The organism is Haloarcula salina, from assembly GCF_010119195.1.
GTDB classification, from domain to species: Archaea; Halobacteriota; Halobacteria; order Halobacteriales; family Haloarculaceae; genus Haloarcula; species Haloarcula salina.
Genome location: NZ_WRXL01000003.1, coordinates 235,639 through 290,169, shown reverse-complemented (window position 1 = coordinate 290,169; position 54,531 = coordinate 235,639). Strand labels below are relative to the sequence as shown.

Below are 54,531 nucleotides of genomic sequence, written 5' to 3'. Positions count from 1 at the left end.
CTCGACCTCGACGAGGTCCCGCGTCGTGTCACGCAGGGCCTGGCACTCCTCGTAGTCCACGTCGATGTGACACATCGAGCCCTTGCCGCGGAAGACCACGGCCCTGAGGCGCTCCTGGTCCGTGATCGCTCTGGCGTCCTCGACGAACTGACGCATCTGCTGGTGGACGTTCGTCGTGATGACGACGGTCTTGCCCGTCTCGCGGGCGTGTTCGAGCGCCGGGACGAGCGACGCGAGCGTCTTGCCGGTCCCGCAGGCCCCCTCGAACAGCACGTCTCGACCATCCTCGAGCGCGTCGTAGATTGTCCCCATCGCCTCGCGCTGGTGGTCGTACGGCTCTTCGAAGGGGAAAAAGCGCAGGTAGCCGTCGTCGGTCGTCGCCACGGGCCACGATTGGCCGTTCACCGGCAAAAGGGTTCGCCCCCACAGGTACTTGCCGTCAGCGGCCGTCGGTCAGGGCATGTGGCGGGCCACGCTCGTCGTCGCCGTCGCGGTCCTCGCGGGCTGTGCCGGACTCGTCCCGAGCGGTGCGACGGCGAGCGACCGCGCGACGGTCACGCCGGCCCCGGTCCCGACCGACTCGGACGACGTATCGGTCTCCGTCCCCGCCACCAACGGCACGGTCGACGCGGCGCGACTGCTGGAACGCCACCACCTGACGCTCGAATCACGGAGCTACCACCGCCACGTCGAGCGCGCCGGCCCGCAGAACACGCTCGACGTGTGGGTCGACCGCGACGCCGGCGTCCAGCGCGTCCGCCAGCGATTCGGCCCGCTGACCGACGACGGCGTCATCGCCGACGGGACGCTGTACGTCAACGTCCGCGACGACCCCGACACGCCGTTCGTCGCGCGATCCGTCCCCGCGAACGCGTCGCTCGTCGACTCGCCCACGGGCGTCGCCCTCTATCGGCACCTCTTCGCCGGCGGGACGTACCGGCAGGTCGACACGGTCTCCCGGAACGGCAGCCCGGTCGCCGTCCTCGTGGCGACAGAGACCACCCGAACGCGGCCCGGCGAGAACGCGTCCCGCGTCGTCGAGTCGCGCGTGTACGTCGACGAACGGGGGGTCATCAGACACGTCACCCACGACGAGCGCCGGCCGGCGAACCGGGACCTCACGCTCGAAGTGACGGTCACCCCCGGCATCGACCGGATTCCGGTTCCGTGGTGGCTTGAGGGAGCCAACCCCTACACTTCGGGCTCGATGTAGACCTTCTTGATGTCCTCGTTGGTGTCTTTGAGCGCCGCCTCGATGGCGCTGATCGCGTCGTCCACCGACTCCGTGTCGAGAGCGGGGTCGAGGGCCACGTCGGCCGAGACGATGACCTCGTTCGGCCCGAAGTACACCGTCCGGAAGTCGATGATGCTCGCTACGTGGTCCTGTTCGGTGACGACGGCTCGGAGCCGCCGTTCCTCGTCCTGCGGGAGGCTCTCGCCCAGGAGCAGGCGCTTGTTCTCCCAGGCCAGCGCCAGCGCGAACCCCATCAGCATGATGCCGATGAGGAGGGCGGAGACGCGGTCGAAGAACGGGTTCCCGGTCTGCTGTTCGAGGAACAGGCCGACCAGCGCGATGACGATCCCCGCAAGCGCGATGGTGTCTTCGGTTAGCGCCGTCAGCGTCGTCACGTCGCTCGTCTTGCGGAACGCCTCCCGGTAGCCCGACCAGTCGTTGCGGTCGATCTGGCGTTTCATCTCCGCCCGGGCTTTCACGAGGGCGTACGTCTCGAAGGCGAACGCGCCGAGCAGGACGGTGTAGTTGACCCACAGCGGGTCGAGCCAGGCGGGCGGCGTAAAGGAGAAGAAGAGGAACTCGACGGCCTCACCGGCGTGTCCCCCGCCGCCGTGACCGCCGGCCGTGAGTTCGCTCCAGCCGTGCTTCGCGCTCTCCCACCCGGCGATGCCGAACAGGAACACGGAGACCAGGAAACTGTAGAAGAACTGGGCCTTGCCGTATCCGAACGGGTGTTTCCGGTCGCGGTCGCGGCCGCTGAACCGGATGCCGATGAGGAGAAACACCTGGTTTCCGGTGTCCGAGATGCTGTGGTACGTCTCCGACAGCATCGCGGCGCTGCCGGTCAGGAGGAAGCCGAAGAACTTCAGGATGGCAATCGCACCGTTCGCGATCAGGGCGGCGATGACGACTGATTTACTGCCTGCCATTATTTTTCCGTCACGACCACAACGCAAAATGTTTCTGGATTTATAGCTGGCACCACAACGCCCCGTATGCTCACCGTCATCTCTGACACGCACGGGACCGACGGCCACCGGCTGGCCGGGCGGACGCTCGACGCCGTCCGCGAGGCCGACCACGTCGTCCACGCCGGCGACTTCACGACGGAAGCGGTTCTCGACGCCGTCGAGGCCGAGTGTGACCGATTCACCGGCGTGATCGGGAACAACGACTCGCCGGCGGTCCGCGACCGCCTCCCCGACGTGGCGACGCTGTCGTGGTCGGGCCTGCGGGTCGTCGTCGCCCACGGACACGAACACACGGAGACGTCGCTGAGCCTGCTGGCCCGACAGGAAGACGCCGACGTGGTCGTCGTGGGCCACTCGCACAACCCGACGGTCACCGAGTTCGGCGGGTGGACGCTGGTCAACCCCGGGAGCTACGCCGACCCGCGACGCTACCGGCCGGCGCACGCGGAACTCACGACGGACGCGGGCGCGGTCCGGATCCGCCTTCGCTCACCCGACGGGACGCCGCTCTCGACGACGGTCGTCGAACGCTGAAAGCTCCGAAAAACGCGGCCGGCTCCGATTCTCTCCTCACTGACGCACGTACCACAGCGCGGCCATCCCGGCGAGGACGAACGCGCCCCCGGCGAAGAAGGCAAGCCCCGGCGGAATCACGGCGGACGCGGCCTCGGCACCACCTTGGGCGGCGGTGTCGAACACCCCGGCGGCCGTCTCGAACCCGCCGTCGGCGGCGGTCCCGTTGTCGACGTAGAGGCTCGGGTCGCGGCCGGCCGTGTCCGCGCTGCCGGAGGAGACCGTCGGCCCGCCGAACAGCGAGTTCCCGAACACCTGCTGGACGAGCAGGCTGGCGAACCCGATGATGGCGAGTCCGCCGATGAGGTTCGCGAGCGCCGCCCGCAGTCCCGAAGTCTCCTGCTCGTCCCCGGCGCAGATGACGAGCGGCTGGTTCGCCGGCGCGAACACGTCCATCTCGCGGCCCTTCTCGGAGTACGCCGTGTCGACCACCTCGACCGCGCCGGCGTTCTTGAGCTTCTTGAGGTGGTACTGTGCGTTCTGGAGCGACGTGTCGACGCGGTCGGCCAACTCTGAAGGCGGCGCTGGCTCCTTGTTCAGTTCCGAGAGCAGATTTCGGGCCGTCTCTGCCGAGAGCGCCGACAGCACGTCGTCCGCGTCGTCACTGTCGACACCGATGACTCGGGGTTCGGCGTCCGGGGTCGCCGGGTCCCGAGAAGGCAGCAGCGACATGATAATCTGTATGTTCTATGGGATTATGAGTCTTTGCCAATGCACAGTCGTCATTGTAGCTATCGCTCAAACCGGGATTTTACACTTCGATTTCGCCCGTTTCAGGGCCGGAAACGCCAGCCCCCGAAAGGACTTTGAGCGCCGCTCGACAAGCCGCCGGTATGGAAAACTGGCTCATGTACGGGGTCCTCGCCGCCGTCCTCCTGTTCTTCTTTTTCATGTACCTGATGCTGCGCCGGACGTTTCAGGGGTTCAAAGAGGGGTTCCAACAGAGCAAGAAGAAGTAGCCGGGAGGGTAACGGGTAAGGCCCGCCGGCGGCCCCTAGCGGTATGGACCCGCGCATCCGCGAACACGCAGAGGTCATCGTCGACCACTCCATCGACCTGAGCGAGGGCGACAACATCGTCATCGACGCCCACCCCGTCGCCGAGGACCTCGTCGTCGCGCTCCACGAGTTCGCCGCCGACCGCGGCGCGAACCCGCTTGTCGTCCAGGACCGCCTCGGCGAGCGGTTCCGCCGCGCGTTCCTGCGGAACCGCGAGGAGTTCGAGACGCCCAGCCACGTCGAGGCGCTGTACGAAGAGATGGACGCCTATATCGCGATCAAGGGCAGCGAGAACGTCACGGAGACGAGCGACGTGGACCCCGAGGTCACGGCGGCCTACCAGCAGGCCCAGCAGCCGCTTCTCACCGAGCGCCTCTCGAAGACCTGGTGTCTCACGCAGTACCCCGCGCCGGCCAACGCCCAGCTCGCCCAGACCTCCACCGAGGGCTACGAGAACTTCGTCTGGGACGCCGTCCTCAAGGACTGGGACGCGGTTCGGGAACACCAGTCCCAGATGGTAGACATCCTCGACCCCGCCGAGGAGGTCCGCATCGTCTCGGGCGAGACGACCGACGTGACGATGTCCGTCGCCGGCAACCGCACGCTCAACGACTACGGCGAGAAGAACCTCCCCGGCGGCGAGGTGTTCACCGCGCCGGTCGCCGACAGCGTCGAAGGCGAAGTGCTGTTCGACAAGCCGCTGTACCACCAGGGCCGGGAGGTGACCGACGTGGCCCTCGAGTTCGCGGACGGCGAGGTCGTCGAGTACAGTGCCGGCAAGAACGAGGACCTGCTCGGCGAGGTGCTCTCGACCGACGACGGCGCGAGCCGACTGGGCGAACTCGGTATCGGGATGAACCGCGACATCGACCAGTTCACCTACAACATGCTGTTCGACGAGAAGATGGGAGACACCGTTCACATGGCGGTAGGGAGGGCTTACGAGGAGACCGTGGGCGAGGACAACGAGCGAAACGAGTCCGCCGTCCACGTCGACATGATCGTCGACATGAGCGAGGAGTCGTTCATCGAGGTGGACGGCGAGGTGGTTCAACGGAACGGAACGTTCCGGTTCGAAGACGGGTTCGAGGGCTGAGCCGTAGCCACAACGGATTTCTCAGTCGTCGCCCGCCGACTCCACTTCTTCGCGGTCGTCGCCCGCCGACTCCACTTCTTCGCGGTCGTCGCCCGCCGCGTCGAACACGTCTGTATCACGTTCGCCGGCGGCCGTGCCGCCCTCAACGGTGAACGTTTCCAGCGCCGTCCCCAGTTCGCTCGCCCGGTCCGAGAGCTCCGTGACGGAGGCATCGACGCTGTCGACGGCCGCGACCTGCTCGGTCGTCGCGTCGGCGACGGCCGTCGCCTCGGCCGCCGTGTCGTCGCTGATGTCGCCGACCGCCTCGACCATCGAGACGACCTCCTGCGTGGACTCGGCCTGCTCGTCCGTGGCGCGGTCGATCTCGCGCATCCCGGTAGTCGCGTCCTCGATGTCGTCGACGATGCCGTCGAACGCGTCCAGGGCTTCGCCGACGGTCTCGGTCCCGGTATCGACCTTCGACTGCGTCGCGTGCATCTCGTCGACGGTGCGCTCGACCTGGTCGCGCATCTCGACGATGGCGGTCTCGATGTCGTCGGTGGCCGCGACGGTCTCGTCGGCGAGCGTCTTCACCTCGTCGGCGACGACGGCGAACCCGTCGCCCTCGCCGCCGCTGCCGGCGCGGGCGGCCTCGATGTTGGCGTTCAGCGCGAGCATCGTCGTCTGGTCGGCGATATCCGTGATGAGGTCGGTGACGGACTCGATCTCGCCCATCAGCGCGTCGAGTTCTTCGACCTGCGTGACGGTCCGGTCGGTCGAGGCCTCGATCTCGTCGAGCGCCGTGGCCGCGCGTGCGGCCGCGTCTCGACCGCTCCGCGACCGGTCGAGCGCCCCGTCGGCCCTGTTTCGAACGGTGTCGGCGGCGGCGGACACCTCCTCGACGGTGGCGGAGAGGTCCTCCAGTTCGGCCCAGACGGTTTCGAGCTTCGCGGACTGCGTCTCCGCGCCGTCGGCCATCTCCGCGGCCGAGTCCTTGACGCTGGCGCTGCGGTCCTGCACCGCGGCGACGTTCTCAGAGACCGCAACGCTTGCACTCTCGACGGACTCGCTGAACGACCGGACCTCGCGGATGGTGCCCTCCCACTCGTCGAGCAGGTCGTTGTACGCCGTCGCGATGCGGGACATCGACTCGGCCTCGGCGTCCGTCGCCATCCGCACCGTCAGGTCGCCGTCGGCGCAGGCGGCCATGACCTCGGCGTAGTCGTCGGCGCGGGCCTGGAGGCGCTCCGTGCGCTCCTCAGCGGCCTCGCGGGCTTTCTCGGCCTCCCGCGTCGCCGTTTCGGCCTCGCTTCGGGCGGACTCGGCGGTCTCTCTGGCCCGCTCGGCGTCGGTGATCTGCTCGCGGAGGGACCGGCGCATCTCGTCGAAGGCGTCGAACAGTCGCCCGACCTCGTCGGACCGGGACGTGTCGAGCGTCACGTCGAGGTCGCCGGCTCGCATCTCGTCGGCCGTCTCGGCGAGGTCTGAGAGGGCCGTCGCCGAGCGCTTGCTCATCGCGATGGTCACCCCACCCAGGACGACCACCGCGGACGCGAGCGTCAGGAGGAGGCTGGTCGCGATCTGGTTCCGGAGGGCGTAGGCGCTCGCCGCCGGCACCTGCGTCACGACCGTCCAGCGGACGCTGTCGAGGGGCGAGTAGCCGTACACCGTCCCCGATGACTGCCTGAAGCCGCTGTCGTCTTCCGTGACCGCCGCGGCCGTCTCCGGGGAAACGCCGTCTCCGACGACGGCCGCGCCGTCCGGTCCGAGGATCGTCGTCTCGCTGTCGGCCAGCGACCCCCGGAACGCCCCGGTGCGGGCCGAGAGATTCGCCTCGACGACGACGAGATGTTCCGTGTTCTGCGGGGCGGAGCTGACGAACGCCAGGACGCTGTCGTTGGTCACCGGCGACCGGTAGGGCTCTTCGGGGACGACGACTGTCTCCGACGTGTCGGTCTCGGCGTCGATGGCACCCATCTCCGAGCCCCACGGGACGCCGAGGGCCGCCAGTGACTCGCCGCGGACCCCGCTGGCGGTGCTCGCCTCGACCGTCCCGTCGGACGCCTGCACGTAGTGGACGGCGACGAACTCCGACGTGAGGTCGTTCGATTCGAGCAGGAGATAGTCCCTGATGACGTTCGGCTGCCCGTTCTGGAACTCCTTGACCGACGAGAGCGTGCGGGTCTGCCGGCGGAAGCCGTCGACCCAGTTGTCGAGGCCGTCGGCCTGCAACTGTGCGGTCGAGACGACCTGTGACTCCACGCGCCGGTCGAGCGTCTGCGTCGTGTCGGTGTAGAACACCGCTCCGATCCCACCGGCGACCAGTACCGCCACCAGCACCGCGGCCGCGAACTTCCGGACGAACCTGCCTCGCACGGCGTCGGGGACGAGACGGGCGATCCGGGGTCGGTCCGGGCGGAAATCTCGGCTCACCATTCGTCCGCCGGTTTCCAGTTATCGTACAAAAAACTACGAGATATATAGGGTTATTGACAGGGAAATAGACGAACGGACTGACCGATATTTCCGGAGAAAGCGGTCTGAAAGGCGCGTTTTAGAATATCGCACCTGTCCCCTTACTGACTGAATCCCCTCGTAAGATTTCACATTCGATACTGACGGCTCCGAACCGTCGCCCGTCCGCCCGCTCGTCGTCGTCGCGTCCGCACGCTCGCGGACCGGAGACTTATGCCGACAGACCGGGTAGATCCGGTATGAGCGACCAGCGGTCCCTGTTCGTCCGCGCGGCGTGGTTTCTGCTCGTCGGCTGGTGGGCGACCGGCCTGTGGCTCTCGGTCGCGTGGCTGCTGAACGTCACGATCGTCGGCATCCCGCTCGGCATCAAGATGATCAACAGGGTGCCGTTCGTCCTGTCGCTGAAGCGCCGCGACGCCATCGTGGAGTCCAGCGACGGCGGGACACAGCACTCGCTGCTCGTCCGCGCGGCGTGGTTCCTGCTCGTCGGCTGGTGGGCCAGCGGCGTCTGGACCGGCGTCGCCTACGCCCTCTCGGTGACCGTCGTCGGTCTCCCGCTGGCGATCTGGATGTACAACCGCCTCCCGTGGGTCGTCTCGCTGTATCACTACTGACCGGCGAAGGATACACCTTCGTCGAGCCCCACGTGAACGTATGCCACTCGGGCAGGTCGAACTGGCTTTTCGCGTCCTCACGGGGCTGTTCGTCATCGTCGCCCCGACGCTGCTGTTTCTGGGGCTCTGGCACGCCCTGGAGGCGATGCGCGACGACGAACTCATCGAGCAGGTCCAACAGCGCGCCGAGACGATGGAGCAGTCGCCGTCGGGACCGCTGTCCGTTGCGCCGTCACCAGGCCGTGCCACGTCCTCGCCGACCGACTCGACCCTCGCGCGGTGTGGGGCCTGTGGAACGCCGAACATGGGCGACGCCACGTACTGCCAGGAGTGCCTGGCCGAACTCGCGGGGTCCTGAGTCAGTCGGGCCGGCTGTTCTCGCCGACCGTGATCGCGATGGTCGGTTCCGACCGCTCTGCGGAGCAGTCGATGCCCCGCTCGACGGCGTAGGTCGTCGGCTCCGTCCGGTTCGCGTCGAGCGTGAACTCGCCGGTGAGGGCGTAGGCCCGCGTCGTCGACCCGGCGATGGTGTCCTCGTCCCACTCGATGTCGGTGCTCACCCACAGGTCCTCGCGGGGTGCGGTCTGCCCGACGATGCAGCCCGATATATCCGGCAGCGAGAGCGCGCGGGTGAACGGCGACGGGTTCGCGGCGGTGATTGACCCGATCCGGCGCGTGACGGGTACGTAGCCTCGGGGTTGCTCACCCGCGGGGACCGCCACCGTGACCGAGTCGTTGGTCTGCACGTCGTAGCGCACCCCGCCGGTGGCCGCGTCGGCCCCGACGAGGAGGACGCTCACCACGACGAGCGCGCCGAGCGCGTAGGCCGCCGGCCGCCGCGACAGCGACGGGAGGCCCCGGCGGAGCGCGTAGCCCAGCGCCACGAACAGCGCTGCCGACGCCGCGAGCAGCAGGAAGGTCCCCGTCTCGCCGGGCCGGTAGCGGACGACGACGTAGCCGACGAACACGACGTAGGTCACGCCGGCGAGCGCGAAGGCGACCACGTCCAGCACGTCCTGTTCCAGGGCCACGCCGGCGACGACGAACGCGACGAACCCGAGCAACAGCAGGGCGGCCTTCACCGTTATCGAGAGGTCGAACACCACGTCGCGGACGAAGTACAGGAGCGCCGCCGCGGCGAACAGGACTCCGAGCGCGTACAGCAGCTTGCCGCTGTCGATAGCGAGTCGCATGGAGGGATTCGGCTGTACAGTCTCGACAGGAGCGTATCAAATTGACGACTAGAGCGGTTTCGTTCCGCTTTCGACTGGTCCGCCGGAGAGAATCCTGTGTGTCGGGATCGGGCGCTCACACCGCGTCGTCCGGGTCGTGGCGGTCACGCATCCGCTCGGCTTCCGTCGCGTAGCGCTCCCGACGGTCGGCCGTCTCGACCGGCCGCAGTTCGTCCGGAGACGCCTCGATCGCGGCGGTGACTTCGGGGGCGCTTGCGCCGAACCGATTGAACGCGCGCTCCTTCTGGCGGTAACGCGCCCCGTCGGGCGTCGCGTACACGATCACGAGGATGTGCGGCGAGTCCGCGGAAAAGGTCCGTTCGACCATCCAGATCCGTTCGGTTTCGGCGGTCGGCTCTGTGTGACTCATACGAGGAGATACGCTGTCCAGCCCAGTCAGTCCCCGCGTGTGTTCTCGTTCAGTGAGAACCCCAGAGCCAGTCCCGACCGCTCACCCGTCTGCTGTCGTTCGGTCGCCGTACAATCAGTCGTCCGCCGTCGCCCGTCCGCTACCCGCGCCGCCGGACAGCGGCGTCCGCTCGACCACGGTCCGCATCCCACCTTTTTCTGCCTCGGGTGTGCTCGCTCCGCTCGCACACCACTCGTTGAAAAATCTGGACCAAAACGGCCGTGACTCGCTTCGCTCGTCACGGTGAAACGGCTCCCTGCGGTCGCCGTACAATCAGTCGTCCGCCGTCGCCCGCCCGCTATCCGCGCCGCCGGACAGCGGCGTCCGCTCGACCACGGTCCCGTCGTAGGTCGGGTACTGCTCCACGACCTGCGCCGACCTTTTTCTGCGTCGGGTGTCCTCGCTCACGGTGTTCGCTGCGGGCACCACTCCTGGAAAAACGTCGATGAAAAAGCGGCTCCCTGCGGTCGCCGTACAATCAGTCGTCCGCCGTCGCCCGTCCGCTACCCGCGCCGCCGGACAGCGGCGTCCGCTCGACCACGGTCCCGTCGTAGGTCGGGTACTGCTCCACGATCTCGCCCTTGGGCACGTCGCCCTCCTCGACCATCTCCTCCAGCAGCCACCAGGCGAGTTCGACGTGTTCGGACTTGACGGCGTAGAACTCCTCGGGGACGCCGAGCGCGTCGAGGTGGGCTTCCGAGACCCAGGCCTTGCCGTAGACGAGCGTGCCGTCCTCGGTGACCTCGTCGAACTCCCGGCCGATGTTGCGGGCCATGCGCTTGAGCCGCGAGCGGTGCTGGGCGGCGTCCTTGAACACGCTCGTACAGAAGTACACCTTCTCGTGGTCGCCCATGGTCTCCAGGATCTCGTGGGAGCCCTCGACGGCGCTCATGTGGCCGTCTTTCAGTTCGAAGCCGGCCTCCTGCATCCGGCGGTAGTTCCCGTCGGACATCTCGAACTCGTTGATGTTACAGAAGTCGGCCGCGCCCTCGTCGAGGAACTCGAGGAACTCCTCCTCGGCGCGGATGCCGGGGATTTCGAACGCCGGGGTCAGCCCCTCCTCGCGAGCGATGTAGAGGATGTCTTCCCACTCCGTGCCGTGGAGGTCGCCCCACTGCTCCAGCGGCGGGTGGAAACGGATCTCGTCGAGGCCGGCTTCCGAGAGACGCCGCATGTTCTCGCGGCCGCCGGGGATGCCGGTGTAGAGGTGGGTGTGGTGGTCCTCGCCGAACTCGTCTTTCAGCAGTTCCAGGTGGTGACAGGTCCGGTCGAGGGCCTCCTGGGGTTCGCCACCCGTGATGGACGTGCCGAGCGCGTCCATGCGCTTGGCCTCCTCGATGACGTCCGCGTCGGACTCGACGGGCCGCTCGTTGGCGTACATCTGGGTGACGTTCTTGCGGTTCTCCCCGAGGGGACAGTAGAAGCAGTCGCGCTGGTCGCAGTAGCCGTAGACGAACAGCACCATCTTGCCGCCTTTGGCGCACTGTTCGCAGCCCTCGGAGATCATCGTGTGTGCCTAGTGACTCCTCCCAGCGGGAAAAAGCGTGCGCATCGCACCCGCCGTGGTGTGAGTCGGCATGGTCCGGACGGCGGTCTTATCCCCCTGCCCGCCGCAGGGTGCGGTATGACCGACGACGAGGCCGGCACCGGGAGCAGCAACCGCCGCGGGCTGGCGGTCGTCTTCTTCGTCGTCTTCCTCGACCTGCTGGGGTTCGGCATCGTCATCCCCATCCTGCCGTACTACACGCGCTCGTTCCCCGGCGGGACGGAGTTCGTCATCGGCCTGCTCGCGGCCTCCTACTCCGCGATGCAGTTCGCCTTCGCCCCGCTGTTGGGGTCGCTATCGGACCGCGTGGGCCGTCGGCCGGTCCTGGTAGTGTCGCTGTGTGGCTCCGTGGTCGCCTGGACCGTGTTCGGGCTGGCTAGCGCACTGTGGCTCCTGTTCGTCTCCCGGATGCTCGCCGGCGCGATGGGCGGGAACCTCTCGACGGCGCAGGCTTACGTCGCCGACGTGACGCCGCCGGAGCGACGCGCCGCCGCGCTGGGATTCATCGGGGCCGCCTTCGGCCTGGGGTTCATCTTCGGGCCCGGTATCGGCGCGGTCCTGAGCTTCGACGCCACGGTCGCCGCGGTCGACGCCCTCCTGCCGGCCACGGTGCCGATCACGCGCTTCTCGCTGCCGAGCTTCGCCGCCGCGTTCGCGAGCCTCTGTGGCGTCGTCGTCGCGCTCCTGTTCCTCCCGGAGCCGGATCGGCCGTCCTCCTCCGCTTCCCCCACCGAGCGCCCGTCGATGGTCGCACAGCTCCGGGCGGCGGTGGCGACGGCCGGCCTCCGCGACCTGCTCGGCGCGTTCTTCCTCGTCTCGTTCGCCTTCTCCGGCGTCCAGGTGATGTTCGTCCCGTACGTCGCCGACATCTACGGCTACACCGCCGCCCAGAGCGCGCTGTTGCTGACGTACATCGGCGTTGTGGCCGTCGTCACGCAGGGCGTCCTCGTCGGGCGGCTCTCGGCCCGCTACAGCCCCGTCAGGCTCTCGCTGTTCGGCACCGCCCTGCTCGTCGTCGGCGTCGGCGCGATTCCGGCCTCGCGGTCGCTCGGATCCGTCCTGCCGGACCTGACCGCCGCCGTCCCCTTCCTCACGCCGGAGCTGCTCGGGCTGCTGGTGCTGCTGACGCTGCTGCCGTTAGGGAACGGGATTCTCTCGGTGACGCTGACGGCGCTCGTCTCCCAGCGGGCCGGCGCGGCCGTCCAGGGGAGCGCCTTCGGCATCACGCAGGGGGCCGGCAGCCTCGCCCGGACCGTCGGCCCGCCGGTCATGGGCGGGCTCTACTACGCCGTCGGCTACTGGTCGCCGTTCGTCGTCGGGGGCGCGCTGCTCGTGCCGGTCCTGTGGCTCGTCTCGCGGCTGGGCGACTCCCCGGAGCCGGTCGAAGCCCGCCCGGCCGACCCGGGCCACATCAGATAGCGCGGTGCGGCCGCCGTCCGTCCCCGAAAGAAGTTAAACACAGACGGCGTAGCGCCCCTAGATGCTGCTGGTGCTGTGTATCGACCTCGACGACGACCTCGGCCGCAAGACCGGCATCGAGACGCCGGTCATCGGGCGAGACGCAGTCGTCGATGCGGCGGTCGCGCTGGCCTCGAACGACCCCGAGGACTCCGACGTGAACGTCCTGTTCGAGGGCGTCCACATCTACGACGAGGTCGACGACGAGGAGGTCGAAGTGGCGGCCGTCACCGGCCTCGAAGGCAGCGACGTGGCCGCCAACCGGGCCGTCGGCGAGGAGGTCGATACCGTGCTCGCGTCGCTGGCGGCGAGCGACGACGTGCGCGCGCTCATCGTCACTGACGGCGCGCAGGACGAGTCGGTCGTCCCCGTCATCCGCTCGCGGGTCCGCATCGACGGCGTCCGCCGCGTCGTCGTCCGCCAGGCCCAGAACCTCGAATCGATGTACTACACGATCAAACAGGTGCTCGACGACCCCGAGACTCGGGGGACCATCCTCGTGCCGCTGGGCATCCTCCTGCTCATCTACCCGCTGACTATCGTCGTCGAACTGCTCGGCTATCCCGGGTCGGCGCTGGGGGTCATCTCCGGCCTGCTGGGCCTGTACATCCTCGCCCGCGGGCTGGGGGCCGAGGAAATCCTCGACGAGACCGCCGAGCGGGTGACCTCGGGGCTCTACGCCGGCCGCGTCACCATCATCACGTACGTCGTCGCCGCGGCGCTGCTCGTCATCGGCGGCGTCAGCGGGGTCCAGCGCCTCGACGCCCAGCCGGAACCCCACACCGTCGTCGAGGTGCTGGCGTCGCTCGTCGCCGGGGCCATCCAGTGGTTCGCCGCCGCCGGCATCACCTCCAGCCTCGGCCGCGTCACCGACGAGTACCTCGACGGGACCTTCCGCTGGCGGTACCTCAACGCCCCGTTCTACGTCCTCGCCATCGCCGCCGTCCTCCACGCCGTCAGCGCCTTTTTCCTCGGGAACCAGGACCTCGAATACCTCGCGGTGATGCTGACCGGCGGAACCCTGCTCGGCCTCGTCAGCACGCTCGCATTCGCCGTCGCCGAGGCCCGGTTCGACCGCCCCGACCAGCACAACCAAGGTCCCGGCGGCCCCTCATCCGAGTGATGTACGTCTCCCGCGCCGTCGAGTCCATGCGCGCAGACCCCATCGAGGGCGAGCCCGTCGCCCTCGTGCTGGAGACCGCCGCAGACGCCGACCCGGAGGGCGTCGCCGACCGAGCACGGGCCGCCGGCGCGACCGTCGACCGACACCTCCAGTTCGACGACCTGCTGGTCACCGCTCCCCAGGACCGCATCGACGCCCTCTGCGCCCTCGACGGCCTCGACGCGATCCAGACGAGCGACGCCATCGCCATCACCTCGGTCGACGACGCCGAGGAGGACGTGGACCACCACGGCTGACTCCGGCGGCGATTCGCATTTCTTTTGACGCTACCGAGAATAGACGGCGGCGAGGGCACGTAGCTCAGTCCGGATAGAGCGTCGGACTTCTATCCTCGCCGGCCCCGCCGGTGGGGGGAGACATCCGACGGTCGTGGGTTCGAATCCCACCGTGCCCGTCCGAAAACCGTCGGTTTAGGACTTCTACCCGGAGTTTACGATTCTGGACGGTTCGAGGCTTCTGCGCACGGTTCTGAAAACGAATCTCAGACTGAGATTTGCGACTTCGTTCGGTTGTCGAACGGCCCCCGCCGCTGTCTGGCGATTTTTATTGCCGGACATATCAGAAAACAGAGGTGGTCGGCGTGATTTTTCGACCTCGTGTCGAGTTCGATCTCGACCACTATCCGCGCATCCGCGTCTGGGACCCGAAGGCTGGTCACGACCGCTACGTCTACCTGCACCGGCTGACTGCCTACGCGCACGGCGAGATTGACGACCTCTGGTCGGAGCTGCACGTTCACCACGTCGACGAAGATCGCTGGAACAACCACCCCGACAATCTCGAAGCGCGGTCACCGGACGAACACACGAACTACCACCTGAATGGGGGTGTGCTCTCGTGAGAGACGTCCCCTCTCCCGAGGACTGGCCGTTTCCTCCTAACGAGTTCGTCCGCGCGTCGCGCCTCCTGGAAGCGACCGACGACGACGTTCGTCGAGCCATCGAGCGCGTCGAGGATGGTGATCCGGCGTGACCTCCTGGTCGGAGTACGTTCACTACTACTGCGACAACTGCGGGGCGATCTGTATCAATCACGCCGATACAGACGCTGCTCGGTTCGACCTCTGCCATTCCTGTTTCGATGACGTTCCTGAAACAGTCCTAAACTCCGTCACAAGCGAGCGAGTGGAGGGAGCGACCCCCTCACATGGGGGTCCGACTGACCGAGAGAGCGCACGCCCCCGAGCGGAGCGACGGGGGCAATCCCAACGCGAAAGCCCGGCCGGAGGCCCGGAACGTGGGTCCGCTGGGCGGTCGCGGTTGAACGCTGTCGATTCTTCTACCGAGTTCGATGAGTGAGGGGCAACCAGCGGCCGGCGGCTCTCGGCAAACCAATCAGAATAAGTGTGAAACCGCCGCCTCAGGCGCTGATACACCAACCCCCGAATCTGATGAGCGTGACCTACCGACTACCGACGACGTTCTCTGGTCCTTTATCGAGGAGTGCCCCGATCTTGTTGATGTCCCTGTCGCCTTCGAGGACGGAACGCCTATTCGAGAAGCCTATACCGACTGTTCTACCGAGACGTGGGATTCAGACGTTTTGTACTACTGTGGGCGGTGTGAGTCGTTCTTTACGCCCGCCAGCCAAGATCCGGCAGCCCACGTTTCTGAGTCCCACGCCGAGGAACTTGACCAATTTTCCCTTTCACCAGCTGATGCAGCTGATTCCTGGGTCGCTCGCAAGTCCGTCTCCGATGAGCGAGTCACCGAAATAGAAGGTATACCGTGGGTTGTCGCCGTCGAGAATCTGCTGGAATCCCACGAACGAACACGCCAGACGACTATCAACCTCCAATATGGCTGGCCTCGCGACCCAGAGTATACGAAATTCAGTTTCTCGGCGTCTGATCGCTGGTCTCCAGACTATCAACGCGAGTTTTACGCACAGTGTCAGGGTTGGCTTCGCGAGCTTACCGGCGGCACACGCCCCTCTGGCGGCGAAACCGAAGCTACGTTTGATAACCCGTCCGTCGCATTCCTGACTCGTTCGGCTTCATCCGTTCCTGATGGGACTCGGATCGGCCCCGTCGATCACGCGAACAGGGTTCGTGACCCGTGGCGCGAGGTCTACCAGAAACTTCGATACATCCTCGACAAACTCGGCTTCGAGAACGATGAATGGCAGTTCTGGCGCGTGTTAGAGCCTCACCCCGGCAATGGACAAAACCAGTGCTACGCTCACGAACACTCGATTATCGTCGTCGACGGCGAAATCTCACAGTCCGATTTCGCTCCCGTCATGGAAACTCATATCTCCACTACTGAGGGCGCTGGACGCGACGCGCATACGAATATGCCATGTTCCGAACACGCAGATACAGCGCCGAATCCGTGGGATGCCGCCGAGGGTGCGTGCGACGACTGCGATACTCCTGTTTCAGTACGTGACCCCGAATCGGTCGAAAACCTCGCCGCCTACGTCGCTGATTACGCTTCCATCGACCCGCTCGATCTTTTCGAACGATCTCCGTCGTACATCGCGTGGGCAGCTGCGATGACCGCCGGGAACATCCGTACCGTCTCCCGATCTGATTCGGCCCGATGGGCCGCTATCGCTGATCGCTGCCGGCAACGGCATGAATCGCCGCACTCAGACCTGGAAGGGCAGCATGGCGACCGTCTCACTGTCTCGGATAAAGGAACTAACACGGTCGAATGCGCCGAATGTGGCTCTCCGCACGGTATCGACCAATCTCAGACGCTCACGAAACACCGACTCGACACCTCTCCTGCCGAATCGTCTGAAATCGTTTCAGATGGCGGCTCGACTGAGCTTTGGGACGACTGGGTTGACGCCTGGCGTGCCTGTGAACAGACGACGGCTGTTCGGCAGTGCTATCATCCAGACGGGTCGAACCAGTGCCCGCTCTGTGCGGAATATCAGGGTGCTGTAGATGCGACTGTTCCGATACCTGATGAGACCTACATCCCTGACGACGCGTTTGAGAACAAGGCTGTCGAATACGTCGAACGGATCGAGCAGAAGGCCCGTCGTCACCCGAATATCGGCGTCGCCGGCTTGTTCGGAATGCTTCAATCTGAGTTACCCGATAAGCATGGTGAAGCGCTCATACGCGGCGTTCTGGCTGGCTTCGACTGCCCTGATCTGGATGATCCTGAACATCGTCCCGACTGGCTGAATCGCGACCGTGTTCTAGAGTGGCGTGTGCATTCTATCGAGATCGACGGCGAACTCCACTCGGCCAGCTCCGGCAACGGTGTCCAGATGACCGAGGTCGTGACTGAAGTGGAGAGTTGGGACGATTCGGATCGAGTTTCGGATAACCAAACCGGTTTCCAAAACCCACGAATCAATGACAGTTGTCAGTCATGCGACTCTGGCCGCTATCAGTACGACCGACAGATCACCGACAAATCCCTATCACTGTTTGAGTGCGATTCCTGTGGTGACACTATCCGCGTTTCTTGATCTGAGAATCCACTGTATCCTTTCTATTTAAAACTTCACCAGACTCACTCTGGTCACTCACTTTTATCTAGTATCTAGTAATTCTGAGTGTAGCATGGCAACCAAAGAAGCGCCGTCGTTCGACGACCTCGACTCTGTTGAGGTTTCCGACGACGACAACTCGAACGGATGGATCGACCTCGAACCAGGCGAAGAAGTGACCGGCGTCATTACGGCGTTCAACCCGCTGGCGAGCTACAACGGTGTGGCCGAAATCGACGGCCGCCCGATTCGGCTGAACCAGACGATGCGCAAGCAGATCATCGCCGGGCTTGTCGAGGGCGCGAAGATCGGCGTTCGCAAGTCCGAAGACACGGAGTCGTTCGAGGACGAAAACGGTGAAGAACAGGAGTACAATCCGCGCGAGGTGCGGGTGAGTCGATGAGCTACCAGCGACGGGCGAGCGAGATGGTAGGCGACTACATGAACATGCGCTCGCTGCCGGCGATGCTCTCGGTGGCGTTCGTGGCGGCGAGTCTCTACCAGTTCGGCGGGATCACGACGGTCGAACTCCCGTGGCTGTCGTACACGCTGACGACCCAGCACTCGCTACTCGTCTCGCTCGGCACGTACGCGGCAGGCTTCGCGTCGAGCGAGTCCAAGCGCTTCGAGTACTACGAACTCTGGGAGCAGGTGGCGATTGTCGCCGGTCCGCTCGTGATCCTCGGTAACGAGTTCGTCCCGCAAGTGAACGACTTCCTCCTCAGTCTGGGCGACCCGCTCGGGATGCAGCTGGCGTTCATCGTCACGGTCGTCTCCTGGGGAGTCGCCGTCCAGTAAACCAATGAGTCGACGCTATTCTTTCGGAGGTGATCGTGCCCGCTCGGTCTTGCTCGCCGTCGTGATCGTCGTCTCGACGGTGGCCTCTGTCGGTGTCGTACCGGCCGCCGCGCAATCGTCGAGCGAGTCGTTCACCTACACCGGTTCGCCGGACAGCGTGACCGTCGATCTCAACAACGCTACTGGGCCGGTCCAAGTGGAGTTCTCGACCAACGACACGGACAGCGGTCGGGTCGCTCTCGCTCGCAAGACCTACGACGCCGACAACGTACCGCTCGTCTGGTTCTCCAACGGCGGAGCCTACGACCACGTGACCGCGACGGTCAACACCACAGAGGCGACGTTTAGCACCGTCTCCTCGGGCGCTGGTGATGACTACCTGTTCCTCACCGACGCCGTCAAAGCCGGCAGTACCGGCGGCGACGCGACGTTCACCTGTGACCTGGGCGAGCGGATGCAAATGGCTGTCAATCCTGGTATTCGGATTCAGGACTGTTCCGGACTGCCCGGCGATTCCACCATCAACACGACCGGAACTGACGCCCAGCAGACCAAGTTGGACCTCTACCAGAGCGTCCAGAACACGCAGGCATCGTCAGAGAACTATCACACCACGCTGGATAACTACCTCCAGGACACCAAGACCGTCGCTCGCATCAAGGGCAAAAACGCCTACATCCGTGCGCTCAACAACGGCTCGTCGAAAACAGCCGCCAAGTACGCCGCGAAGCAGGCCGTTGCCGACTACTACGCAACGAAGCAGGTCCAACTCATCAACCAGTGGGACATCCAGATGCATCAGGTTCAGTATATGCGGTCTGTGGCCGCTAACGAATCTGGACTGTCAGCAGACGACGTGGTGAACCCAGTGATGGATACGACGAAATCGTTCTCCCCGAAGGTTCGGGATCAAGAGTACGGGACTGTGCAATCCGTCACGCTTGTCAACAGTAGCACCACGACGGCGCTGAAATTCCGAATCAAGGGCGAGAATCACAACGATGGCACTGGGACGAACTACGGTGAAGCTTGGTCGCCGTACATTGGACCCAGTGAAACGTCAAGTTCTATCCACTGGGACAGTGGTGGTGACATCCATCTTGAACGAGTTGAACAACCCGACCCGACCACGGCAGACGACATCTACAGCGCCCAAGCCCTCCTTCCGTGGTGGGAGTTCGGACAGCGCTGGTCTGACATCCAGACTCAGTCCGACACCGTGCAGGGTGAGATGAACACGCTGGCGAACAACACCTATGATGCCTACCAGGCCGGTGAAATCAACAATTCGGACCTGATCGACCCCTACGTTCTCTCCCAAGAGCGCTCGCCGGGGAGCGAGTTCCAGGGCTGGGCGAACGCGCAGCTGACCCTGCTCGGAACGAACAGTCCAGCGAACTACGACCAGATCGGCGGCTTCGAGGTGACCACTGAGTCCGGATCGTCCTACACCGGCGTCCTGCACGCCGCAGAAAACCCACCGAGCGGACAGTTCCAGACGAACACGACCTACGATCCCTCGCAAATCGGAGGCTCGGTCTATCTCGTCACGCCCAACCGGATGATGGAGCTACAAAGTAACTTCACTATCCAGAATATCACCACGCAGAGCGGCCAAACCATCCAAAACACCACAATAGAGCAAACCACCTACCAGACGACGAACGTCACCGAACTCAAGCAGATGTACGAAGATCTCGCCAAACGGCGCGCAGAGATCGAGGCGCGTGAGCAGAACCTTCGAGGCTCTGCTGGCGGTGGCCTACTGGCTGGCTCGTCTACCTCGCTGGTCCTGGTTTTAGTCGCCGTCGCTGCGCTCTACGCGGTGGCTCAGCGTCGGACGGGAGGTAAGTACTGATGGTGTACTGGCTGGCTCTCAAGCTCGTCCCTCGCGACGTGTGGCTCGTGCTGTTCGCACTCGCCGCGCTGCAACTCGCGGGCGTCGTCGACGTGATCGGGCCGGCCATCGATCTGGTGTCGTCCTGGCTCCCGGACCCCTCGCTCAGTTGGGTCTGGTGAATCAACCCTACGCTTTCCGAGCATGACCCTACGCACGCCATTACTCTTCCTCCTGATCGTGAGCTGTATCGCTCTCGCTGCTCCGGCAGCAGCGCAAGAAACAACGAATGAAACGACCTCGACGAACGTCTCCGCACCGGAGGGTGCGCCCAGCAACGTGGAGCTCGTCATTGACGAAAACGTCGTCGTGACGGACTACCACTACGCCGACGGCCAGCTCGTCATCGACTTCTGGTCGGACGAGTACACGGTCGTCAGTGTCGCGCCGAAAGTCGACAGCGGATCGGACGCTGGCACGATGCAATTTCGTGCGGCTGTCGTCGACGCGGATACCACCACGACGGTCCGGGTTCCATCGAGCGGCGGCGTCACGCTCTGGACCGAGCAGTCCATCGAACAACAGCGCTTCCACTACCTCCGCAAGCCCAACACGTTCCTGATCTCCGGGCCGTGGAGTGGCGTGGACGTTCGCAATGCGTCGCTCGGAAGCGCGTTCGGCGTCGTTCTCGCCGTCCTGTACGAAGCGGTGTCTGCCAAGGTCGGGTCGGCCCAACGAGGTGAGCGACTGGCATGAGCGACGACCAGGACAGTCCCGATCTCGACCGGGACGAGATGGTTCACAACGCCGACCCCGGCCCGGACCACAGTCGTACGTACCGCGCTTTCCGTTGGCTCTCTGAGAACCTACTGCTGCTCGCCTCCGGCGTCGGGATCGCGCTGTTCGTCGTGGCGTCGATCATCGGGTACGAACTCCCGCGGAACCTCCGACTAATCGGCCTGTGTGCGCTGATTACGATTCCGCTCGTCGGCCGGCCGACCGGGAAGAAAGTCCGGTCGCTGCTGTGGGACCCGAACTACGTCTGGCTCGTCGACATCGACGCCCGTCGGACGAAAGGCGGAATCTTCCGGATGCCGGGCCAGCGCTTCAAAGAGTGGTCCGTCGAGGATGGCCAACTGGACTGGGTGAGTCCGAATCTCGCCTTCGGAAAGAGCGTCGACCTCGAAGCCCAGACCGTCGAGGGCTGCTGGCGCGGCACGCTCTCCGATCGGGAGCTGATGCGCACGCTCCAAGCGGTTGAGGAATGCCGCGGTCAGCTCGAAGACGACGCCAAGCGCGGCTTCGCCATCGAAGCCCAGGCGTTCACGATCATCCGCAACGCGACCCGCAAGGCAGTGCTGCGCATCGTCTCGACGTTCGAGCGTGGCACGCTTCCAGACGAAGGAGAGGGGTTGACTGACGAGATAGATTCGGCCATTGAACAGTTCGGTCTCGACCGAAAGATCCGCGCTGCCGAGGACGACGAAGATCCCGAGTCGGACGTGCCCGGAATCCGCGTCGATCTCGACCAGGACCTCGCAGATCTCGCTGGCGCTGGCGACGGAGGTGTTCCCGCTGATGATTGAACTCAACCTAACCCATCGTGAGAAGAGTATCGTCGTGGTAACTGCTGCTGTGACGTTCGTAGCCGGCTACTGGGCCGGTCTATGGGCAGTCCCGCCGCAGGCACTCGATGTGCCAGTTGATGTATCGTACCGGGCTGGTGAACAGGTCTACCACGCTGCGTACCGCCCTGTTCCCGATCACCTCCCTGTGCTGTCGGTGGCGCTCCCGCTGCTCAGTTTCGGCTACGCGCTCCGGGATCAGCTCGTCGAGGACAGTGCTGACTCTGTCGAGGTGCCCGCCGATGACTGACAGCGTTGACGAACACCTGCTGACCGCGGCGAAGCTCTACGAACAGGTACAAGGCGAACTCGACGGTGATGAACGACTGCTCCCACACACCGGGATCGTCGAGGACGCCCAGGACCGCGCGGCGCTGTCGTTCATCGAGACGGCGATGAGAGAAACCGACCGGTCACCGGTCGGTAGTTCGACGTTCGAAGGGACTGCGCTCGGACAGGCGATCTCCTCGAAGGTCCTGACCGACACGGCGACCGAGGCCGTCGCGACGGGCAACGGCTCGGTCATGTCCCACGTCGTCGGTGTCACGGAACAGGACCTCGACGCGTCGGCGCTGCGGCTCCCGATGATGCTCCTGAACCAGATCGAGAACAACGGCGCGCCGGCGTTCGTCACGGCCGCCGGGAACCCGAACACGGGCAAAACGAACACGGCTATCCTCCTGATCACGCTCCGGGCGCTCGACCTCGATGACCTCCTGGTACTCTCGAACGTCCGGACGTGGGAACAGACGGATATCGTCGTCACGTCGGCCCACGATCTCGCCGTGCAGCTGCTCGAACATCGCGACCGGCCGAAGGCTATCCTGATCGACGAAGGCTCGACGCACTTCGACGCCAGGACGAACCGCCGAGAGGTGGCCGAGCAGTACACACCGCTGGCGAAGCGCTACGCGAAGATCGGCGTCGACATGGAGGCCGTCGTGGTCCACACCGGGAAGGACCTCCATCCCGAGCGTAAGCGTCTCTCAACGCTTGCGATGTACAAGGCGGCGAAGAAGAGCGCCGAGTTCTTCGAAACGTGGCCTGCCGACGCTGATGCGCCGACTGACCGGCTATTCGGTGGCAGTCTCGAAGAAATCGAGAAGGCAACTGGCTACGATCCTGACGACGCCGCGCCCTGGTCGTGGAATCTTCGAGCTGGGTTATTCGAGAAAGATGTTGAATGGTCTGAGCTGCTTGATCTACTCCACCAGCGTGGTGCCACAACAGACCAGCAAAAAAATTAAATTAGCATTTCCTGAGTTGCTGATTGGTGAGATTAATTTAGCTGTCAGAATCAGCAAAGTCTGAGAGTGTTTTTCCTCCGGTTGCTTTTTGTCTTTCAAGCCTCGTCAATAACTGCTGTTTATAATCACTCATTCGTGATTTCAACTCTTGCTGCATTTCGTGATTAGCAATTTTATCGACGATATTCTGCATCAGTTTATCTTGGTCATTCTTGACAGAAAATATAATTCTGTACCGCTTCTTTAGATCTTCTTCAGCATCTTCATCTAAAGAGACGAGACCGCAATCAATTCCGTAGTCTAAGAACTTGTTGTACATCATTATACACTCCTCTCGTTGATAGTTCTTCAGTTCGTATTTAAACAGTTGACGCCATTCCTTATAGTTGAAATTCTCGTTACCCTGTCTATGGTGCTGATTAATGATCGTAACCGCCATATCTCGCAATTTCAAATACCACGACGAAGAATATGTAAAATCTATATATTTTTGATATTTAACACCCTTCTCCAGTTCGTCATCTAGATAGTCATTTAGATCTAAGTCGGTATGTCCTTCAAACGAATCCTCTTTCGACTTTTTGAAGACTTTCCTATATATTTGGCATTTGCTTCCCGGAGTAGCCAAATTCCAGGTTATTATATTCCGGTCTACTTCTTTTGCTTTGTAGTGGATCTCCATCTCTGGAATCTGTCTGGAGGCCATCACAAATTCATTTGTTTCCGGCAATACACCGATCGTCTCATCTAAATATTGATCTATGTCAAGATCATCTGCAAGATTTTTCTCTATGACTTCTATTTTTTCGTCAAAATTCCGCAACTTACTCAAAAGTCGTGAGGTGAGTCTTCGCTCACACTCAATAAACAGAGCTATCTGCTTTTTTTGAGAGGCAATTAACACGTCCAAATTATGCTCTTTTTCATGGAATAGTGGCTCTGTCCTTATGTATGTGTAATCAATAGCCCCATTTTGCTCAAATGCAGATATTATAATATTGAAATCGTCAATCTCTTGACTATCGGAATCTATCACATTTTCAATTTTGCTTCGATACTCCTGACTCAATTGTTCTTCTAACTCTTCTTTTTTACTTTCTACTTTTTGATCAAATTTTTCACGCCCTTCTTCATCCAGTTGACCAATTCGAGTAGAAAGATCCCTATCTGTCATACTTCTATAAGATCAGCATTTGTGTCGAATTTCTCCACGAGAAATCTGTAAAATCGCATGATGGAATCGAAACTGGACCCATGTTTGGGCAGTACCGAAACTTGACTGCCATCAGTCGTTAGTGAAAACATGCCACCTGTCTCTTCATCTATGATTCGACTCGTCAGTAATAAACTTCCCTGCTCGGCCGAGATATTGTATGGATAGAAATTATCTTCTTTCAAATTTGAAATCAAGTCATCTGCATCTTCGTAATCAAGACTATTCTCTAACTTGATCTCCAACGATTTCTCATCAAATACCTCGACACCCTCTTTTTCGACAACATCAAGCTTTGATGACTGAATCTGTTTATTCATGTCTTCAACCCGGGATACTGCCGTATCCATGACGATTTGCTCAAAGAAGAATTCTGCATCTCCGCTTTTCATTACGAATTCTCCTTCGTTACTGAGTGTGAAATTCGCTTTTGTCGGGAGCTCGTACTCCAGTTTTGTCGGGGTAATCCCGTAGTCCAGTTTTGCTTCCTCTAGAGTTTGGGCTGCATCATCGCCCGAATACTCCTCACGCCGCTCAAACTCTGGCCGTCTTTCTTGGTGTGATCGAGCTTCTTTCCCGAATTTTTCACCGATGAACCTCGTCAGTCGGCATCCTTCAATATTCAGTAGCTCATCAGAAATTGCATCCATTTCATTCGGCGGTAACCATAAGTGGCAGAGTGCCTCGTTGATATTGACCAGCGACTTCGCCTTTCGACGGATATCTTCTGAAGAGTTTAGCGTGAATATTATTGGTGTATTTGTCTGTTTATATTCATACAGGTATAGATGGACCTCAAACTTTTGCCGGTACTTTTTATAAGTTGTATTAAGGTGGTAGAACTCACCCTGTTCTGTCACACTAAATTCAGCAGAAAATCTTTCTGCGATTTCTTTGAGATCAAGATTCGATGAAAGACAAATCGTCCTGAAGTTATTACGTCGATCCTCCCGAACACGATGTGTAGCAGATTCTAATAAATCTTCAAGTTTCTCATCATGGAATACTTCGGGAGCAGACATTAAATCTCTGACCTACTCTAACTTACATCCGGTGATACTTGTGCGTTTACATACGAGGAATCTCTGCTCACATCTTGTAATAACTGGAACTCGGGTTCCGCTTCATCACTCACTTGATTTATCATATATGGCTTCGATATTGTTAATTTAACCACCCACCCACCGACCCACCCACCAATTGTGTGGGCCTAATCAGATCGCCTGACTCCGCCTGTTTCTAAATACACGATCAACCGTCGGAACCGGCCGGTTCGCAGCATCAATCCGACCGTCTAAATACAGCAGTCCGTCCGTTGTGATCTCGAACAGATCGCCGTGCATCGAACTCACGAAGTCGACGTACCAGAGCATCAGCAGTCGGTCGCGGATGTGTCCCTCCGAAATGTCGATACAGGCTTGTGCGGCGATGATCGAGGGCGACGCCCAGCCTTCTTCGTCGAGATATTCGAGTATTCTATCGTCCTGTTGCTTCATCCAGTATGCGTTCTTGCGCATTATTCACGAGTTCCCCGTAGATTCCGCGTCGTTCACACCATTCCCCGTCTCGTCCAGCTCCTGTTCGGGAGCGTCTTCGTGTGTATCGAGATCGCCGGCAAGGTACGCTTCCCCTCTTTCCGTGATAACGTAGACTCCGTTGCCGACGGGTTTCAGCAATCCGTGGTCTGCGAGCTTTCTACATCGACGAGCGATGTGCTGCCGGCTGTACCTGATCGGCCCATCCTCTTTCATCTTCGACGGTGAGCCGTGTTCCTTCTCGTCGATGTATTCTAGGATGCGATCATCTACAATCGTCATCCACTTTCCGGATTGCCGCATCTGTTTCGTACTTTTACTATAAGCATTTCATAACATATCCATGTCCTTAATGCCACTGTCGATATTATCTGCCTTTAGTGCTACGTCGGAACATTCATGTTCCAAGGAGATTATGGATGTTATAGGGACTACCTAACTGGTACGTAAGATGACTCTATCGGGGCAGTGAGAACGGGCCGACGCTCCACCGTCGGCCCGGAATGGTGGTTCCTATGCGTACAATGGTTGAAACCACTCGCGCGGGCCGCCTAACGGCCCGTACTGGATTGGTCGCACCGGCGTCTCAAAAGTCTACTGAAGGTTCAACTCCGCCCGTTTTCGAGGGGGGTGATAACCCGTGAATGACCTCGACCCGATCTCGCCGGTCGAGGCCGTCGAGATGTTTCACGACGCGATGCGTGACGAACACGCCGAGTCAACACTCCGCTCTGATCGTCACCGGCTCCGTGCGTTCCTCCAGTTCTGCGACGAGGAAGGCATCGAGAATCTGAACGACCTCTCCGGTCGTGACCTGTTCCAGTACCGTATCTGGCGTCGAGAGGGCAAGGGCGACGGCCGACAGGCAGTCAAACTCGTCACGCTGAAAGGGCAGCTGGCGACACTCCGTCGGTTCCTCCGGTTCGCGGCGAACATCGACGCCGTGCCTCCGGAGTTGTACGAACAGATCACGATTCCGACGATGAAGAACGGCGAGGACGTGTCGGACTCGACACTCTCGCCTGAACGGGCGCTCAATATCATCGACTACCTCGAAGGCGCACAGCCGGGCACTCGCGACCACATCATCATGCTGCTGCTGTGGGAAACCGGCGCTCGGACTGGTGCGATTCGTGGCCTCGACCTGGACGATCTCGACCTGGACGGAACTCACCCGCGGTTCTCCGGGCCTGCGATTCAATTCGTCCATCGACCGGATCAAGGGACTCCGCTGAAGAACCAACAGAAAGGAACTCGGTGGAATCGGGTCAGCAAGAAAACGGCCCGCTTCATCGAGGACTACATCGAGTATCATCGGCACAACGTGATCGATGACTACGGCCGCCAACCGCTGATCACCTCGAAGTACGGCCGCCCGGCTGGGAATACGATTCGGGCAACACTCTATCGAGTCACGCGCCCGTGCTGGCGTGGCGAGGAGTGTCCCCACGACCGCGACCTGGACGAGTGCGAAGCAACGCACCTGGACAAAGCGAGCAAGTGTCCGTCTGCCCGATCTCCGCACGACGTTCGGAGTGGCCGGGTTACGTTCTATCGTCGAGAGGACGTTCCCCGCCGGATCGTGAAGGATCGGCTCAACGCGAGCGAGGACATTCTGGATCGGCACTACGACCGCCGATCTGATCGAGAACAGGCTGAACAGCGAAGCGACTTCCTTCCAGATTTATGAAACAAATAGTCACGAGTAATCAAGTAGAACAGGCCCGGAATTTACAGTCCCACCGTGCCCGCTCTCTGCGAACGATAGTGAGCAGTGACGGTTCCGGGATTCGAACCGCGGCAGACCGAGCGACGCGAGGTCTGGCATCGGGTGAGAAGCCCACCGTGCCCGTCCCGAAACCGTCGGATACGAACTTTCCCGTTCATATCCGATTCTTCAACGCTTCAGACGCTCTACTTCCGAGTCTGAATTTCGATTTCAGGCTCGATATTTGGTGCCCGTTCATCATCTGAACGGCCCCCTTCGCTGTCTGGCGAATTTCATTCCCGGCGTCGCCAGCCAGGATGACCTGTCTCGGGCCGACGACTTCACAGCCGCCGCCCGGCCAGCGTTGTGACGACGAGCAGTCCCAGCGCGATCCATCCGCCGGGACTGACAGCACGCCCCTCCGAGGGCGTCGGGCCGAAGCGGCGCGCGTCCTCGTTGCTGTTGGCAGTGCCCATAGCGCTCGTCGCGCTCGCGACGGGCGCGGCCTTCGTCGCCCGTGGTGCGGTGTCGGCGGACCCGCGTCGCGTCGAGGCGGTGAGCGCGTCGACCCGCACGGACGGCGCGGGGCCGGTGACCGCCTGCCGGACGAAGCTGTCGAGGTCCTCGCCGGCGACGGCGGAGACGGTCTCTGCGAACGTATCGAGCGAGACGCGCTCGTCGCGCTGTACGAGCCGGACCAGTACGTCCTCGAACGTCCGGTCGCCGTCGGTGGCCAGTCGGACGCGGGCGTCGACGGCGGCCACGACCCGAGTGCCCTTGTCGTAGGGCACGGCGGGACTGTCCCACGCTTCGGGGCGGGTCAGGTCCGCCGACGAGTGGCGGTCGGAGGTGACCCGCTTTCGGAATCGCTCGGCGTCGATGGCGCCCTGTCGGTAGGTCAGGGCGGCGGTGTGGTACTCGGCGCTGCCCTCGTCGAGCCAGTCCATCTCGGTCGTCGTCGCGAACGTCTGGCGGGTGTGGCGGTACTCGTGGACCCAGACGTTGACCGGGGAACGGACCGGTTCGCCGGCGTTGACGATGACGTCCGGACCGCCGTTCGACGGGGTGTAGCCCCCGGAGGCCAGCGCGTTCGGGGCGGCGAACACGCGGACGTGGTCGTGGTCCGGGCCGGCTCTCGAAGCCCGCTTCGCGCGGCTGACGGTGTCGAGGACGGCCGCCCGACCGGGTCGGAGGTCGGCGCTCTCCGGCACGACGAGGGTGATCCGGTCCCCGCCGACCGTTCTGGTCGCCGTCTCGTGGGGGCCGATGTAAGCGGCCGTCTCGCCGGCGACGCCGTCCTGTCCGGGCGCGAGCGCGAGCGTCTCGTTCCACGTGGGTCTGGGCCCGATGTGCCAGCGCCACCGGGCGCGCAGGGACACCTCCTGGCGGGCCAGCAGCGTCCAGTCGGCGGTGTCGGCGGTCCGGCGGCCGAACGTCGTCGTCAGTCCGATCGGGACGGTGTAGACCAGCCGCGCGGTCTCGGTCTCGCGGGTGACCCGCCACCGCCCCCCGTCCGGGTCGAGTCCGGTCGCGCGCTCGACGGTCGCGGCCGACGGCGGCCGGACGGAGAGCGTCGTCACCTGTCGGGGACGGTCGATCCGGGCGGTCACGCGGACGAGGTCAGGTCGGTCCGGGAGTCGATCGACGGTGTAGCGGGCGTCGATCGTCCCCGCGGCGTCGGGTCGCGCGAACTGGTCCGCCGGCGCGCCGTGTGCGGTCCCGGCGGTCGCGCTCACGATGAGAAACAGGCAGCACAGCGCTGTCAGCGGCCGGCGGTTCATAGCTCGTCGGGTTCCTACGCGACAGCCAGCGGTTCGCGCTCAAGTGTGTGTCGGCAAAAATATCAAACGTAATACTGCGGCGAGCGCCGGGAACGCGGGGTCGCAAGCGTTTTGCCAGCGGCCACTCTACGCTGAGTCATGCCCGACTGTCCGCTCGCAGACGACTGTCCCAGCTTCACCGAACGGATCGAGGGGATGGGCTGTACGCACTACGGGGACCGGGGTGGTGCCGAGTGGTGCAACCACTACAACCAGCCGATCTCCGACCTCAAGAGCCAGCCGGTGAAGATCGGCGAGGAGGTCGAGGTCGAGGTCGAGGACATCCACGAGAGCGGCGCCGGCGTCGGTCGGACCGAGGACGGCTTCATCATCATGGTCGACGGCGTGCTCCCGCCGGCGCGGTCGCTGGTCAAGGTCACGAACGTCCACTCGAACCACGCGCGCGCCGACGAGGTCGAGCGCCTGGAACTGGACGAGGAGGACGACGGGGACGAAGAGGAGCGCGAGGCGTCGACGGCGGACGGCGAAACCGACGAGGACGACCGCCGGCTGGGGAGCCGGGACAACTTCTGGGGCAGCTGAAGGGTTCCGGGAGACCTTTGGGACAGTCGGTTCTTTCTGCGGATATGGATCTGGAACTCGAAGGCAACGCGGCGCTGTGTACGGCCGCGACGAGCGGACTCGGACTGGCGAGCGCCGAAGCCCTCGCTTCTGAAGGCGCGAACGTGGCCGTCTGCGGTCGGACGGCGGACCACGTCGACGCGGCCCGTGATCGACTCGAATCGGTCGGCGACGGCGACGTGCTGGCCGTCGAGGCGGACATCACCGACCCCGATCAGATCGAGGCGCTCGTCGAGCAGACCGTCGACACCTTCGGCGGCCTGGATCACGTCGTCACCAGCGCCGGCGGCCCGGCCCCCGGCCCGTTCATGGAGACGACCGAGCGCGAGTGGTACGGCGCGTACGACCTGCTTGTGATGAGCGCCGTCTGGACCACGCGAACCGCCTATCCGCACCTGCGCGACTCCGACGCCGGAACCATCGTCAACATCACGTCCCGGTCGGTGCGGGAGGTCATCGACGACCTCGTGCTGTCGAACGCGGTTCGTCGGGCCGTCATCGGCCTGATGAAGACCCAGTCCCGGGAGTTCGCCCCCGAGGTCCGCGTCAACGCCGTCCTGCCCGGTGCACACGAGACGCCGCGGATCGAGGAACTGGTCGAGGCCGCCGTCGAGCGCGGCGAGTACGACTCCTACGAGGAGGGCATCGAGTCGTGGTCGGACGCGCCGCTCGAACGCGTCGGCCAGCCCGAGGAACTCGGCGACGTGGTGGCGTACCTCTCCTCCGCTCGTTCGTCGTACGTCACCGGGACGGCGCTTCCGGTCGACGGCGGCGCGATGCGGAGCTAAACGGTTCCATCGCGGGCTCACGCCGCTCCAGAGCCCCGGGCACGCTCACCAGGTCTCGATCGTCCCGTCGCGGATGTCCTCGACGCAGCCCTGGCAGTCCGGGTGCTCGGCGTCGAAGCAGACGGGGCGCGCCTCCTCGTCCATCGCGGTGGCGCGGTACTCGGCGTGGCGCCGACAGACGATGCGCGCCCGCCCCTCCTCGTCCCGCGGGAGGCCGGCCCGCGCCGAGCGCTTCCCGTTTCGGTAGGCGCGCTTGGCGTCCGAGAGCTGCCGGCCGGCCGACTGGAGCGTGCTCTTGATAAACCGCCCGAGGCGTTCGTCGTCGGCCATACCGTCCGTTGTGGCCGGCGCCAAATCAATCTTCTCGCGTCGGCCGCTGGCCGGCGCTCACTCCTCGTCCGTCACGCCCCTGATCTCGAAGCGCGCGCCGCCCGCCTCTGACTCGGTCGCCCGGACGGTCCAGCCGTGTTCAGTGGCCACCTGTTCGACGATCCGCAGCCCGAAGCCGGTCCCCGTCACCCCCGTCGAGAAGTCGGCGTCGAACACGGTGTCGCGGTGCGCCGCCGGGATGCCCGGCCCGTCGTCTTCGACGTACCAGCCGTCTTCGAGGTCGCCGACGGTCACCGTCACGTCGTCGCCGCCGTGTTCGACCGCGTTCCGCAGGAGATTCTCGACGAGCTGGCGGAGGCGACTCCGGTCTGCCTCGACCGTCCGGTCGACCTCGATATCGAGGGTCGCCTCTCCGGTCGAGACGCCTCGCCAGCACTCGGCGACGAGGCCGCCGAGAGCTATCGGTTCTCCGTCCTCGATCGGATCGCCGCCGCGTGCGACCGTCAGCAGGTCGTCTATCAGCGCCGCCATTCGTTCGTGAGCGCGTTCGACGTCGTCGAGGGCGTCGCTGTCGCACTCCGACCGCGCCAGCCGCAGGTTTCCGCGGGCCACGTCCAGCGGATTGCGGAGGTCGTGGCTGACGGTGCTGGCCAACCGCTCGAGCCGCTCGTTCTGTTGTTCTAACTGTCGCTCGTGTCGCTTGCGCTCGGTGACGTCCTCCTGAAACCCGACGAAGTTCGCGACCTCGCCGGCCGAGTCTCCGAGGGGTGCGATGGTGATCCGGTTCCAGAACTCCGTGCCGTCCTTGCGGTAGTTTCGGAGCTCGACCGTGACGCGTTCACCGTCGGCGATAGCGGACCGCATCTCGGCGACCGCCTCGGGGTCCGTGTCGTCGCCCTGGAGGAAGCGACAGTTGCGCCCGTTCACCTCCTCGGCGTCGTAGCCCGTCAGCTCTTCGAACTCCTCGTTCGCGTACACGAGGGGATTGTCCTCGCGTGAGGGGTCACTGAGCGTGATTCCCACGGGGGCCTCATCCAGCATCCGCCCCCGCTGCTGGAGCGCGTCTTCGCGCTCGCGGCGGTCCGTGAGGTCGCGCACCGTACAGACCAGGTCGCCGCTCGCCGTCTGAGAGACGACGTGGTCCTCGGGGAACGTGCTTCCGTCGGCGCGCAGGCCCGTGCTCTCGCCGTGCCAGTACCCCTCTTCGGCGACCGTCGGGAGGATCTCCTCGGTCGCGAGGTCGACCTCGTCGTCCGGATAGATGAGCGCCCAGTGTTCCCCGTGCATCTCCTCGGGCGCGTACCCGTAGAGGTCGGCGTACGCCTCGTTGACGTACCGAAACGTGCCGTCTTCGTCGAGGATGCTGATCCCCTCTCGCGCGGTTTCGATCGCTTCGAGGTGGCGTTCGCGGGCCCGCTCGGCGCGCGCTCGCTCGACGGCGTTCTCGATGTCGTTGGCGAGCAGTGAGTACTGTTCGAGCCCGCGTTCCTTCTGGAGGTAGTCGGTGACGCCCGCCGAGATGGCCTCGCTCGCGACCGTCTCGCTCCCCCTGCCGGTGAACAGGATGAACGGGAGCTCGGGGTCCTCCTCGCGGACCGCCCTGAGGAACTCGATACCGTTCATTTCGGGCATGTCGTAGTCCGAGACCACGCAATCGAACTGGCCATCGGCGAGTCGGTCCAGTCCCTCCCGGGCGCTCGTCGCCGTCGCGACGCTGAGTCGCTCGTCCTCGCGCTCGATGACGGCGGCGACCGTGTCCGCGAAGTCCGGTTCGTCGTCCACGTGGAGCACCCGAATCGGGCCGCCCGTCTCGGTCATGAACCCACCACATGTCTGCGTACTGTTGCATGAGTATTAATTTTCGCACATATCATGTCGCTCCGAGCCGTGCGCGCGAGCGGCGGCCGCTGGACTCCGCACGTCGGCTCGATTTCACTTTCACCCCGCCAGCCGAGCGTTTATATCCGAAGCCGACCAACCGTCGACTGTCTCCCAACGAAAACCAGGCGGAGACAGTGACAGCCAATGACTGAGTCAGATTTGCGTACACACGCGGAAGAGATACACGAGCAGTTTTCCGATCAGCTCGAGATCGACGTTGACGACGTCGTCGACAGGCTCGACACGCTGGTCAACGACTACCAGGTCCCCATCAGCGAGGCCCGCCGGAGCGTCGTCAACACGTACCTCGACGAGGCCGGTATGGACCGCGACCAGCTCGGCGGCGGTGGCGGCGGCAACGAGCAGGTCCAGGTCGCCGACGTCGACGCCCCCGAGGAGTGGGTCGACATGCGCGTCACCGTGGTCGAGCTCTGGGACCCACGCGCCGACGCCGTCGCCCAGGTCGGTCTGCTGGGCGACGAGACGGGCACGATCAAGTTCACCAAGTGGTCGAAGTCCGACCTCCCCTCGCTCGAAGAAGGGAAGTCCTACGCCCTGCGTAACGTCGTCACCGACGAGTACCAGGGCCGCTTCTCCGTGAAGCTCAACCGGACGACCACCATCGAGGAACTCGACGAGGAGATCGAGGTCGGCGACGACAGCGTCGAGGCCGAGGGCGCGCTGGTCGACATCCAGTCCGGCTCCGGGCTCATCAAGCGCTGCCCCGAGGAGGACTGCACCCGCGTTCTCCAGAACGGCCGCTGTAGCGAACACGGCGAGGTCGAAGGCGAGTTCGACCTCCGCATCAAGGGCGTCCTCGACGACGGCGAGGAGGTCACCGAGGTCATCTTCGACGAGGAGGCGACCGAGAAACTGACCGGCATCTCGCTCGAAGAGGGCAAAGAGATGGCGATGGACGCGCTCGACACGACCGTCGTCGCCGACGAGATGCGACAGAAGATCATGGGCCGGTACTACCGGGTCCGCGGGCCGACGTTCGGCCGCTACCTGCTCGCCGACGAGCAGGAACGCCTCACCGGGCCGGTGGACGCGGACGAGATTCTCATCAAAGCGAGGTCGATCTAGATGGCGAGCACACCCACCCGCGAAGTCGCCCGGCGCGTCTTCGCACGCGAGTTCAACGACGCGAGCTACACGTTCAAGGAGTCGGACGACGACCGCGCGCCGGTGTACGTCCTCCTGCCGACCGGACAGCGGGCCAACCGCGTCTTCGTCGTCGGCACGCTCACCGAGACCGAGGACGTGGGCGAGGACAGCGAGTACTGGCAGGGACGGGTCGTCGACCCCAACGGCGACACGTTCTTCATGTACGCCGGGCAGTACCAGCCCGACGCGGCCTCGATGCTGCGCGAGCTGGAGCCGCCGGCGTACGTGGCCGTCGTGGGCAAACCCCGGACCTACGAGACCGACGAGGGCGACGTGAACGTCTCCATCCGCCCCGAGTCCATCTCGGAGGTCGACGAGGCGACGCGCGACCGCTGGGTCGTCGAGACCGCAGAGCGCACGCTCGACCGCATCCAGCGCTACGCCGACGCCGACCTCGACGACCCGGCCGTCGACGAGTACATCGCGATGGCCGACGAGGAGTACGACCAGCTCTCCGTCGAGAACTACCGGCAGTCCGTCGTCGGCGCGCTCGAGAGCCTGCAGGACGAGCAGGCCGAAACCAGCGCCGACTGACGGGCGGCCGTTTCTACGCGTCGAGCAGTTCGACCAGGTTCCCCTCCGGGTCGACGACGAACATGATCGTCGTCCCGCTCTCGGTCGTCTGCGGGCCGCTGATCGTCTCCACGTCGTCGGGAAGCGACTCGGCGACCGACTCGAGGTCCTCGACGGCGAGCCCGAGGTGGGTCGACCCGGGCTGATTGAGTTGCGTCTCGAAGTCGGCGTCGGGCTCGGGCTCGTACGTCGCCAGTTCGAGGCGCGCGCCGCCGGCGTCCAGGTGGACCAGTTCGGCGCTGGCTCCGTCGATTCCGACGGCGGTCCCGAACGCCTCGTCGCCGACGGTAAAGCGCGTCAGCACGTCCAGTCCGAGCACGTCGCGATAGAACTCGATCTCCCGCTCGAGGTCGCTCACGATCAGTCCGTAGTGGTGGGCGGTCGCGTCGAAGTCTGTCGCCATCTCTGTCGGGGTCCCCGAACCGTGTGCACATAAACTACCCCGGTCCCGCGGCCGGCGACCGGGTGAACGTCTGACAAACGATTAAATACGATGCTCGGTGAATATAACACAACCATGGGCAACAAAAACAAGACGATCTCCTTCCGCGTCAGCGAGGACAAGTTCGAGACGCTCCGCGAGATCGCCGAGGAGCGCGACATCTCGCTGTCCGCGGTCTTTCGGGACTACGTCGACACGCTCGTTTCCCACGACGGTCAGGTGAAGGTCGCGCCGGAACACGAGTTCGACGACGATACCGCGGAGAGCAGCGCCGAGAGCTTCCCCCCGAAGGTCGAGGTCCCGAAGAGCTTCGTGCGCGAGCACGAGCGCCTCGAACTCGAGGCCGAACACCTCCGCGAACAGCTCGAAGAGCACAAGCGCTACGTCACGAAGCTCCGCCAGCAACTCGACGAGATGGACCAGGACGAGGTCATCCACCTCGAAGACCTCGACCAGAGCGAGGAGGAGGACGCGTCCTACCGCATCGGCAGCTTCGACGACACCTGAACGCGCTCGCCCAGCGCGTCGCTCCGATACATCTAGCGAATCCGACCGTTTTCCTTCGATATCGAATACTGCCACAGGTAGCACGTGGCGAACGAACCGGCGTCGGGACCGTTCCTCGACGGTCGTCCGGTCCCACACTTTGGGCGGGCCTAAATCATTACCGTACTGATAATATTTATCTGACGCGCTCGCCAAGGTCCACGCATGACTGTGAGTTTCACGGGAGCGGTGGGTGAGGTGCACGGATGACGGACGACCAACTCGGTATCATCCGCGAGCCAGAGCGCGGCGACCGCCGCCAGGAGTGGGGCACTATCGAGGAAACCAGCCAGCGTCTCGACCGCGACGACGCCGAAGCGGTCGTGGAGGCGCTCAGCGTCGACTACGCCGGGTCGTTCAATCTCTTCTATCTCCTGCGAAAGCACTACTGGACCGCCGAGGGGGCCGAGTTCGGCGACGTCGCCGCGTTCCTCGAAGACGCCTACAAGCGCGCTCGCGACATCAACGGCGACCTCGCGGTCCGCATCGTCGAACTCGGAGGCATCCCGCCGAACACGCCCCCGACGATTCAGGAGTACGCCGAGGTCCACCTGGAGGCGGAGGGGCTCTACGACCTCCGACGCTCGCTCGCGGGCGACCTCGACGGGTACGCGACGCTGGTCGCGGGCATGCGCGAACACGTCGACCTCGCAACGGACGTGGGTGACTCGGGCACGTCGGAGCGCCTGCACGACCACCTGACCACCCTCGAAGACGACGCGCACGTACTGGAGCAGTTCCTCGAAGACGACGCGCTCGCCCGGCCCGAGGAGGTCGACCGACCATGACGAGTAGATCACACCTCCGAAAGCCCGACGCGGAACACCTCCGCCAGGAGTGGGGCACCGTCAGCGGGAACGAACTGCGGCTGACCCGGGCCGCGGCCGAAGAGCTGGTGGCGGCCCTGAACGCTGACCTCTCGGGGTTCTACCTCCTGTTCAATCAGGTCAGAAAACACGCCTGGACCGTCGAAGGGGCCGAGTTCGGCGACGTCGCCGCGTTCCTCGAAGCCGCCGCCGACCACCTCGCCGAGATGACCGACGACGTCGCGATCCGCGTCCACGCGCTCGGCGGTGTGCCGGTCTGTGGCCCGATGGGCATCCGCCAGCACGCCCCGATGACCATCGAGACGCCCCACCGCTTCGACGTGCGGTCGTCGCTCGAACGCGACCTCGACGGATACGCAACGCTCGCCGTCCAACTGCGCAATCACGTCGAACTGGCCGAGCAGGCCCGCGACAAGGCCACGAGCGACCTCCTGCGTGGCCACCTCAAGACGCTGGAGGAGGACGCGCACACGCTACAGCGGTACCTCGCCGACGACTCGCTCGTCCGGCGCGAGTGACGGTCTCCAGAACGGCCGTCTGACCGTTCCCGCCGACGGCCGCTACATCAGGCGGTTTCGCCGCCGCTGGACCTCTTCTGCCACGTCGTCGCGCCCGTCGACGTCGGCCAGCGTCTCGACCGCTTCGAGCGTCCGGACGGAGTTGTCGAGGAAGGAGAGCACGTCGCCCGGATACGCGTACAGCATGTACTCGTCGCTCATCACGTCCACGACGGCGTCGGGGCCCATGCCCTCTTCGCGCAGTTCCAGCAGGTAGGCGATGAACTTCCGCTCGGCACAGCCGCAGTGGGGGTTGGCCTCGCAGTCGCAGTCGAGGAAGTCCTCGGCGAAGTCGAGCACCCGCTCCCGGGAGGCTTCGTCGAGCTTCGCCAGCCCCTCGCCCTGAAAGAGGATGTCCAGCGTCGCCCCCTTGAACGCCCCCTTCGGGAAGCTCGTCTCCAGTTGAGAGGCGAGCTGCTGGTGGTTCTTAACGTAGATCTTGTCCGTGATGGCCACGCGTATCGCCCTGTAGGTGCCGCCCGCCCAAAAGCGTCTCGAAGCGCTGGACCGTCGCGCTGACCGTTCGCGCAGTCCGCCGCTGTCACGCGCTCTCACGCCACACTGCCCCCAGATTCGTAACGTATTTCCGTTCCAGCGGAATAGCTGTGAATGCCTCAGCAGGCGCGTCCGGGCTGGGGTAGTGGCATCCTTTAGCCTTGTGGTGGCTAAGAGGCGGGTTCAATTCCCGCGCCCGGACTTAGACGTTCTACCGGCCGATTTCGAGCATTTGGGATTTTTCGGTAGTCCTGCTGTATCGACCAGTTGTTTGTATCCCGTCGCTGAGAACACCTCGCTACCGACGGGACACGACTGCCCGTTCTGCGATGGCGAGTTCGATTCGACGACCGACGTGGCGCCGGCCTGACCGGAACTTACAGGACGCCGCCCGACCCCAGTCCGGGTATGTCACCGACCGTCGACGACCTGCGAAACGAGATCCGCGAGGCAGTGGGCCGGTACGAGCGCGTCGAGTCGACCGCCTTCACGAAGGAGGCCCTCGCCGCGGTCTGCGAGGAGGTGGGGTACGACATCGGCTCGAACGGGCTCCCGCCGAAGCCTGAGATGCGGGCCGGCATCCTCTGGGCCGTCGGCGAACGTGACGAGGTCGACCCCGAGGCGACCGCGAACGCGTTCCGAAAGGCGGAACTCGAAGCCGTCGCCGCGGCGCTCAGGGAGGAGTAGCGGCGCTGTCGAGGGGCCCCGGCGCGCGCCGGGCCCCCGACCGCCCGGGAGTGGACTTATTTGGTTCGTGATAGCGTACGACAGGGTATGGTGGACAGCAACCGCCACCCCGTCCGGTTCGCGGACAGGGAGGACGCCGGCAAACGGCTCGGCGAGGCGCTGCGCGAGCGGGACCTGGGCATCGACATCGTCCTCGCGATTCCGCGAGGCGGCCTGCCGCTCGGTCGCGCCGTGGCCGACGCGCTCGCCGTCCCGCTCGACGTCGCGGTGGCACAGAAGATGGGTGCGCCGGGAAACCCGGAGTTCGCCATCGGCGCGGTCGCCGCCGACGGGTCGGTCTGGCTCAACGACGAGGCGATCGACGGCCGCGGGGTCAGCCGGGAGTACGTCGAGCGGATGCGGGAGGAGACGGCTGCGGCCGCCCGCCGGAAGGAAGCGACGTATCGCGGTTCGCGGTCGCCGCTGGAACTACGCGGCAAGCGGGCGTGTCTCGTCGACGACGGCGTGGCGACGGGCGCGACGGTGCGGGCCTGTATCGAGCGCGTTCGTGGCGACGACCCCGATAGCATCGTCCTCGCGGTGCCGGTCGGCTCGCCGCGAACGGTCGCCGAACTCGAGTCGCTCGTCGACGAGGTCGTCTGTCTCGAAACGCCGTCGTCGTTTCGCGCCGTCGGGCAGTTCTACGAGCGCTTCGATCAGGTCTCGGACGAAGAAGCGCAGTCGTACCTCGCGGAGTGACCGATAGCTGCGCGTCTCAGCGCTCGATGCGCGAGTCCGGCCGGACCGTCTCCGGCTCCGCCTCGCCGACGGCGGCGTAGTCGCTGCTGGACTTGATGATGGAGAGGGCGGTCATGATGTCCGAGCGGGTGAGCAGCCCCTGGAACTTTCCGTCGGCGTCGGTGACGAGCAGGCGGCCGACGGAGTTTCCCTGGAGCGTCGTCAGCGCGTCCATCGCGTCGGTGTCGGGGCTGATGGTGATGATCTCGGTCGTCATCACGTCGCCGACGGTGTACGCGTCGCGCTCGACATCCCGGACGGCGCGGGCGTCTTCGAGCGTGACGAGGCCGACGACCTCGCCGTCGCGCTCGACGGGGTAGCCGGTGTGGCGCTCCCGGAACATCGTCTGGATGAGCTCGCGGACGGACACGTCCTCGGAGACGGTCGTCACCCGGTCGGCGGGCGTCATCACGTCAGCGACGGTGACGCCCTCGAAGGCCGCCCGCATCGTCGTCTGTCTGGACTCGCCCTCGGCGCCGATGTAGATGAAGAAGGCGAGGCCGGCGAGAAAGAGGTTGCCGACGACGAAGATGCCGGTGAGGCCGAGGAAGACGGCGAAGAGCTTGCCGACCTCGGCCGCGATCTTCGTCGCGCGGGCGTAGGGGCGGCGGCGAGCGAGCAGCGCGCGCAGGACGCGACCGCCGTCCATCGGAAAGCCGGGGAGCATGTTGAACGCCGCGAGCGCGAGGTTCATCACGGCGAGGTAGCCGAGGATGAACCGCGCGGAGGCGACGGCCGTGACGGCGGTCGTGGTGGTGGCGGGCAGGAGCAGGAAGCCGACGTAGCACAGCGCCCCGAGGACGACGCTGACGATGGGGCCGGCGATGGCGATGACGAGCTCCTGCTTCCAGTCCTCGGGCATCTCGGTGAGCTGGGCGATGCCGCCGAACAGCCAGAGCGTGATGGAGTCGATGGGGTAGCCGTAGCGGATGGCGACGAGCGAGTGGCCCAGCTCGTGGAGGACGACGCCGGCGAACAGGCCGACGGCCGCGCCGATTCCGAGCACCCAGACCAGCGAGCCGCCGGTGAGGACCGACGGGTCCAGCCCGGCGTTCAGCGTCCCGTTCAACAGCTCCGTCGTCTGTTCGACCTGCGTGCCGATGATCCAGGCGAACAGCGGCAACACGAGGAGGAACGTCAGGTCCAGCTGGATGGGGATCCCGAACACGCTCCCGATACGAAACCGACGCATGCGGAACAGTTGGCGGGGCACGGCCTTAAGCCCCCTTGCGGCTCCGGGCGCGCCGACACCGCTTTCCGCGCGGCGCGCGTCCCGCCGAGCATGAGCGACCCACTCGTTCGCCGAGCCGAAGACGTCGAGTACGAGTCCGTCGACGCGGCCGAGGGACTGTCGAAGGGCGTCCTCGTCGGGGCCGAACACGGCGCGCCGAACCTGGCGATCAGGCGCTTCACGCTCGCGCCCGGCGGCAGCGTCCCGAGACACACGAACGAGATCGAACACGAGCAGTACGTCCTCTCGGGGCGCTACACCGTCGGCATCGAGGGCGAGGAGTACGCGGTCGAGGCGGGCGACAGCCTCCACATCCCCGCCGGATCCGTCCACTGGTACCGAAACGACGGCGACGAGGAGGGCACGTTCATCTGTGCGGTGCCGACCGGCGACGACGAGATTCGGCTGGCGGAGTGAGCCGCGCGGCGGATTTCGGCCGGTACTCGCGGGACCGGGGACGGCAGTCCGTATCAGTCCGAACCGCTCAAGTAGCGCAGGCTCCTCGATTCGGCTGTGTCACAGCAGGCCGCGCAGGTGGAGACGCTGTTCCTGCACGAACACGGCGAGGAGTTCCTGGTCGTCGCCCAGCGCGACGGCGACCGGCTGTTCCACGCCGTCCTCGAACTGAAAGCGACCGACGCCGGCCCCCGCCCGCGTCGCCTCCGGGTCAAGGACGGCGCGGACGAGGAGCTTCGCTCGCCCGATCAGTTCGTTGACCTGGCCCGCCGCGCGGCCCGCATCCGCATCTCTCAGCAGACGAGCCAGCCGGCCCGCGACCGCGTCCGCGAGATGCTCGACGCCTATCAGCTCGACGCCAAGGTCGTCCGGACCTGCCGGCTCTGTGCCTCGGACGGGCGCTACTCGCCGATCACGAGCGAGACGGCGATCGAGAGCGACGACGAGACCATCTGCCCGGACTGCGCCCGCGAGCAACTGGACCGCGAGCTCGCCTTCAAGGGGAGCATCAGCGCCGACGCCCGCGAGCGCCTGGAGGACCTCTTACTGGAGGTCCAGGACCTCGAACGCATCACGAACCTCCTCTCGGGACAGCTCGACCCGGACCTGACGAAGTTCGACGAGATCTCGGCGACCGTCGACGAGGTCGACCCGGTGCCGGTGGACTCGCTGAACCTCCACCCGGGGATGCAACAGCACCTCGAATCGCGCTTCGACACCCTGCTTCCCGTCCAGAGCCTCGCCGTCGAACACGGCGCGACGGCGGGGAAGGATCAGCTCGTCGTCAGCGCGACGGCGACGGGCAAGACCCTCGTCGGCGAGATGGCCGGCATCGACCGCGTGCTCAACAACAAGGGGAAGATGCTGTTTCTGGTCCCGCTGGTCGCGCTCGCGAACCAGAAGTACGAGCAGTTCAAGGACCGCTACGGCGACATGGTCGACGTGTCGCTCCGGGTTGGCGCGAGCCGCATCGCCGACGAGGGCGGCCGCTTCGACCCCGACGCCGACGTGATCGTCGGGACCTACGAGGGCATCGATCACGCGCTCCGGACCGGCAAGGACCTCGGGACCGTCGGGACCGTCGTCATCGACGAGGTCCACACGCTCGGCGAGGACGAGCGCGGCCACCGGCTGGACGGGCTCATCTCGCGGTTGAAGTACTACTGCGAGCGCGGAACGACGGAGGCGTCCCGGCACGGGCGAGCGGGCGACAGCGGCGACACGCAGTGGATCTACCTCTCTGCGACCGTCGGCAACCCCGGCCAACTGGCCGAGAAGCTCCGGGCCACGCTCATCGAGTTCGAGGAACGGCCGGTCCCTATCGAGCGCCACGTCACGTTCGCCGACGGGCGCGAGAAAATCGAGACGGAAAAGAAGCTCGTCAAGCGGGCCTTCGACAACAAATCGAGCAAGGGCTATCGCGGCCAGACGATCATCTTCACGAACTCGCGGCGGCGCTGTCACGAGATCTCGCGGAAGCTGGAGTACAGTTCCGCGCCGTACCACGCCGGGCTGGACAACCGGAAGCGCCAGCGCGTCGAGCGCCAGTTCGCCGACCAGGACCTCGCGGCCGTCGTGACGACGGCGGCGCTGGCGGCGGGCGTGGACTTCCCGGCCTCGCAGGTCATCTTCGACTCGCTGGCGATGGGCATCGAGTGGCTCACCGTCCAGGAGTTCCACCAGATGCTCGGCCGCGCCGGCCGCCCGGACTACCACGACAAGGGGACGGTCTACCTCCTCGTCGAACCGGACTGCTCGTATCACAACAGCATGGAGATGACCGAGGACGAGGTTGCGTTCAAGCTGCTGAAAGGCGAGATGGAGCCGGTCGTCACCCGCTACGACGAGGGCGCGGCCGTCGAGGAGACGCTCGCCAACGTCACCGTCGCGGGCACGCAGGCAAAGCGGCTCAACGACCGGATGGTCGGCGAGATTCCGACGAAGCACGCGCTCGGCAAACTGCTCGAATACGAGTTCATCGACGGCCTCGCGCCGACGCCGCTCGGCCGGGCGGTGACCCGGCACTTCCTCGCGCCGGACGAGGCGTTCCAGTTGCTCGACGGCATTCGAAAGGGGCTCGACCCGTACGACATCGTCGCAGAGATGGAACTACGCGACGAGCACTGACTCCTCGGGACCTGTCGACCGAGCATCCTTTCGCCGTACCTTCTTGTAGCGCGACGTGCTTCCGGTTCCCATGGGCCTGTTCGATACGATCCGTCGCGCCGTCGGGAGCGACGACGCGGCCGACAGCGGCGGGCAGTTGGCCGACGACGCGTCCGCCGCCGGCAGTCCGGACGACGGGCCGGACGTGCTCGACACCCGCGAGCTGGACCCCGCGGCGTTTCGCGAGCACGCGGAGACCGTCGTCGAGAACGCGCCTCCGCTCGACTTCTCGACGGACGCGCTCGCCCGACTCGACGCGGCCATCGCGGAGAACTACGACGGCCGGACCGCCGGCCCGGAAGCCGGCGCGGCCGCCTACACGGAGAACACCGTCCGCTTCGGGAGCTACCTCGGGGAGGTGCTCGTCCGGTCCTACGACGCCGAGTGGGTCGACCGCGACGGCCGCTGGGGTGTCGTCGTCTCGGGCGCGGCCGACGACGTGACGGTCCCCGTCTTCGACGTGGCCGTCCGCTCGTTCGGCGACGAGCCCGTGTTCGCGGCGCTCGTAGAACGTCTCGAGTCGACGCTCGACCTCGACGCGAGCGGGTCGGGCGACGAGCGAGACGGGACTTCCGAACCCGAACCGACTGAGGAGCGCGGGCCGACCGCTGAGAGCGACGTGGCAGACGAGAGCGACGTGGCTGCGGCCGTCACGAAACCGACACGGCTCGTCGATCAGGAGCCTGACGGACCGGCGTCCGAGTCTGAGCCCGCCGTGGCCGATTCGGACGCGCCTGGAGCCGACGACGGTGTCAACGAGACCGACGACGGCGGCCCCGACTACCCGAGCGAGACGGAGCCGACCCGCGCGGGTGGGGCCGACGAGGCGGACGCGCCGGCCACCGATTCGCACCCGGAGGCCCCTGGCTCGACCGATGGGTCGGCCGACGAGGAGCGGCCAACGGATCGGCAGTCGCCGGACTCGCCCACGGGCTCCGAGACAGTCGGTGATGGTATCGACGCCTCGGAGCCGGAAGCTGAGACAGCCTCGGAGTCGGAGCCCGAGACGGCCCCTGAGCCGGAAGCTGAGACAGCCTCGGACTCCGATCGAGAATCGGACCTGGCCCCTGAAGGTACGGAATCGGAGACCGACGCGGCGTCGTCCGTCCCGCCCGACGCCACCGACGACGCGCCGTCCACGGACGCCGCCGCTCCGACCGGGGCGGCGGCCGACCGCTCGTGGGACGGCGTCCGCGCAGAACACGCCGAGACGGCCGTCGACTTCGCCGACTTCTGGGGCGAGCGCGACCTCGATTTCACGCCGGCTTCGCTCTCGCGGCTCGACGACCTGGTCGCCGAGGAGTGGGACGACGAGCGCTTCGCCGAGACGACGTTCGGCAGCGAGGACTCCTTCGACGACCGGGCGTTCACGAGCGTCGTCACCGAACTCGGGAGCTACTTCGGCGAGGTACTGGTCCGGCACCTCGACGGCGAGTGGACCGCGGACACGGACCACGACGCGGCCGTCGTCGTCGGCGGGACCGACGCCCGGTTCGCGGTGCCGGTCTCCGACGTGGCGATCACGTCGCTCCGCGAGCGGCCGGTGTTCGGGCGGAGCTACGACGCCCTCCTCTCGGACCTCGGCCGCGATGGCCCGACGCGATAGGTCGTTGCACCACGCGGCGCGGTTCTCTGACGGCTCCGGGCGATTCCGTCGGCCGCTGACGATGCGACCGCCGACGCGTCACTCCGTCTCGACCGGCGAGACCGACGGTTCGCCGCACTCCGGGCACTCGTCGTGGTCCGGGTAGAGGAGCGCCTCGCACGCGCCACAGCGGTGGGTCGCCTCCTCGTCCGATGCGTTCTCGACCTCCTGTTTCAGTTCCTCGACTTTTCGTCCCAGGTCGTTGAACAGTCCCATCCGTACCCATTCGGGACGGACGGGGATAAACGTCGGCCGGCCGTCGGCTCCCGCCTGCTCTACGCAAACAGCACACCCTTTTCCCGCTGGCCGCGTACGCCACAGACGTGCCGCTGCCACCGATCACGTCGGGGATGTTGTTCGTATTCGCCGTCATCGTCGCGGCGCTGGCGCTGTTCGCGACGGAGGCGCTACCCGTCGACGTGACCGCCATCGGCGTCATGGTCGCGCTGATGCTCGCCGAACCGGTGACGACGGTGGCGGCCGACGCGGGCCTGCTCGCCGACCCCGTCTACGTCCTCCATCAGCCGGGCGACGGCGTCTCGCCGCTCGACCGCGGCCTCTCCGGGTTCGCCTCCACGGCGACGATCACCGTGCTGGCGATGTTCATTCTCTCCGACGGCGTCCAGCGGACCGGGATCGTCCAGATCCTCGGCGCGAAGATCGCGTCGCTGACCGGGACGAGCGAGTCGCGACAACTGGGCGCGACCGTCGGTCTCGTCGCACCGATCTCCGGGTTCATCAACAACACCGCCGCCGTCGCCATCCTCCTGCCGATGGTCTCCGACATCGCCCACTCCGGGAAGCTCTCGCCGTCGAAGCTCCTCCTTCCGCTGTCGTACGCCTCGATGTTCGGCGGCATGCTCACCCTCATCGGCACGTCGACGAACATCCTCGCCTCCCAGCTGTCGGCGGAGCTGCTCGGTCAGCCCTTCGGCATGTTCGAGTTCACGAAGCTCGGCGTCGTCGTGACCATCGTCGGCACCGTGTACCTCCTCACCGTCGGGCGCTACCTCGTCCCGGCCCGCATCCCGGCCGACGAGGACCTCACCGACGAGTTCGAGATGGGCGAGTACCTCACCGAGGTCGTCGTCCGCGAGGACTCGCCGCTGATCGGTCGAACCGTCGCGGAAGCGCTCCGGGTCTCGGAGTTCGACGTGGACATCGTCCAGCTCGTCCGCGAGAACCGCACCTTCCTCGAACCGTTCGGCCAGAAGGCGATCCGTGCCGGCGACGTCTTCGCCGTGCGGACCGACCGCGACACGCTCGTCGAACTACTGGACGCCGAGGGGCTGGACCTGCTCCCGGACGTGGAGGTCGACGACGCCGAACTGGAGTCCGCCAGCGAGCGACAGAACCTCGTCGAGGTCGTCATCGCGCCCGGCTCCTCGCTCATCGGCGAGACGCTCGCCTCCTCGAACTTCCGCCAGCGCTACGACGCGACGGTGCTCGCGCTGCGCCACGGCCAGGAGCTGTACCGCCAGCGCATGGACCGGGTCGGCCTCCGCATCGGCGACACGCTGCTCGTACAGGCGACGGCCGAAAGCATCGACCGCCTCAACCGCAACAACGACTTCATCGTCGCCCAGGAGGTCCAGCGGCCGGACTTCCGCCGGTCGAAGATCCCCGTCGCCGTCGGCATCGTCGCCGCCGTCGTCGGCGTCGCGGCGCTGACGCCGATCCACATCGTCGTCTCCGCGCTCGCCGGCGCACTCGCGATGCTGCTCACCGGCTGTCTCCGCCCGCAGGAACTCTACGACGCCGTCCAGTGGGACGTGATCTTCCTGCTCGCCGGCGTCATCCCGCTGGGGATCGCGCTCCAGGAAACCGGCGGCGCGGACCTGCTCGCCGAACTCTTCGTGCTCGCCGCGCCCGGTCTGCCCGCGCTGGTCGTGCTCGGTCTGATGTACGTCGTCACCGCGCTGCTGACCAACGTCATCTCCAACAACGCCTCCGTCGTCCTGATGATCCCCGTCGCCGTCGAGGCCGCTCGACAACTGGACGCCAACGCCTTCGCGTTCGTGCTGGCCGTGACCTTCGCCGCGTCCACGGCGTTCATGACGCCCGTCGGGTACCAGACGAACCTCCTCGTCTACGGCCCCGGCGGCTACCGCTTCAGCGACTACCTGCGCGTCGGCGCGCCGCTGCAGGCCGTCTTCGCGGTCGTCACGACGCTCGGGATCGCGTACTTCTGGGGCCTCGCGCCCGCGTGACACGGCCGCTCGGCAACGAAACCCTTTACTCACTGTCGTGACGATATAGGGCACGGGATCGTGGGGTAGCTTGGTAACCTTCGGGCCTTGGGTGCCCGTACCCTCGGTTCAAATCCGAGCGATCCCATCCGTTTTCGACGCGCCGATCTTGGGAGCGACCGCCCGAATCTTGTTACTCCCGAGCGTCGAGTCACCGATATGACCGACTACGCCGACGCGGAGTGGCTCCGCGATCACGTCCGAGCCGTCCTCGACTGTTATTACCCGATCTGCCTCGACGAGCGCCACGGCGGGTTCGTCGCGCAACTCGACGTCGAGACGGGCGCGGTGTACGACCCCGATAGCAAGCACCTCGTGGCGACGGCGCGTTTCACGCGGAACTTCGCGCTGGCGAGCGACCTGTTCGGCGACGAGCGGTGGGCCGGTGCCGCGGCGCGCGGCGTCGCGTTCCTCCGTGAGGCGTTTCGAGACGCCGACCGCGGCGGCTACCACTGGCTCCTTGAGGGAACCACGCCGGTCGACTCGCGGCGCGTCTGCTACGGTCACGCCTTCGTCGTCCTCGCGTACGCTCGCGCGACCGAAGCCGGCGTACCGGACGCCGATCGGTATCTCGACGAGACGTGGTCGCTGCTGGACGAGCGCTTCTACGAGCCCGACCACGGTCTGTATCGGAGCGCGTACGACGCCGACTGGCGCGAATCTGAGCCCTACCGCGGCCAGAACGCCAACATGCACGCCTGCGAGGCGGCGCTGGTCGCGTACGAGGTCACGGGCGAGGACCAGTACCTCGACCGCGCGGCGACCGTCGCCGAGGCGCTCTGCGTCGACCTGGCCGCTGAGACCGACGGGCGGATCTGGGAGCACTACGACGCCGACTGGACGCCCGACTTCGAATATAACCGCGACGACCCGGCCCACCAGTTTCGGCCGTGGGGCTACCAGCCCGGTCACCACGCCGAGTGGGCGAAACTCCTCTCGATTCTGGACCGCCACCACGACGCCGACTGGCCGGGCGAGCGCGCCGCCGAACTGTTCGACGCCGCCCTCGACGGCTGGGACGACGACCGCGGTGGCTTCTCCTACACCCTCGACGAGAGCGGTGTCCCGGTGGTCGACGACAGGTACGGCTGGGCGGTCGCGGAGGCCATCGGGGCCGCTGCGGCTCTCACGGAACGGACCGGCGACGAGACCTACCGGGAGTGGTACGACCGCTTCTGGGACTACGCCCTCGGGACGCTGGTCGCGCCGACCGGCGCCTGGTACGAACGCGTCGACGCCGGCAACGAGGCGTATCCGACCGACGACGGCCCGGCAGTCGAACCGGGCTATCACCCCATCGGCGCGTGTTATGAGGCGATTCGCAGCCTCGGCGGGTGACCGTGTCCGGCCGTTCGAGTTCGCCACGTATTCCTCCCGCTCGGCGGGTGAAATCCCGGTCATCGTCCGCCCCTCGACCACTTTCACCGACCTTTGCGAACCTTCTTAGGCCAGTGGGCACAACCACTGTCCACTCAGATGGCGACCGCCGAGAACACCGAACTCATCGATCGCTTCGAGGAGTTCTACCGCAACTACTACCGCAACGAGATCGGTGAGCTCGCCCAGAAATACCCCAACGACCAGAAGTCGCTCTCGGTCGACTGGGACGACCTCTATCGCTTCGACCCCGACCTGGCCGACGACTACCGCACGAAGCCCGAACAGCTTCAGGAGTACGCCGAGGAGGCGCTTCGCCTGTACGACCTCCCCGTCGACGTGTCGCTCGGACAGGCCCACGTCCGCGTCCAGAACCTCCCCGACGCGGAGGACATCCGCGACATCCGCCACGAACACCACGGCAACCTCATCGCCGTCCAGGGCATCGTCCGCAAGGCGACCGACGTGCGCCCGAAGGTCGTCGAGGCGGCCTTCGAGTGCCAGCGCTGCGGGACGCTCACCCGCATCCCCCAGACCGCCGGCGACTTCCAGGAGCCCCACGACTGCCAGGGCTGTGAGCGCCAGGGCCCGTTCCGGCTCAACACCGAGCAGTCCCAGTTCATCGACGCCCAGAAGCTCCGCGTCCAGGAGTCCCCAGAGGGCCTGCGCGGCGGCGAGACGCCCCAGTCCATCGACGTGAACATCGAGGACGACATCACCGGACAGGTGACCGCCGGAGACCACGTCCGCGTGACAGGCGTCCTCAAGCTCGACCAGCGCGGGTCGGACAACGAGAAGTCCCCGATGTTCGACATCTACATGGAGGGAATCAGCGTCGAGATCGAGGACGAGCAGTTCGAGGACATGGAGATCACCGACGCCGACAAGAAGGAGATCGTCGAGCTCTCGAACGAGTCCGACATCTACGACCAGATGGTCGGGGCCATCGCGCCCTCGATCTACGGCTACGAGAAGGAGAAGCTCGCCATGATGCTCCAGCTGTTCTCGGGCGTCACCAAGGACCTTCCTGACGGATCCCGGATACGTGGAGACCTCCATATGCTCCTGATAGGAGATCCGGGGACCGGAAAATCGCAGATGCTGTCATATATCCGAGAAATAGCGCCGCGCTCGGTGTACACCTCCGGGAAGGGGTCGTCGAGCGCCGGGCTGACCGCGGCAGCTGTGAGAGATGACTTCGGCGACGGCCAGCAGTGGACGCTCGAAGCGGGCGCGCTCGTGCTCGCCGACCAGGGCATCGCGGCGGTGGACGAGCTCGACAAGATGAGCCCGGAGGATCGCTCGGCGATGCACGAGGCCCTCGAACAGCAGCGCATCAGCGTCTCGAAGGCCGGTATCAACGCGACGCTCAAATCGCGCTGCTCGCTGCTCGGGGCGGCCAACCCCAAGTACGGCCGCTTCGACCAGTACGAGCCGATCGGCGAGCAGATCGACCTCGAACCGGCGCTCATCTCGCGGTTCGACCTCATCTTCACCGTCACCGACAAGCCAAACGAGGAGGACGACCGCAACCTCGCCGAGCACATCATCCAGACCAACTACGCCGGCGAACTCCACACGCATCGGACCCAGAACCCCACCTCGAACTTCAGCGAGGAGGAGGTCGACACGGTCACCGAGGAGGTCGCGCCGACCATCGAGCCGGACCTCCTGCGGAAGTACGTCGCCTACGCGAAGCGAAACTGCTTCCCGACGATGACCGAGGAGGCGAAGTCGCGCATCGAGGACTTCTACGTCGACCTGCGGCTGAAAGGGCAAGACGAGGACGCGCCGGTCCCGGTCACCGCCCGGAAACTGGAGGCGCTGGTGCGGCTGGCCGAGGCCTCCGCTCGGATTCGGCTGTCCGATACTGTCGAGGAGGCCGACGCCGAGCGCGCGGTCGACATCGCTCACTACTGCCTGAAGGAGATCGGCGTCGACCCCGAGACCGGCGAGTTCGACGCCGACGTGGTCGAGACGGGGACCTCCAAGAGCCAGCGCGACCGCATCCAGAACATCAAGGGCATCATCTCCGACATCGAGGACGAGTACGACGAGGGCGCACCGGTCGACGTGGTGGTCGAGCGCGCCGAGGAGGTCGGCATCGACGAGTCGAAGGCCGAACACGAGATCGAGAAGCTGAAACAGAAAGGCGAGGTGTACGAACCCCGAACCGACCACCTCCGGACGACCTGACGATGGACCGGATCTCCGCGCTCCGGAACGTCGAGGAGTCGCTGGCCGCGTTCGAGGACGGCGAGCGCTCGCTGGCCGACCTCGAACGGGACGTGCGCGGGATCCTCCGAACCTACGCCACGGAGTTCGAGGGCGACCTGCGCGCGTACCAAGCCAGCGGGGCGTCCGCCGCGGACGGTCTCGTCGTCCTCGCACCGTCCGAGACGGCCGCCCGCCAGCGTGTCCGCGGCCTCGTCGACGACCCCGGCGAGTTCTCTGTCGTACCCGTCGAGTGAGCGGCGGGTTTTCGAGACGCTGTGACGCCCGGGACCGTCGACTCGTGGATAAAAAATCCAGACATCATTCGATAAATTTTATACACAGTGGACAGTACGGTAGGGAAGTGATACTGGTCGTCGCGCACTCGCGGGCTGGACGCAGGGACCTGCGGAACGTCTGTCGCTCACACGAGGACTGCGTGGTCCGGCAGTTCGGGCGGGCGGCCCTGTTCTCCGCGACCGAGTTCGGCGCGTTTCAGGCCTTGCGGCTCCGGGAGAAACACGGGCTGGACATCCAGTTGGGACGCGTGGAACCGTTCGAGCCGGTCGACGCGCCGACTCGCCTCCGCGAGGCCGCCCGGCGCTACGAGGACCGCGACGAACCGTCGACGCCGTATCGGCAGTTCGCGTCGGGCCGGGACCTCCCGGACCCCGACGAGATGTGCGGAGCGGACCTGTGAGAGTACGGGTCGGCGCGACGACGTACGAGAGCGATGTCATCGACCTCCGCGGTCGTGGCGTCTCGGGAGCCGCGGTCGCCGCGAGCGTCCGCGGCGAGCGGTGCCTCCCGGTCGTCGACTGCGCGTCGCCGACCGCCGTCTACGAGTACGCGGGCCGGGTTCACCCGTCGATGGGGCTCCGGACGCGGACCGCGCTGGCCGCCGCCGCTCGGTCGCGCGGCGAAGAGACGCCACACGATACCGAGATTGCCGCCCACCGTGAGGAACTAACCGCGATCGACCCCTCGCCGCCCGAACTGGTCGAGGCCACCGAGGCGATCCCGGACGCGGCGGTCGCCGACTTGCGGGAGACAGTTGCGGCCCATCGCGGCCGGATCACGGCCCGCCGCGCAGTCGGCGCGGACGCGGACGCCGCGCGGGCCGACCTACGAGACGCCGCGACGACCCTCAGCGAGCGCGAGACACGGCGGGCCGCGGCCAGAGAGACGCGGGAGCTTCGCCGCGAGGCGGCCCGTGCCTACCGCGACCGCCTGGAGCGACGGCGAGAGGTGGCCGACGCGCTCGCGAACGCGCGGCGGGCGGCCCGCGCGACGCTCGTGGACCGACTCGCAGACGAGTTCGCCGCCGCCCTCGCGGTCGTCCCGGGACAGACGCCGGACGATCCCTTCGACGCGTCGCCCGTCACGGCCGCACTCGCCGTCCTACGTCTCGCCGAGACGCCCGCACCGATCGCGCTCGAAGTAGACCGTTTCCCGTCCCCGGTGGCGTCGTCGGACGCGCTCGACGCGCCGGTCGTTCGCTGCTGACGTTTAAGTCCGAACGCGCGGCCACCTGCCGTATGGTTACTTTCGACTGTCGCGCCGAGCGGTTCGACGGCGTCACGCTCGTGACCGCCGTCGTGTCGGGCGTCACCGAACCGACGCGTCTCACCGTCGCCAACCGCCTCGACGGCCCCGTCTACCCGCCCCGTCGGCAGGGCGTCTCGGAAGCCGGCTGGACCGACGACGGCTTCGAGGGAGTCGTCCGGCCGGGAACACGCGCGCTGGGGTACGCGACGCCCGCTCCCGCGGCCGACTCGCCGGCCGAACTGGTGTCGGCAGAACCCGTTTCCGACCCACCAACCGACGACCGACTGGACACCGAGGAGGCGGTCCTCCGGGAACTCGGTGATCCGTCGCCGCCCGCCGACGCCGTTCCGACAGACGACGCGGACGCGCCTCCGACCGCCGAACCGACGGCCACCGCTCGATCCGACGGTCCGCCCGTCGACCGGGCCACCACGGCGGGACAGCCGCTTCCCGACGACGTGTCTCGCTGGCTCGATACCGTGGCCCGGCGGGTCGACCGCGCCGAAGCGCTCGCCGCCGCCGACTCGCTCGGCGAGGCGACCGAGGCGGTCCGGGCCGCCGGCGGGCTGACCGGGGTTCGCACCCTCGCCACTCGGGGATCGGTGGACGAACGGTGTCTCCGGTCGTTGGCGCGCCGGGCCGAGCGCCTCGCCGACCGACGAGCCGCAGCGACGGTTCCCGTCGAGACCCTGGCCCGCCTCGCATGATTCTGGCCGTCACCGGCGGCAAGGGCGGCGTCGGCAAGTCGACCGTCGCCTACAACCTCGCGGCGGAACTCGACGCGCTCGCGCGACAGTCCGGCGACGACCGAGTGGTCGGTGGGCGTTCGGGCAGCGTCGTCGTCGACGGCGACCTCGCGATGGCGGACCTGCCGGCGAGCCGGGGGCCCGACCTGCACGACGTGCTCGCGGGGCGCGCCGACCCCGTTGAGGCCGTCCGCGCGGACGGGCCCGTGACGGTCGTCCCCTGCGGTCGGACGCTCGCCGGCGCGCGGAGCGCCGACCTGCGCGGTCTGACCGACGTGTTCGCCGCGCTGGAGCGTTCGCACCGCTGGGTCGTCGTCGACTCGCCCGCCGGACTCCACGCGGACGTGGGACTGCCGCTCTCGGCCGCCGACGCCGCGGTGCTGGTGACGACGCCCGAGCGCGCGGCGCTGGCGGACGCGCTCCGGGTCCGAGCGCTCGCCCGCGAACTCGACGCCGGTCTCTGTCGCGTCGTCCTCAACCGCGCCGGGCCGACGCCCGCGACCGACGCCGTCGCGGACCGCTTCGGCGCGCCGGCGGTCGCCGTCCCGGAGAGCGACGCGCTCGCCGCCGCACAGTCGAACGGACGCCCGCTCAGAGAAACGGCTCCCGAGTCCAGCGCTCGCCGATCACTGCGAGAACTCGCCGCCGCCGTTCAGTCCTGTAGCTCGGTGTAGGTCCCGCGGAGCGTGACCGGTGTCACGTCGGCCACGTCCGCCGCTTCTGCCTGTGTCAGCGGCGCACCCAGTTCCTTCGCCGCCGTGTACAGACACGCTGCCGCGACGCCGGCGGGGTTGCGCCCGCTGACGAGGCCGCGTTCGCTGGCCTCGCCGACCAGTTCCTCCCCGCGCCGACGGACCTCGGTCGACAGGTCCAGCGCCGTCGCGAACCGAGGGACGTACTCGCGCGGGTCGATCGGCCCCGTCGGCAGCCCGAGGTCCCTGTTCAGTGCGTCGTAGGCCGCCCGCAGCTCAGCCCGGTCCGCGCGAGCGACGGCGCAGAGTTCGTCGACGGTCCTGGCGACGCCGTCGGTCCGGCAAGTGGCGTAGACGGCCGCGACGGCGAACCCCTCCAGCGTCCGCCCCTGGAGGAGGGACTCGTTCTGTGCGGACTCGAACAGCACGCAGGCCCGGTCTCGAATGGCCTCCGAGAGCCCGAGTGCGCTGACGATCCGACGGATCTCGGTGAAGGCGTACACCTGATTGCGCTCGCGCTTCGAACTGATCTGGGCCCGGTTGTGCTCGCGCCGGAGCCGCGAAATCTGGCGGCGCTTGCGCCCCTTCAGCCGCGTCGATCGACCGATCTCCGTCGAGAGGCCTCTGTCGTGGCGCGAGCGCGTCAGCGGTGCGCCCGTGCGTGCTCGATTGGTGTCCCCGTCCTCGAAGGTCCGCCACTCCGGTCCGGGGTCGATCGCGTCCTCGCCGACCACCAGCCCGCAGTGTGCGCACACCGATTCACAGCCCTGCTGTTCGACCGACCCATCACATTCCGGACAGTCCGTTGCTGTCGCGCTCATGATTTGACCTACGGCCGGGGTGATGGTTAAAAAGGCGATGGTCGGGCGGGTAAGGAGGAGGTTTGCGCAGGAATCACCAACCGGTTACCGGTCGGTAATAGCTGTTCAATGCGACACGAGCACTCGGAATACCGACAGCATTAAATTACGACGAGTTTAACGAAATATCAATGGCGCTGTCGGACATCGCTGCCGGGCTCGAGATCACCGCGAAGCAGCGCGACCGCGGCGTCGCCGCCGTCGACGACACTGACGCCCCGCTGGCCGAGCGACTCTCGATCGTCGACGAGGACCTGCCGTGTTCGCCGTCCGCGGCGGCCACGGTCATCGAGGCCTACGCGACCGGCAAGAGCGTCGGGGGCGCCGGCCGAGTTGCCGGCGTTGCACCGGTGACAGCCGCCAAGACGCTCCACCTCGTCGGCGAGCAGGTGTCGCCCGTCGGGCCGCGGGGCCGCGAGATGGTCCGCGACTGGCTCGCCGGGGACCTCTCGCGGAGCGACGCCATCGCGCTCACTGGGGTCAGCGAGCGGGCGTTCGCGCTGGCGGCTTACGTCGAGACCCACGAGTCGCTTCCCGAGGCGCGCGACGCCGTCGAGGGCGCGCTGGCGACCGAGGAGTGCGATCCGCTGGGGGAGACGATGAGCGACGTCGGGGAGCTACTGTGAGTAGGTGATTACTGGGCGCTTGGCGACGTGGCGAGTGAGCGATGTCGGCGAGCTACTGTGAGTAG

General features: G+C 65.5%; 62 protein-coding genes and 2 tRNA genes (1 of these 64 only partly in view). 44 read left to right on the top strand and 20 right to left on the bottom strand.

Going from position 1 to position 54,531, the window contains the following annotated elements; genetic code table 11:
* Positions 1–384, bottom strand: partial view of an ATP-dependent DNA helicase gene (locus GM656_RS09910; RefSeq protein ID WP_162413503.1) — the 5' portion only. It extends 1,794 nt beyond the left edge of the window; the window shows 384 of its 2,178 coding nt (coding positions 1–384); its start codon is at positions 382–384; the stop codon falls past the left edge of the window.
* 76 nt (positions 385–460) lie between these two features.
* Here GM656_RS09910 and GM656_RS09905 point away from each other — a divergent pair, with 76 nt between their 5' ends.
* The gene (locus GM656_RS09905) at positions 461–1,213 is read left to right on the top strand and encodes a hypothetical protein (protein ID WP_162413502.1); all 753 of its coding nucleotides are present in this window, start codon (positions 461–463) and stop codon (positions 1,211–1,213) included.
* Here the strand turns inward: GM656_RS09905 and GM656_RS09900 are convergent.
* On the bottom strand, positions 1,192–2,163 hold the full coding sequence (locus GM656_RS09900) for a cation diffusion facilitator family transporter (protein ID WP_162413501.1): 972 nt from the start codon (positions 2,161–2,163) through the stop codon (positions 1,192–1,194). The genes GM656_RS09905 and GM656_RS09900 overlap by 22 nt on opposite strands.
* Before the next feature lie 66 nt (positions 2,164–2,229).
* On the opposite strand from GM656_RS09900, the gene GM656_RS09895 reads away from it, so the two are divergent.
* Positions 2,230–2,739 (top strand): metallophosphoesterase, encoded by a 510-nt coding sequence (locus GM656_RS09895; RefSeq protein WP_162413500.1) that lies wholly within the window; start codon positions 2,230–2,232, stop codon positions 2,737–2,739.
* Positions 2,740–2,775: 36 nt separating this feature from the next.
* Here the strand turns inward: GM656_RS09895 and GM656_RS09890 are convergent, their stop codons facing one another.
* A complete protein-coding gene (locus GM656_RS09890) occupies positions 2,776–3,450 on the bottom strand; it encodes an ArsR/SmtB family transcription factor (RefSeq protein ID WP_162413499.1) in 675 nt (224 codons plus the stop codon).
* A 161-nt stretch (positions 3,451–3,611) separates the two neighbouring features.
* On the opposite strand from GM656_RS09890, the gene GM656_RS19505 reads away from it, so the two are divergent.
* Positions 3,612–3,737, top strand: coding sequence for a DUF7859 family protein (locus tag GM656_RS19505; RefSeq protein ID WP_277815050.1), 126 nt, complete (start codon positions 3,612–3,614; stop codon positions 3,735–3,737).
* Between the two features lie 43 nt (positions 3,738–3,780).
* Positions 3,781–4,872, top strand: a complete 1,092-nt coding sequence (locus GM656_RS09885) for an aminopeptidase (protein WP_162413498.1) — start codon at positions 3,781–3,783, stop codon at positions 4,870–4,872.
* 21 nt (positions 4,873–4,893) lie between these two features.
* Here GM656_RS09885 and GM656_RS09880 read toward each other — a convergent pair whose 3' ends face one another.
* Positions 4,894–7,287, bottom strand: a complete 2,394-nt coding sequence (locus GM656_RS09880; protein WP_162413497.1) for a methyl-accepting chemotaxis protein — start codon at positions 7,285–7,287, stop codon at positions 4,894–4,896.
* Positions 7,288–7,565: 278 nt separating this feature from the next.
* Between GM656_RS09880 and GM656_RS09875 the strand changes: the two genes are divergently transcribed.
* Positions 7,566–7,940: a YccF domain-containing protein gene (locus GM656_RS09875; protein ID WP_162413496.1), complete on the top strand. Its 375-nt coding sequence runs from the start codon at positions 7,566–7,568 to the stop codon at positions 7,938–7,940.
* A 40-nt stretch (positions 7,941–7,980) separates the two neighbouring features.
* Positions 7,981–8,298 (top strand): zinc ribbon domain-containing protein, encoded by a 318-nt coding sequence (locus GM656_RS09870; protein ID WP_162413495.1) that lies wholly within the window; start codon positions 7,981–7,983, stop codon positions 8,296–8,298.
* 1 nt (position 8,299) lies between these two features.
* Here the strand turns inward: GM656_RS09870 and GM656_RS09865 are convergent, their stop codons facing one another.
* The 4 genes from GM656_RS09865 to GM656_RS09855 all read right to left on the bottom strand — a co-directional run bounded on the left by GM656_RS09865 (position 8,300) and on the right by GM656_RS09855 (position 11,088).
* Positions 8,300–9,133 carry a DUF2157 domain-containing protein gene (locus tag GM656_RS09865; RefSeq protein WP_162413494.1) on the bottom strand — a complete coding sequence of 278 codons (834 nt, stop codon included), beginning with the start codon at positions 9,131–9,133 and terminating at the stop codon, positions 8,300–8,302.
* 115 nt (positions 9,134–9,248) lie between these two features.
* Positions 9,249–9,542, bottom strand: coding sequence for a hypothetical protein (locus GM656_RS09860; protein ID WP_162413493.1), 294 nt, complete (start codon positions 9,540–9,542; stop codon positions 9,249–9,251).
* A 312-nt stretch (positions 9,543–9,854) separates the two neighbouring features.
* Positions 9,855–9,989 (bottom strand): hypothetical protein, encoded by a 135-nt coding sequence (locus tag GM656_RS19500; RefSeq protein WP_277815049.1) that lies wholly within the window; start codon positions 9,987–9,989, stop codon positions 9,855–9,857.
* A 70-nt stretch (positions 9,990–10,059) separates the two neighbouring features.
* A complete protein-coding gene (locus GM656_RS09855) occupies positions 10,060–11,088 on the bottom strand; it encodes a radical SAM protein (RefSeq protein WP_162413492.1) in 1,029 nt (342 codons plus the stop codon).
* 117 nt (positions 11,089–11,205) lie between these two features.
* Between GM656_RS09855 and GM656_RS09850 the strand changes: the two genes are divergently transcribed.
* The 15 genes from GM656_RS09850 (at position 11,206) to GM656_RS09790 (ending at position 22,728) form a co-directional block, all read left to right on the top strand.
* A complete protein-coding gene (locus GM656_RS09850) occupies positions 11,206–12,546 on the top strand; it encodes an MFS transporter (RefSeq protein ID WP_162413491.1) in 1,341 nt (446 codons plus the stop codon).
* A gap of 61 nt (positions 12,547–12,607) precedes the next feature.
* Entirely contained in the window at positions 12,608–13,708 is a 1,101-nt protein-coding gene (locus GM656_RS09845; RefSeq protein WP_162413490.1) for a DUF373 family protein, read from the top strand.
* Positions 13,708–14,004 carry a hypothetical protein gene (locus GM656_RS09840; protein WP_162413489.1) on the top strand — a complete coding sequence of 99 codons (297 nt, stop codon included), beginning with the start codon at positions 13,708–13,710 and terminating at the stop codon, positions 14,002–14,004. The genes GM656_RS09845 and GM656_RS09840 overlap by 1 nt, the downstream gene beginning before the upstream one ends.
* A 53-nt stretch (positions 14,005–14,057) precedes the next feature.
* A tRNA-Arg gene (locus tag GM656_RS09835) sits at positions 14,058–14,162 on the top strand.
* Positions 14,163–14,339: 177 nt separating this feature from the next.
* On the top strand, positions 14,340–14,609 hold the full coding sequence (locus GM656_RS09830; protein ID WP_162413488.1) for an HNH endonuclease: 270 nt from the start codon (positions 14,340–14,342) through the stop codon (positions 14,607–14,609).
* A complete protein-coding gene (locus tag GM656_RS19495) occupies positions 14,606–14,740 on the top strand; it encodes a hypothetical protein (protein ID WP_277815048.1) in 135 nt (44 codons plus the stop codon). The genes GM656_RS09830 and GM656_RS19495 overlap by 4 nt, the downstream gene beginning before the upstream one ends.
* Before the next feature lie 318 nt (positions 14,741–15,058).
* Positions 15,059–17,200, top strand: a complete 2,142-nt coding sequence (locus GM656_RS09825; RefSeq protein ID WP_162413487.1) for a hypothetical protein — start codon at positions 15,059–15,061, stop codon at positions 17,198–17,200.
* Positions 17,201–17,294: 94 nt separating this feature from the next.
* Complete coding sequence (locus GM656_RS09820; protein ID WP_162413486.1) at positions 17,295–17,624, top strand: hypothetical protein; 330 nt, start codon at positions 17,295–17,297, stop codon at positions 17,622–17,624.
* Positions 17,621–18,019: a hypothetical protein gene (locus tag GM656_RS09815; RefSeq protein ID WP_162413485.1), complete on the top strand. Its 399-nt coding sequence runs from the start codon at positions 17,621–17,623 to the stop codon at positions 18,017–18,019. The genes GM656_RS09820 and GM656_RS09815 overlap by 4 nt, the downstream gene beginning before the upstream one ends.
* A 4-nt stretch (positions 18,020–18,023) precedes the next feature.
* Entirely contained in the window at positions 18,024–19,877 is a 1,854-nt protein-coding gene (locus GM656_RS19335; RefSeq protein ID WP_162413484.1) for a hypothetical protein, read from the top strand.
* Positions 19,877–20,038, top strand: coding sequence for a hypothetical protein (locus GM656_RS19095; protein WP_174242964.1), 162 nt, complete (start codon positions 19,877–19,879; stop codon positions 20,036–20,038). The genes GM656_RS19335 and GM656_RS19095 overlap by 1 nt, the downstream gene beginning before the upstream one ends.
* Positions 20,039–20,195: 157 nt before the next feature.
* Positions 20,196–20,612: a hypothetical protein gene (locus GM656_RS09805; RefSeq protein WP_241692744.1), complete on the top strand. Its 417-nt coding sequence runs from the start codon at positions 20,196–20,198 to the stop codon at positions 20,610–20,612.
* Entirely contained in the window at positions 20,609–21,442 is an 834-nt protein-coding gene (locus GM656_RS09800) for a hypothetical protein (RefSeq protein WP_162413482.1), read from the top strand. Before GM656_RS09805 ends, GM656_RS09800 begins: the two co-directional genes overlap by 4 nt.
* Positions 21,435–21,731: a hypothetical protein gene (locus tag GM656_RS09795; protein ID WP_162413481.1), complete on the top strand. Its 297-nt coding sequence runs from the start codon at positions 21,435–21,437 to the stop codon at positions 21,729–21,731. The genes GM656_RS09800 and GM656_RS09795 overlap by 8 nt, the downstream gene beginning before the upstream one ends.
* Positions 21,724–22,728 (top strand): hypothetical protein, encoded by a 1,005-nt coding sequence (locus GM656_RS09790; RefSeq protein ID WP_162413480.1) that lies wholly within the window; start codon positions 21,724–21,726, stop codon positions 22,726–22,728. The genes GM656_RS09795 and GM656_RS09790 overlap by 8 nt, the downstream gene beginning before the upstream one ends.
* A 37-nt stretch (positions 22,729–22,765) precedes the next feature.
* Here the strand turns inward: GM656_RS09790 and GM656_RS09785 are convergent, their stop codons facing one another.
* The 4 genes from GM656_RS09785 to GM656_RS09770 form a co-directional block, all read right to left on the bottom strand.
* Positions 22,766–23,902 carry a hypothetical protein gene (locus GM656_RS09785; RefSeq protein WP_162413479.1) on the bottom strand — a complete coding sequence of 379 codons (1,137 nt, stop codon included), beginning with the start codon at positions 23,900–23,902 and terminating at the stop codon, positions 22,766–22,768.
* Entirely contained in the window at positions 23,899–24,963 is a 1,065-nt protein-coding gene (locus GM656_RS09780; RefSeq protein WP_162413478.1) for a hypothetical protein, read from the bottom strand. The genes GM656_RS09785 and GM656_RS09780 overlap by 4 nt, the downstream gene beginning before the upstream one ends.
* A 192-nt stretch (positions 24,964–25,155) precedes the next feature.
* A complete protein-coding gene (locus tag GM656_RS09775) occupies positions 25,156–25,458 on the bottom strand; it encodes a hypothetical protein (protein WP_162413477.1) in 303 nt (100 codons plus the stop codon).
* A 3-nt stretch (positions 25,459–25,461) separates the two neighbouring features.
* Positions 25,462–25,779 carry a MarR family transcriptional regulator gene (locus GM656_RS09770; RefSeq protein WP_162413476.1) on the bottom strand — a complete coding sequence of 106 codons (318 nt, stop codon included), beginning with the start codon at positions 25,777–25,779 and terminating at the stop codon, positions 25,462–25,464.
* 379 nt (positions 25,780–26,158) lie between these two features.
* Here GM656_RS09770 and GM656_RS09765 point away from each other — a divergent pair, with 379 nt between their 5' ends.
* Positions 26,159–27,166 (top strand): tyrosine-type recombinase/integrase, encoded by a 1,008-nt coding sequence (locus tag GM656_RS09765; RefSeq protein WP_162413796.1) that lies wholly within the window; start codon positions 26,159–26,161, stop codon positions 27,164–27,166.
* A gap of 359 nt (positions 27,167–27,525) precedes the next feature.
* On the opposite strand, the gene GM656_RS09760 is transcribed toward GM656_RS09765, so the two are convergent.
* Positions 27,526–28,965 (bottom strand): M61 metallopeptidase family protein, encoded by a 1,440-nt coding sequence (locus tag GM656_RS09760; protein WP_241692741.1) that lies wholly within the window; start codon positions 28,963–28,965, stop codon positions 27,526–27,528.
* A gap of 138 nt (positions 28,966–29,103) precedes the next feature.
* Between GM656_RS09760 and GM656_RS09755 the strand changes: the two genes are divergently transcribed.
* Positions 29,104–29,547: a TRAM domain-containing protein gene (locus GM656_RS09755; RefSeq protein ID WP_162413475.1), complete on the top strand. Its 444-nt coding sequence runs from the start codon at positions 29,104–29,106 to the stop codon at positions 29,545–29,547.
* Positions 29,548–29,591: 44 nt separating this feature from the next.
* Positions 29,592–30,374, top strand: a complete 783-nt coding sequence (locus tag GM656_RS09750) for an SDR family oxidoreductase (protein ID WP_162413474.1) — start codon at positions 29,592–29,594, stop codon at positions 30,372–30,374.
* A 45-nt stretch (positions 30,375–30,419) separates the two neighbouring features.
* Here GM656_RS09750 and GM656_RS09745 read toward each other — a convergent pair whose 3' ends face one another.
* Entirely contained in the window at positions 30,420–30,704 is a 285-nt protein-coding gene (locus GM656_RS09745; protein ID WP_162413473.1) for a DUF7091 family protein, read from the bottom strand.
* Positions 30,705–30,761: 57 nt separating this feature from the next.
* Positions 30,762–32,522, bottom strand: coding sequence for a PAS domain S-box protein (locus GM656_RS09740; protein WP_162413472.1), 1,761 nt, complete (start codon positions 32,520–32,522; stop codon positions 30,762–30,764).
* A 207-nt stretch (positions 32,523–32,729) separates the two neighbouring features.
* Here GM656_RS09740 and GM656_RS09735 point away from each other — a divergent pair, with 207 nt between their 5' ends.
* Positions 32,730–33,671: a replication factor A gene (locus GM656_RS09735; RefSeq protein ID WP_162413471.1), complete on the top strand. Its 942-nt coding sequence runs from the start codon at positions 32,730–32,732 to the stop codon at positions 33,669–33,671.
* Positions 33,672–34,286, top strand: a complete 615-nt coding sequence (locus tag GM656_RS09730) for an RPA family protein (protein WP_162413470.1) — start codon at positions 33,672–33,674, stop codon at positions 34,284–34,286.
* Positions 34,287–34,299: 13 nt separating this feature from the next.
* On the opposite strand, the gene GM656_RS09725 is transcribed toward GM656_RS09730, so the two are convergent.
* The gene (locus GM656_RS09725) at positions 34,300–34,728 is read right to left on the bottom strand and encodes a VOC family protein (RefSeq protein WP_162413469.1); all 429 of its coding nucleotides are present in this window, start codon (positions 34,726–34,728) and stop codon (positions 34,300–34,302) included.
* Positions 34,729–34,842: 114 nt separating this feature from the next.
* Between GM656_RS09725 and GM656_RS09720 the strand changes: the two genes are divergently transcribed.
* From GM656_RS09720 to dpsA, 3 genes are all read left to right on the top strand, one after another.
* The gene (locus tag GM656_RS09720) at positions 34,843–35,274 is read left to right on the top strand and encodes a CopG family transcriptional regulator (protein ID WP_162413468.1); all 432 of its coding nucleotides are present in this window, start codon (positions 34,843–34,845) and stop codon (positions 35,272–35,274) included.
* A 245-nt stretch (positions 35,275–35,519) separates the two neighbouring features.
* Positions 35,520–36,101, top strand: a complete 582-nt coding sequence (locus tag GM656_RS09715) for a DNA starvation/stationary phase protection protein (RefSeq protein WP_162413467.1) — start codon at positions 35,520–35,522, stop codon at positions 36,099–36,101.
* Positions 36,098–36,658, top strand: a complete 561-nt coding sequence (gene dpsA, locus GM656_RS09710; RefSeq protein ID WP_162413466.1) for a DNA starvation/stationary phase protection protein DpsA — start codon at positions 36,098–36,100, stop codon at positions 36,656–36,658. Before GM656_RS09715 ends, dpsA begins: the two co-directional genes overlap by 4 nt.
* A 42-nt stretch (positions 36,659–36,700) precedes the next feature.
* On the opposite strand, the gene GM656_RS09705 is transcribed toward dpsA, so the two are convergent.
* The gene (locus GM656_RS09705; RefSeq protein WP_162413465.1) at positions 36,701–37,153 is read right to left on the bottom strand and encodes a DUF5814 domain-containing protein; all 453 of its coding nucleotides are present in this window, start codon (positions 37,151–37,153) and stop codon (positions 36,701–36,703) included.
* Positions 37,154–37,600: 447 nt separating this feature from the next.
* Between GM656_RS09705 and GM656_RS09700 the strand changes: the two genes are divergently transcribed.
* Together GM656_RS09700 and GM656_RS09695 are read left to right on the top strand one after the other, a co-directional pair.
* Entirely contained in the window at positions 37,601–37,879 is a 279-nt protein-coding gene (locus GM656_RS09700) for a hypothetical protein (RefSeq protein ID WP_162413464.1), read from the top strand.
* Between the two features lie 90 nt (positions 37,880–37,969).
* Positions 37,970–38,617: a phosphoribosyltransferase gene (locus tag GM656_RS09695; protein ID WP_162413795.1), complete on the top strand. Its 648-nt coding sequence runs from the start codon at positions 37,970–37,972 to the stop codon at positions 38,615–38,617.
* 16 nt (positions 38,618–38,633) lie between these two features.
* Here the strand turns inward: GM656_RS09695 and GM656_RS09690 are convergent, their stop codons facing one another.
* Entirely contained in the window at positions 38,634–39,848 is a 1,215-nt protein-coding gene (locus GM656_RS09690; RefSeq protein WP_162413463.1) for a site-2 protease family protein, read from the bottom strand.
* A 90-nt stretch (positions 39,849–39,938) separates the two neighbouring features.
* Between GM656_RS09690 and GM656_RS09685 the strand changes: the two genes are divergently transcribed.
* From GM656_RS09685 to GM656_RS09675, 3 genes are all read left to right on the top strand, one after another.
* A complete protein-coding gene (locus tag GM656_RS09685) occupies positions 39,939–40,304 on the top strand; it encodes a cupin domain-containing protein (protein ID WP_162413462.1) in 366 nt (121 codons plus the stop codon).
* Between the two features lie 96 nt (positions 40,305–40,400).
* Positions 40,401–42,470, top strand: a complete 2,070-nt coding sequence (locus GM656_RS09680; protein WP_162413461.1) for a DEAD/DEAH box helicase — start codon at positions 40,401–40,403, stop codon at positions 42,468–42,470.
* A 70-nt stretch (positions 42,471–42,540) separates the two neighbouring features.
* The gene (locus GM656_RS09675; RefSeq protein ID WP_162413460.1) at positions 42,541–44,115 is read left to right on the top strand and encodes an ICP22 family protein; all 1,575 of its coding nucleotides are present in this window, start codon (positions 42,541–42,543) and stop codon (positions 44,113–44,115) included.
* A gap of 78 nt (positions 44,116–44,193) precedes the next feature.
* Here the strand turns inward: GM656_RS09675 and GM656_RS19090 are convergent, their stop codons facing one another.
* Positions 44,194–44,370, bottom strand: a complete 177-nt coding sequence (locus tag GM656_RS19090) for a PhlB family protein (protein WP_174242962.1) — start codon at positions 44,368–44,370, stop codon at positions 44,194–44,196.
* Between the two features lie 134 nt (positions 44,371–44,504).
* On the opposite strand from GM656_RS19090, the gene GM656_RS09670 reads away from it, so the two are divergent.
* The 9 genes from GM656_RS09670 to GM656_RS09630 all read left to right on the top strand — a co-directional run bounded on the left by GM656_RS09670 (position 44,505) and on the right by GM656_RS09630 (position 52,962).
* Entirely contained in the window at positions 44,505–46,364 is a 1,860-nt protein-coding gene (locus GM656_RS09670) for an SLC13 family permease (RefSeq protein WP_162413794.1), read from the top strand.
* 54 nt (positions 46,365–46,418) lie between these two features.
* A tRNA-Pro gene (locus GM656_RS09665) sits at positions 46,419–46,491 on the top strand.
* A 71-nt stretch (positions 46,492–46,562) separates the two neighbouring features.
* Complete coding sequence (locus GM656_RS09660) at positions 46,563–47,741, top strand: AGE family epimerase/isomerase (RefSeq protein WP_162413459.1); 1,179 nt, start codon at positions 46,563–46,565, stop codon at positions 47,739–47,741.
* Positions 47,742–47,879: 138 nt separating this feature from the next.
* Complete coding sequence (locus GM656_RS09655; RefSeq protein ID WP_162413458.1) at positions 47,880–49,976, top strand: minichromosome maintenance protein MCM; 2,097 nt, start codon at positions 47,880–47,882, stop codon at positions 49,974–49,976.
* Positions 49,977–49,978: 2 nt separating this feature from the next.
* Positions 49,979–50,251, top strand: a complete 273-nt coding sequence (locus GM656_RS09650; protein ID WP_162413457.1) for a DUF7854 family protein — start codon at positions 49,979–49,981, stop codon at positions 50,249–50,251.
* Between the two features lie 107 nt (positions 50,252–50,358).
* A complete protein-coding gene (locus tag GM656_RS09645; protein ID WP_162413456.1) occupies positions 50,359–50,694 on the top strand; it encodes a DUF7855 family protein in 336 nt (111 codons plus the stop codon).
* Positions 50,691–51,500 carry a DUF7856 family protein gene (locus GM656_RS09640; RefSeq protein WP_162413455.1) on the top strand — a complete coding sequence of 270 codons (810 nt, stop codon included), beginning with the start codon at positions 50,691–50,693 and terminating at the stop codon, positions 51,498–51,500. Before GM656_RS09645 ends, GM656_RS09640 begins: the two co-directional genes overlap by 4 nt.
* Before the next feature lie 32 nt (positions 51,501–51,532).
* Positions 51,533–52,249, top strand: coding sequence for a DUF7857 domain-containing protein (locus GM656_RS09635; protein ID WP_162413454.1), 717 nt, complete (start codon positions 51,533–51,535; stop codon positions 52,247–52,249).
* Entirely contained in the window at positions 52,246–52,962 is a 717-nt protein-coding gene (locus GM656_RS09630) for a MinD/ParA family ATP-binding protein (RefSeq protein ID WP_162413453.1), read from the top strand. The genes GM656_RS09635 and GM656_RS09630 overlap by 4 nt, the downstream gene beginning before the upstream one ends.
* On the opposite strand, the gene GM656_RS09625 is transcribed toward GM656_RS09630, so the two are convergent.
* Positions 52,941–53,801, bottom strand: coding sequence for a transcription initiation factor IIB (locus tag GM656_RS09625; protein WP_162413452.1), 861 nt, complete (start codon positions 53,799–53,801; stop codon positions 52,941–52,943). The two genes, GM656_RS09630 and GM656_RS09625, sit on opposite strands and share 22 nt — an antisense overlap.
* Positions 53,802–53,971: 170 nt before the next feature.
* Between GM656_RS09625 and GM656_RS09620 the strand changes: the two genes are divergently transcribed.
* Positions 53,972–54,466, top strand: a complete 495-nt coding sequence (locus GM656_RS09620; protein ID WP_162413451.1) for a DUF7858 family protein — start codon at positions 53,972–53,974, stop codon at positions 54,464–54,466.
* The last annotated feature ends 65 nt before the right edge of the window (positions 54,467–54,531 follow it).

What these genes read in the sequence shown, in the direction of transcription:
- GM656_RS09905 (WP_162413502.1), top strand. Translation starts at nt 461, where the DNA reads ATGTGGCGGGCCACGCTCGTCGTCGCCGTCGCGGTCCTCGCGGGCTGT.
- GM656_RS09900 (WP_162413501.1), bottom strand. Translation starts at nt 2,163, where the DNA reads ATGGCAGGCAGTAAATCAGTCGTCATCGCCGCCCTGATCGCGAACGGT.
- GM656_RS09895 (WP_162413500.1), top strand. Translation starts at nt 2,230, where the DNA reads ATGCTCACCGTCATCTCTGACACGCACGGGACCGACGGCCACCGGCTG.
- GM656_RS09890 (WP_162413499.1), bottom strand. Translation starts at nt 3,450, where the DNA reads ATGTCGCTGCTGCCTTCTCGGGACCCGGCGACCCCGGACGCCGAACCC.
- GM656_RS19505 (WP_277815050.1), top strand. Translation starts at nt 3,612, where the DNA reads ATGGAAAACTGGCTCATGTACGGGGTCCTCGCCGCCGTCCTCCTGTTC.
- GM656_RS09885 (WP_162413498.1), top strand. Translation starts at nt 3,781, where the DNA reads ATGGACCCGCGCATCCGCGAACACGCAGAGGTCATCGTCGACCACTCC.
- GM656_RS09880 (WP_162413497.1), bottom strand. Translation starts at nt 7,287, where the DNA reads ATGGTGAGCCGAGATTTCCGCCCGGACCGACCCCGGATCGCCCGTCTC.
- GM656_RS09875 (WP_162413496.1), top strand. Translation starts at nt 7,566, where the DNA reads ATGAGCGACCAGCGGTCCCTGTTCGTCCGCGCGGCGTGGTTTCTGCTC.
- GM656_RS09870 (WP_162413495.1), top strand. Translation starts at nt 7,981, where the DNA reads ATGCCACTCGGGCAGGTCGAACTGGCTTTTCGCGTCCTCACGGGGCTG.
- GM656_RS09865 (WP_162413494.1), bottom strand. Translation starts at nt 9,133, where the DNA reads ATGCGACTCGCTATCGACAGCGGCAAGCTGCTGTACGCGCTCGGAGTC.
- GM656_RS09860 (WP_162413493.1), bottom strand. Translation starts at nt 9,542, where the DNA reads ATGAGTCACACAGAGCCGACCGCCGAAACCGAACGGATCTGGATGGTC.
- GM656_RS09855 (WP_162413492.1), bottom strand. Translation starts at nt 11,088, where the DNA reads ATGATCTCCGAGGGCTGCGAACAGTGCGCCAAAGGCGGCAAGATGGTG.
- GM656_RS09850 (WP_162413491.1), top strand. Translation starts at nt 11,206, where the DNA reads ATGACCGACGACGAGGCCGGCACCGGGAGCAGCAACCGCCGCGGGCTG.
- GM656_RS09845 (WP_162413490.1), top strand. Translation starts at nt 12,608, where the DNA reads ATGCTGCTGGTGCTGTGTATCGACCTCGACGACGACCTCGGCCGCAAG.
- GM656_RS09840 (WP_162413489.1), top strand. Translation starts at nt 13,708, where the DNA reads ATGTACGTCTCCCGCGCCGTCGAGTCCATGCGCGCAGACCCCATCGAG.
- GM656_RS09825 (WP_162413487.1), top strand. Translation starts at nt 15,059, where the DNA reads ATGAGTGAGGGGCAACCAGCGGCCGGCGGCTCTCGGCAAACCAATCAG.
- GM656_RS09820 (WP_162413486.1), top strand. Translation starts at nt 17,295, where the DNA reads ATGGCAACCAAAGAAGCGCCGTCGTTCGACGACCTCGACTCTGTTGAG.
- GM656_RS09815 (WP_162413485.1), top strand. Translation starts at nt 17,621, where the DNA reads ATGAGCTACCAGCGACGGGCGAGCGAGATGGTAGGCGACTACATGAAC.
- GM656_RS19335 (WP_162413484.1), top strand. Translation starts at nt 18,024, where the DNA reads ATGAGTCGACGCTATTCTTTCGGAGGTGATCGTGCCCGCTCGGTCTTG.
- GM656_RS19095 (WP_174242964.1), top strand. Translation starts at nt 19,877, where the DNA reads ATGGTGTACTGGCTGGCTCTCAAGCTCGTCCCTCGCGACGTGTGGCTC.
- GM656_RS09800 (WP_162413482.1), top strand. Translation starts at nt 20,609, where the DNA reads ATGAGCGACGACCAGGACAGTCCCGATCTCGACCGGGACGAGATGGTT.
- GM656_RS09795 (WP_162413481.1), top strand. Translation starts at nt 21,435, where the DNA reads ATGATTGAACTCAACCTAACCCATCGTGAGAAGAGTATCGTCGTGGTA.
- GM656_RS09790 (WP_162413480.1), top strand. Translation starts at nt 21,724, where the DNA reads ATGACTGACAGCGTTGACGAACACCTGCTGACCGCGGCGAAGCTCTAC.
- GM656_RS09785 (WP_162413479.1), bottom strand. Translation starts at nt 23,902, where the DNA reads ATGACAGATAGGGATCTTTCTACTCGAATTGGTCAACTGGATGAAGAA.
- GM656_RS09780 (WP_162413478.1), bottom strand. Translation starts at nt 24,963, where the DNA reads ATGTCTGCTCCCGAAGTATTCCATGATGAGAAACTTGAAGATTTATTA.
- GM656_RS09775 (WP_162413477.1), bottom strand. Translation starts at nt 25,458, where the DNA reads ATGCGCAAGAACGCATACTGGATGAAGCAACAGGACGATAGAATACTC.
- GM656_RS09770 (WP_162413476.1), bottom strand. Translation starts at nt 25,779, where the DNA reads ATGCGGCAATCCGGAAAGTGGATGACGATTGTAGATGATCGCATCCTA.
- GM656_RS09765 (WP_162413796.1), top strand. Translation starts at nt 26,159, where the DNA reads ATGTTTCACGACGCGATGCGTGACGAACACGCCGAGTCAACACTCCGC.
- GM656_RS09760 (WP_241692741.1), bottom strand. Translation starts at nt 28,965, where the DNA reads ATGAACCGCCGGCCGCTGACAGCGCTGTGCTGCCTGTTTCTCATCGTG.
- GM656_RS09755 (WP_162413475.1), top strand. Translation starts at nt 29,104, where the DNA reads ATGCCCGACTGTCCGCTCGCAGACGACTGTCCCAGCTTCACCGAACGG.
- GM656_RS09750 (WP_162413474.1), top strand. Translation starts at nt 29,592, where the DNA reads ATGGATCTGGAACTCGAAGGCAACGCGGCGCTGTGTACGGCCGCGACG.
- GM656_RS09745 (WP_162413473.1), bottom strand. Translation starts at nt 30,704, where the DNA reads ATGGCCGACGACGAACGCCTCGGGCGGTTTATCAAGAGCACGCTCCAG.
- GM656_RS09740 (WP_162413472.1), bottom strand. Translation starts at nt 32,522, where the DNA reads ATGACCGAGACGGGCGGCCCGATTCGGGTGCTCCACGTGGACGACGAA.
- GM656_RS09735 (WP_162413471.1), top strand. Translation starts at nt 32,730, where the DNA reads ATGACTGAGTCAGATTTGCGTACACACGCGGAAGAGATACACGAGCAG.
- GM656_RS09730 (WP_162413470.1), top strand. Translation starts at nt 33,672, where the DNA reads ATGGCGAGCACACCCACCCGCGAAGTCGCCCGGCGCGTCTTCGCACGC.
- GM656_RS09725 (WP_162413469.1), bottom strand. Translation starts at nt 34,728, where the DNA reads ATGGCGACAGACTTCGACGCGACCGCCCACCACTACGGACTGATCGTG.
- GM656_RS09720 (WP_162413468.1), top strand. Translation starts at nt 34,843, where the DNA reads ATGGGCAACAAAAACAAGACGATCTCCTTCCGCGTCAGCGAGGACAAG.
- GM656_RS09715 (WP_162413467.1), top strand. Translation starts at nt 35,520, where the DNA reads ATGACGGACGACCAACTCGGTATCATCCGCGAGCCAGAGCGCGGCGAC.
- dpsA (WP_162413466.1), top strand. Translation starts at nt 36,098, where the DNA reads ATGACGAGTAGATCACACCTCCGAAAGCCCGACGCGGAACACCTCCGC.
- GM656_RS09700 (WP_162413464.1), top strand. Translation starts at nt 37,601, where the DNA reads ATGTCACCGACCGTCGACGACCTGCGAAACGAGATCCGCGAGGCAGTG.
- GM656_RS09690 (WP_162413463.1), bottom strand. Translation starts at nt 39,848, where the DNA reads ATGCGTCGGTTTCGTATCGGGAGCGTGTTCGGGATCCCCATCCAGCTG.
- GM656_RS09685 (WP_162413462.1), top strand. Translation starts at nt 39,939, where the DNA reads ATGAGCGACCCACTCGTTCGCCGAGCCGAAGACGTCGAGTACGAGTCC.
- GM656_RS09675 (WP_162413460.1), top strand. Translation starts at nt 42,541, where the DNA reads ATGGGCCTGTTCGATACGATCCGTCGCGCCGTCGGGAGCGACGACGCG.
- GM656_RS19090 (WP_174242962.1), bottom strand. Translation starts at nt 44,370, where the DNA reads ATGGGACTGTTCAACGACCTGGGACGAAAAGTCGAGGAACTGAAACAG.
- GM656_RS09670 (WP_162413794.1), top strand. Translation starts at nt 44,505, where the DNA reads ATGTTGTTCGTATTCGCCGTCATCGTCGCGGCGCTGGCGCTGTTCGCG.
- GM656_RS09660 (WP_162413459.1), top strand. Translation starts at nt 46,563, where the DNA reads ATGACCGACTACGCCGACGCGGAGTGGCTCCGCGATCACGTCCGAGCC.
- GM656_RS09655 (WP_162413458.1), top strand. Translation starts at nt 47,880, where the DNA reads ATGGCGACCGCCGAGAACACCGAACTCATCGATCGCTTCGAGGAGTTC.
- GM656_RS09650 (WP_162413457.1), top strand. Translation starts at nt 49,979, where the DNA reads ATGGACCGGATCTCCGCGCTCCGGAACGTCGAGGAGTCGCTGGCCGCG.
- GM656_RS09635 (WP_162413454.1), top strand. Translation starts at nt 51,533, where the DNA reads ATGGTTACTTTCGACTGTCGCGCCGAGCGGTTCGACGGCGTCACGCTC.
- GM656_RS09630 (WP_162413453.1), top strand. Translation starts at nt 52,246, where the DNA reads ATGATTCTGGCCGTCACCGGCGGCAAGGGCGGCGTCGGCAAGTCGACC.
- GM656_RS09625 (WP_162413452.1), bottom strand. Translation starts at nt 53,801, where the DNA reads ATGAGCGCGACAGCAACGGACTGTCCGGAATGTGATGGGTCGGTCGAA.
- GM656_RS09620 (WP_162413451.1), top strand. Translation starts at nt 53,972, where the DNA reads ATGGCGCTGTCGGACATCGCTGCCGGGCTCGAGATCACCGCGAAGCAG.